Source organism: Inquilinus sp. OTU3971, assembly GCF_038440215.1.
The window spans coordinates 1-56,054 of the sequence record NZ_JASATH010000018.1 but is presented as its reverse complement, the minus strand read 5'-3'; the positions used below and the strand labels follow the sequence as shown (position 1 = coordinate 56,054).

At 69.8% G+C, this 56,054-nt stretch carries 50 protein-coding genes and 2 riboswitches (1 of these 52 running past the window's edge); of the genes, 18 read left to right on the top strand and 32 right to left on the bottom strand.

Going from position 1 to position 56,054, the window contains the following annotated elements; all coding sequences use genetic code 11:
- The 5 genes from gcvPB to AAHM41_RS07045 form a co-directional block, all read right to left on the bottom strand.
- Positions 1-341: the start of an aminomethyl-transferring glycine dehydrogenase subunit GcvPB gene (gcvPB, locus tag AAHM41_RS07065; RefSeq protein ID WP_342235812.1), read on the bottom strand. Its footprint begins 1,186 nt before the window's first position; the window shows 341 of its 1,527 coding nt (coding positions 1-341); it begins with the start codon at positions 339-341; its stop codon lies beyond the left edge, outside the window.
- Positions 341-1,687, bottom strand: a complete 1,347-nt coding sequence (gene gcvPA / locus AAHM41_RS07060) for an aminomethyl-transferring glycine dehydrogenase subunit GcvPA (RefSeq protein ID WP_342235826.1) — start codon at positions 1,685-1,687, stop codon at positions 341-343. The genes gcvPB and gcvPA overlap by 1 nt, the downstream gene beginning before the upstream one ends.
- On the bottom strand, positions 1,687-2,064 hold the full coding sequence (gene gcvH, locus AAHM41_RS07055; protein WP_342235811.1) for a glycine cleavage system protein GcvH: 378 nt from the start codon (positions 2,062-2,064) through the stop codon (positions 1,687-1,689). Before gcvH ends, gcvPA begins: the two co-directional genes overlap by 1 nt.
- A 21-nt stretch (positions 2,065-2,085) precedes the next feature.
- Complete coding sequence (gcvT, locus tag AAHM41_RS07050; RefSeq protein WP_342235810.1) at positions 2,086-3,204, bottom strand: glycine cleavage system aminomethyltransferase GcvT; 1,119 nt, start codon at positions 3,202-3,204, stop codon at positions 2,086-2,088.
- A gap of 57 nt (positions 3,205-3,261) precedes the next feature.
- Positions 3,262-3,357, bottom strand: a riboswitch (glycine riboswitch).
- Position 3,358: 1 nt separating this feature from the next.
- A riboswitch (glycine riboswitch) is annotated at positions 3,359-3,458 on the bottom strand.
- A 91-nt stretch (positions 3,459-3,549) separates the two neighbouring features.
- Positions 3,550-4,074: a hypothetical protein gene (locus tag AAHM41_RS07045; protein ID WP_342235809.1), complete on the bottom strand. Its 525-nt coding sequence runs from the start codon at positions 4,072-4,074 to the stop codon at positions 3,550-3,552.
- A 227-nt stretch (positions 4,075-4,301) separates the two neighbouring features.
- On the opposite strand from AAHM41_RS07045, the gene ispH reads away from it, so the two are divergent.
- Both ispH and AAHM41_RS07035 read left to right on the top strand, forming a co-directional pair.
- Positions 4,302-5,288, top strand: a complete 987-nt coding sequence (gene ispH / locus AAHM41_RS07040) for a 4-hydroxy-3-methylbut-2-enyl diphosphate reductase (RefSeq protein WP_342235808.1) — start codon at positions 4,302-4,304, stop codon at positions 5,286-5,288.
- Between the two features lie 2 nt (positions 5,289-5,290).
- Entirely contained in the window at positions 5,291-6,355 is a 1,065-nt protein-coding gene (locus AAHM41_RS07035) for a lysine-2,3-aminomutase-like protein (RefSeq protein WP_342235807.1), read from the top strand.
- Between the two features lie 25 nt (positions 6,356-6,380).
- On the opposite strand, the gene AAHM41_RS07030 is transcribed toward AAHM41_RS07035, so the two are convergent.
- Both AAHM41_RS07030 and AAHM41_RS07025 read right to left on the bottom strand, forming a co-directional pair.
- Positions 6,381-9,509 (bottom strand): multidrug efflux RND transporter permease subunit, encoded by a 3,129-nt coding sequence (locus AAHM41_RS07030; RefSeq protein WP_342235806.1) that lies wholly within the window; start codon positions 9,507-9,509, stop codon positions 6,381-6,383.
- A 2-nt stretch (positions 9,510-9,511) separates the two neighbouring features.
- Positions 9,512-10,672: an efflux RND transporter periplasmic adaptor subunit gene (locus AAHM41_RS07025; protein WP_342235805.1), complete on the bottom strand. Its 1,161-nt coding sequence runs from the start codon at positions 10,670-10,672 to the stop codon at positions 9,512-9,514.
- Between the two features lie 510 nt (positions 10,673-11,182).
- Here AAHM41_RS07025 and AAHM41_RS07020 point away from each other — a divergent pair.
- The 5 genes from AAHM41_RS07020 to AAHM41_RS07000 all read left to right on the top strand — a co-directional run bounded on the left by AAHM41_RS07020 (position 11,183) and on the right by AAHM41_RS07000 (position 14,477).
- Entirely contained in the window at positions 11,183-11,470 is a 288-nt protein-coding gene (locus AAHM41_RS07020) for a hypothetical protein (protein ID WP_342235804.1), read from the top strand.
- A gap of 87 nt (positions 11,471-11,557) precedes the next feature.
- Positions 11,558-11,722, top strand: a complete 165-nt coding sequence (locus tag AAHM41_RS07015; RefSeq protein ID WP_342235803.1) for a hypothetical protein — start codon at positions 11,558-11,560, stop codon at positions 11,720-11,722.
- Positions 11,723-11,912: 190 nt separating this feature from the next.
- Positions 11,913-12,878: a homoserine kinase gene (locus tag AAHM41_RS07010; protein WP_342235802.1), complete on the top strand. Its 966-nt coding sequence runs from the start codon at positions 11,913-11,915 to the stop codon at positions 12,876-12,878.
- Between the two features lie 38 nt (positions 12,879-12,916).
- Entirely contained in the window at positions 12,917-13,381 is a 465-nt protein-coding gene (gene rnhA, locus AAHM41_RS07005) for a ribonuclease HI (protein WP_446719434.1), read from the top strand.
- A 97-nt stretch (positions 13,382-13,478) separates the two neighbouring features.
- The gene (locus AAHM41_RS07000) at positions 13,479-14,477 is read left to right on the top strand and encodes a saccharopine dehydrogenase NADP-binding domain-containing protein (protein WP_342235801.1); all 999 of its coding nucleotides are present in this window, start codon (positions 13,479-13,481) and stop codon (positions 14,475-14,477) included.
- Between the two features lie 83 nt (positions 14,478-14,560).
- Here AAHM41_RS07000 and AAHM41_RS06995 read toward each other — a convergent pair whose 3' ends face one another.
- Both AAHM41_RS06995 and AAHM41_RS06990 read right to left on the bottom strand, forming a co-directional pair.
- Positions 14,561-15,043, bottom strand: coding sequence for a peroxiredoxin (locus AAHM41_RS06995; protein ID WP_342235800.1), 483 nt, complete (start codon positions 15,041-15,043; stop codon positions 14,561-14,563).
- Between the two features lie 50 nt (positions 15,044-15,093).
- Positions 15,094-17,214 carry a protein-disulfide reductase DsbD family protein gene (locus tag AAHM41_RS06990; protein ID WP_342235799.1) on the bottom strand — a complete coding sequence of 707 codons (2,121 nt, stop codon included), beginning with the start codon at positions 17,212-17,214 and terminating at the stop codon, positions 15,094-15,096.
- Between the two features lie 118 nt (positions 17,215-17,332).
- Here AAHM41_RS06990 and AAHM41_RS06985 point away from each other — a divergent pair, with 118 nt between their 5' ends.
- Positions 17,333-17,929 (top strand): YqgE/AlgH family protein, encoded by a 597-nt coding sequence (locus AAHM41_RS06985; RefSeq protein ID WP_342235798.1) that lies wholly within the window; start codon positions 17,333-17,335, stop codon positions 17,927-17,929.
- Positions 17,930-18,134: 205 nt separating this feature from the next.
- Here AAHM41_RS06985 and leuC read toward each other — a convergent pair whose 3' ends face one another.
- The gene (gene leuC / locus AAHM41_RS06980; protein WP_342235797.1) at positions 18,135-19,541 is read right to left on the bottom strand and encodes a 3-isopropylmalate dehydratase large subunit; all 1,407 of its coding nucleotides are present in this window, start codon (positions 19,539-19,541) and stop codon (positions 18,135-18,137) included.
- A 201-nt stretch (positions 19,542-19,742) separates the two neighbouring features.
- Between leuC and AAHM41_RS06975 the strand changes: the two genes are divergently transcribed.
- Positions 19,743-20,195 (top strand): DUF2147 domain-containing protein, encoded by a 453-nt coding sequence (locus AAHM41_RS06975; protein ID WP_342235796.1) that lies wholly within the window; start codon positions 19,743-19,745, stop codon positions 20,193-20,195.
- 9 nt (positions 20,196-20,204) lie between these two features.
- On the opposite strand, the gene AAHM41_RS06970 is transcribed toward AAHM41_RS06975, so the two are convergent.
- Entirely contained in the window at positions 20,205-20,888 is a 684-nt protein-coding gene (locus AAHM41_RS06970; protein WP_342235824.1) for a pyrimidine 5'-nucleotidase, read from the bottom strand.
- 2 nt (positions 20,889-20,890) lie between these two features.
- The gene (locus AAHM41_RS06965; protein ID WP_342235795.1) at positions 20,891-21,478 is read right to left on the bottom strand and encodes a septation protein A; all 588 of its coding nucleotides are present in this window, start codon (positions 21,476-21,478) and stop codon (positions 20,891-20,893) included.
- Positions 21,479-21,681: 203 nt separating this feature from the next.
- On the opposite strand from AAHM41_RS06965, the gene AAHM41_RS06960 reads away from it, so the two are divergent.
- Positions 21,682-23,172, top strand: coding sequence for an MDR family MFS transporter (locus AAHM41_RS06960; protein ID WP_342235794.1), 1,491 nt, complete (start codon positions 21,682-21,684; stop codon positions 23,170-23,172).
- Positions 23,173-23,326: 154 nt separating this feature from the next.
- Here the strand turns inward: AAHM41_RS06960 and AAHM41_RS06955 are convergent, their stop codons facing one another.
- The 9 genes from AAHM41_RS06955 to AAHM41_RS06915 form a co-directional block, all read right to left on the bottom strand.
- Positions 23,327-24,166: a carbohydrate ABC transporter permease gene (locus AAHM41_RS06955; protein WP_342235793.1), complete on the bottom strand. Its 840-nt coding sequence runs from the start codon at positions 24,164-24,166 to the stop codon at positions 23,327-23,329.
- Between the two features lie 9 nt (positions 24,167-24,175).
- Entirely contained in the window at positions 24,176-25,285 is a 1,110-nt protein-coding gene (locus AAHM41_RS06950) for a carbohydrate ABC transporter permease (RefSeq protein ID WP_342235792.1), read from the bottom strand.
- A gap of 228 nt (positions 25,286-25,513) precedes the next feature.
- Positions 25,514-25,981 (bottom strand): RidA family protein, encoded by a 468-nt coding sequence (locus tag AAHM41_RS06945; protein WP_342235823.1) that lies wholly within the window; start codon positions 25,979-25,981, stop codon positions 25,514-25,516.
- Between the two features lie 2 nt (positions 25,982-25,983).
- Positions 25,984-26,991, bottom strand: coding sequence for an ABC transporter ATP-binding protein (locus tag AAHM41_RS06940; RefSeq protein WP_342235791.1), 1,008 nt, complete (start codon positions 26,989-26,991; stop codon positions 25,984-25,986).
- Positions 26,988-28,001: an ABC transporter ATP-binding protein gene (locus AAHM41_RS06935; RefSeq protein WP_342235790.1), complete on the bottom strand. Its 1,014-nt coding sequence runs from the start codon at positions 27,999-28,001 to the stop codon at positions 26,988-26,990. Before AAHM41_RS06935 ends, AAHM41_RS06940 begins: the two co-directional genes overlap by 4 nt.
- On the bottom strand, positions 27,998-29,152 hold the full coding sequence (locus tag AAHM41_RS06930) for an amidohydrolase/deacetylase family metallohydrolase (RefSeq protein WP_342235789.1): 1,155 nt from the start codon (positions 29,150-29,152) through the stop codon (positions 27,998-28,000). Before AAHM41_RS06930 ends, AAHM41_RS06935 begins: the two co-directional genes overlap by 4 nt.
- Positions 29,152-30,021 (bottom strand): ABC transporter permease, encoded by an 870-nt coding sequence (locus tag AAHM41_RS06925; protein WP_342235788.1) that lies wholly within the window; start codon positions 30,019-30,021, stop codon positions 29,152-29,154. Before AAHM41_RS06925 ends, AAHM41_RS06930 begins: the two co-directional genes overlap by 1 nt.
- Positions 30,021-30,962, bottom strand: a complete 942-nt coding sequence (locus AAHM41_RS06920; RefSeq protein WP_342235787.1) for an ABC transporter permease — start codon at positions 30,960-30,962, stop codon at positions 30,021-30,023. Before AAHM41_RS06920 ends, AAHM41_RS06925 begins: the two co-directional genes overlap by 1 nt.
- 78 nt (positions 30,963-31,040) lie before the next feature.
- A complete protein-coding gene (locus AAHM41_RS06915; RefSeq protein ID WP_342235786.1) occupies positions 31,041-32,564 on the bottom strand; it encodes an ABC transporter substrate-binding protein in 1,524 nt (507 codons plus the stop codon).
- A 226-nt stretch (positions 32,565-32,790) separates the two neighbouring features.
- On the opposite strand from AAHM41_RS06915, the gene AAHM41_RS06910 reads away from it, so the two are divergent.
- Positions 32,791-33,585 (top strand): IclR family transcriptional regulator, encoded by a 795-nt coding sequence (locus AAHM41_RS06910; protein ID WP_342235785.1) that lies wholly within the window; start codon positions 32,791-32,793, stop codon positions 33,583-33,585.
- Between the two features lie 9 nt (positions 33,586-33,594).
- Here the strand turns inward: AAHM41_RS06910 and AAHM41_RS06905 are convergent, their stop codons facing one another.
- Positions 33,595-33,825, bottom strand: a complete 231-nt coding sequence (locus tag AAHM41_RS06905) for a hypothetical protein (protein ID WP_342235784.1) — start codon at positions 33,823-33,825, stop codon at positions 33,595-33,597.
- A gap of 171 nt (positions 33,826-33,996) precedes the next feature.
- Between AAHM41_RS06905 and AAHM41_RS06900 the strand changes: the two genes are divergently transcribed.
- Entirely contained in the window at positions 33,997-34,734 is a 738-nt protein-coding gene (locus tag AAHM41_RS06900; protein ID WP_342235783.1) for a trypsin-like serine peptidase, read from the top strand.
- 7 nt (positions 34,735-34,741) lie between these two features.
- On the opposite strand, the gene AAHM41_RS06895 is transcribed toward AAHM41_RS06900, so the two are convergent.
- The 6 genes from AAHM41_RS06895 to AAHM41_RS06870 all read right to left on the bottom strand — a co-directional run bounded on the left by AAHM41_RS06895 (position 34,742) and on the right by AAHM41_RS06870 (position 42,209).
- Complete coding sequence (locus tag AAHM41_RS06895; protein WP_342235782.1) at positions 34,742-34,966, bottom strand: hypothetical protein; 225 nt, start codon at positions 34,964-34,966, stop codon at positions 34,742-34,744.
- Between the two features lie 134 nt (positions 34,967-35,100).
- Positions 35,101-35,955, bottom strand: coding sequence for an NAD-dependent epimerase/dehydratase family protein (locus AAHM41_RS06890; RefSeq protein ID WP_342235781.1), 855 nt, complete (start codon positions 35,953-35,955; stop codon positions 35,101-35,103).
- 39 nt (positions 35,956-35,994) lie between these two features.
- Entirely contained in the window at positions 35,995-36,714 is a 720-nt protein-coding gene (locus AAHM41_RS06885; RefSeq protein WP_342235780.1) for a glutathione S-transferase, read from the bottom strand.
- Positions 36,715-37,030: 316 nt separating this feature from the next.
- Complete coding sequence (locus AAHM41_RS06880; protein ID WP_342235779.1) at positions 37,031-37,951, bottom strand: DMT family transporter; 921 nt, start codon at positions 37,949-37,951, stop codon at positions 37,031-37,033.
- 137 nt (positions 37,952-38,088) lie between these two features.
- Positions 38,089-41,253, bottom strand: a complete 3,165-nt coding sequence (locus AAHM41_RS06875; protein ID WP_342235778.1) for a UvrD-helicase domain-containing protein — start codon at positions 41,251-41,253, stop codon at positions 38,089-38,091.
- Between the two features lie 98 nt (positions 41,254-41,351).
- Entirely contained in the window at positions 41,352-42,209 is an 858-nt protein-coding gene (locus AAHM41_RS06870) for a helix-turn-helix domain-containing protein (RefSeq protein ID WP_342235777.1), read from the bottom strand.
- Between the two features lie 121 nt (positions 42,210-42,330).
- Between AAHM41_RS06870 and AAHM41_RS06865 the strand changes: the two genes are divergently transcribed.
- Positions 42,331-44,595 (top strand): marine proteobacterial sortase target protein, encoded by a 2,265-nt coding sequence (locus AAHM41_RS06865; RefSeq protein ID WP_342235776.1) that lies wholly within the window; start codon positions 42,331-42,333, stop codon positions 44,593-44,595.
- Entirely contained in the window at positions 44,592-45,251 is a 660-nt protein-coding gene (locus tag AAHM41_RS06860; protein ID WP_342235775.1) for a class GN sortase, read from the top strand. The genes AAHM41_RS06865 and AAHM41_RS06860 overlap by 4 nt, the downstream gene beginning before the upstream one ends.
- 17 nt (positions 45,252-45,268) lie before the next feature.
- On the opposite strand, the gene AAHM41_RS06855 is transcribed toward AAHM41_RS06860, so the two are convergent.
- Positions 45,269-46,498: an alginate lyase family protein gene (locus AAHM41_RS06855; protein ID WP_342235774.1), complete on the bottom strand. Its 1,230-nt coding sequence runs from the start codon at positions 46,496-46,498 to the stop codon at positions 45,269-45,271.
- Between the two features lie 158 nt (positions 46,499-46,656).
- On the opposite strand from AAHM41_RS06855, the gene AAHM41_RS06850 reads away from it, so the two are divergent.
- Both AAHM41_RS06850 and AAHM41_RS06845 read left to right on the top strand, forming a co-directional pair.
- Complete coding sequence (locus AAHM41_RS06850) at positions 46,657-48,519, top strand: adenylate/guanylate cyclase domain-containing protein (RefSeq protein ID WP_342235773.1); 1,863 nt, start codon at positions 46,657-46,659, stop codon at positions 48,517-48,519.
- Between the two features lie 8 nt (positions 48,520-48,527).
- Complete coding sequence (locus AAHM41_RS06845; RefSeq protein WP_342235772.1) at positions 48,528-48,923, top strand: VOC family protein; 396 nt, start codon at positions 48,528-48,530, stop codon at positions 48,921-48,923.
- Between the two features lie 97 nt (positions 48,924-49,020).
- Here AAHM41_RS06845 and AAHM41_RS06840 read toward each other — a convergent pair whose 3' ends face one another.
- Together AAHM41_RS06840 and AAHM41_RS06835 are read right to left on the bottom strand one after the other, a co-directional pair.
- Entirely contained in the window at positions 49,021-50,637 is a 1,617-nt protein-coding gene (locus tag AAHM41_RS06840) for a calcium-binding protein (protein ID WP_342235771.1), read from the bottom strand.
- A gap of 156 nt (positions 50,638-50,793) precedes the next feature.
- Positions 50,794-52,548 carry a calcium-binding protein gene (locus AAHM41_RS06835; RefSeq protein WP_342235770.1) on the bottom strand — a complete coding sequence of 585 codons (1,755 nt, stop codon included), beginning with the start codon at positions 52,546-52,548 and terminating at the stop codon, positions 50,794-50,796.
- A 674-nt stretch (positions 52,549-53,222) separates the two neighbouring features.
- Here AAHM41_RS06835 and AAHM41_RS06830 point away from each other — a divergent pair.
- Positions 53,223-54,230, top strand: coding sequence for an AraC family transcriptional regulator (locus AAHM41_RS06830; protein WP_342235769.1), 1,008 nt, complete (start codon positions 53,223-53,225; stop codon positions 54,228-54,230).
- A 36-nt stretch (positions 54,231-54,266) separates the two neighbouring features.
- Here the strand turns inward: AAHM41_RS06830 and AAHM41_RS06825 are convergent, their stop codons facing one another.
- Positions 54,267-55,037: an IclR family transcriptional regulator gene (locus AAHM41_RS06825; protein WP_342235768.1), complete on the bottom strand. Its 771-nt coding sequence runs from the start codon at positions 55,035-55,037 to the stop codon at positions 54,267-54,269.
- Positions 55,038-55,151: 114 nt separating this feature from the next.
- On the opposite strand from AAHM41_RS06825, the gene AAHM41_RS06820 reads away from it, so the two are divergent.
- Positions 55,152-55,994: a transporter substrate-binding domain-containing protein gene (locus tag AAHM41_RS06820; protein WP_342235767.1), complete on the top strand. Its 843-nt coding sequence runs from the start codon at positions 55,152-55,154 to the stop codon at positions 55,992-55,994.
- Positions 55,995-56,054: the final 60 nt, after the last annotated feature.

Genomic DNA, 56,054 nt, shown 5'->3' with positions numbered 1-56,054 from the left:
GAAACCGGCTGCAGCGGGTGGATGTCGGCGAAGCCGGGCAGCCGGGCCATCCGCTCGTTCAGCCGCGGATTGTGCTTCATGGTGCAGGAGCCGAGCGGGTACAGCGCGGTGTCGATCGCCATGTTCATCCGCGACAGGCGGGTGTAGTGGCGCATCACCGTCGGCTCGGCCAGGCCGGGCAGGCCGACCCGGGCGCGCGGCTTGACCTCGCCCAGGCGCAGCTCGGCGGTCGAAGGCTCCGGCAGGTCGACGCCGCAATGGCCGGGGCTGTCCTGCTCGAAGATCAGCGCCTCCTCGATGTCGAGGCCGCGGTTGCCGGTGAAGGTGTCAGCCTGGGTCATCACAGCACCTCCGACAGGCCGGCGCACAGCGCGTCGATATCGGCCTCGGTGTTGGTCTCGGTCGCCGCCACCAGCAGCAGATCGGCGAAGGCCGGGCGGTTGGCGTAGATCCGGCTGACCGGCACGCCGCCCAGGATGCGCCGCTTGGCCAGCGCGTCGATCACCGGCTCCGCCGGCTTCGGCAGGCGGATGGTGATCTCGTTGAAGAAGCTGTCGTTCAGCACCGCCACGCCCGGCACCTTGGCCAGCTTGGCCGCCAGGGTCACGGCCTTGGCGTGGTTGATCCGCGCCAGCCTAGTGAGCCCCGCCTCGCCCAGCAGCGACAGGTGGATGGTGAAAGCCAGGGCGCACAATCCGCTGTTGGTGCAGATGTTGCTGGTCGCCTTCTCGCGCTTGATGTGCTGCTCGCGCGTCGACAGGGTCAGCACATAGCCGCGCTTGCCCTCGGCGTCGACGGTCTGGCCGCACAGCCGGCCGGGCATCTGGCGCAGGAACTTCTCGCGGGTGGCGAACAGGCCGACATAGGGGCCGCCGAAGTTCAGCGAATTGCCGATCGACTGGCCCTCGCAGACCACGATGTCGGCGCCCATCTCGCCCGGCGGGGTCATCAGGCCCAGCGACACCACCTCGGTGACCGCCACGACCAGCAGCGCGCCCTTGGCGTGGCAGGCCTCGGCCAGGGCCGACAAGTCGTGCACATGGCCGAACACCGACGGGTTCTGGACCACGACGCAGGAGGTCGTGTCGTCGATCCGGCTCGCCAGATCCTCGACCCCGTCGGGGCAGGGCGTCGCCTCGTCCAGGGTGAAGCCGGTGAAGTCGGCATGGGTGCGGCAGACGTCGCGGTAGTGCGGGTGCAGCCCGCCGGAGATCACCGCGCGGCGGCGGCGGGTGACCCGGTTCGCCATCATGATGGCCTCGGCGCAGGCGGTGGAGCCGTCATACATCGAGGCGTTGGCGACCTCCATCCCGGTCAGCAGCGCGACCTGGGTCTGGAACTCGAACAGGTATTGCAGCGTGCCCTGGGTGACCTCGGGCTGGTACGGCGTGTAGCTGGTCAGGAACTCGCCGCGCTGGATCAGGTAGTCGACCGTGGCCGGGACGTGGTGGCGATAGGCGCCGGCGCCGCAGAAGAACGGCACCGAGCCGGCGGGCACGTTCTTCGCCGCCATGGCGCCGAGCGCGCGCTCGACCTCCAGCTCGCCTTGGTGCGGCGGCAGCTCGGTCAGGGGGCCGGGCAGCCGCGCGCTGTGCGGCACGTCGCGGAACAGCTCGTCGACCGAACCGGCGCCGACCGCCGCGATCATGTCGCGGCGGTCGGAATCGGTCAGGGGCAGGTAACGCATCATTCGGCATCCTTGAGGAAGGCGTCGTAGGCCGCCTGGTCCATCAGCTCCTTGAGGGCGCCGGAATCGAACGGCTTCAGCTTGATGAACCAGCCGTCGCCGGTTGGGTCCTCGTTGACAAGCTCCGGGCTTGAACTGAGCTCTTCGTTCACCGCGATGACCTCGCCGGAGGCCGGGGCGAAGAGTTCGCTCACCGCCTTGACCGACTCGACCGTTCCGAACGGTTCGCCACGGTCCAGCTTCCGGCCGACCTCGGGCAGCTCGACGAAGACGACGTCGCCCAGCGCCTTCTCCGCGTGAGAACTGATACCGACGACGGCCGTGTCGCCGTCGACGCGGATCCATTCATGGTCCTGGGTGTAGCGAAGCTCGCTCATGATGCTGATCTCCCTGTTCGGTCAGCGGTGGAAGTTCGGGGCGACGAAGGGCAGGGCGACGACCGTCGCCGGATGCGCCTTGTCGCGGATCAGGAGGGTGACGGGCGTACCGGGGGCGGCGAAGCCGGCCTCGACGTAACCCATGGCGACCGGCCCGGCGATCGAGGGGCCGTAGCCGCCCGAGGTGACGCGGCCGATCTCGCGCCCGTCGGCGGCCAGGATCGGCGTGCCTTCCCGCGCCGGGGCCCGGCCGTCCGGCTTGACGCCGACGCGCTTGCGCGCCGGCCCCTCGGCCAGCTGCTTCAGGATGCGCTCGGCGCCGGGGAAGCCGCCTTCGGCGCGGCGGCGCTTGCCGATGGTCCAGGACAGGCCGGCCTCAACCGGGGTCGTGGTGGTGTCGATGTCATGGCCGTAGAGGCACAGGCCGGCCTCGAGCCGCAGCGAGTCGCGGGCGCCGAGGCCGATCGGCGCCACCTCCGGCTCCACCAGCAGGAAGCGGGCGATGCGCTCCGCCTCCTCGGCCGGGACCGAGATCTCGAACCCGTCCTCGCCGGTATAGCCGGACCGGCTGATCATGCATTCGACCCGGTCGAGGGCGAAGGTGCCGGCTTCCATGAAGGCCAGGTCGTCGGCGCCGAAGGCGTGGCGGGCCAGGACGGCGGCCGCCTTCGGGCCCTGCAGCGCGATCAGGGCGCGGTCGTCCAGCCGCACCAGCCGGGCACGGCCGGCCAGCTTCGCCGCGATATGGGCGAAATCGGCGTCCTTGCAGGCGGCGTTGACCACCAGGAACAGCCGCGCCGGGTCTGGCGTGCGGGTGACCATCAGGTCGTCGAGGATGCCGCCCTCGTCGTTCAGCAGCAGGGAATAGCGGATGCGGCCCGGCGCCAGGGCGGCGATGTCGCCCGGCAGCAGCGTCTCGATCAGCGCCGCCGCGTCCTCGCCCGGCTCGGCCTCCAGCCAGGCCTGGCCCATATGGCTGACGTCGAACAGCCCGGCCTCGGCGCGGGTGTGCAGGTGTTCTTTGAGGATTCCGGCCGGGTACTGCACCGGCATCTCGTAGCCGGCGAAGGGGACCATCTTGCCGCCGAGCTCGACATGCAGGTCGAACAATGGCGTGCGCTGCAGGGGGGTATCGGTCACGGTCCCAGGTCCTCGTCGACAAAGTTGGGGCGTGCGGGACGATTCCCGCGCGCCACCCCCTCTGTCTGGGACCTGAGAGAATCGCCGGGAACCCTGTCCGGCTTACCCCATCGGTGAGACAGCGACCGGCGTCGCTGCCTGCTCTCCAGAGTGCCTTACCCTGACGGTCCTTTGGCCTGAGAGTTTCCGGGGCGTTTGCTCCTTCGGCGCCGGTTCCGCGGTTCCGCGGTTCCAGTCTCTCCCGCCAGGGTCGTAGGCCGTATCAATGCGCTGCCGGACACTCGTCCGGCGCGCCGAAAAAGTCAATCCGCGACCTTTATCGTTCCGCCGCCGCCACTGTTCCCGTCACTGGGGCAGGTTCGGGTCCGGGTCGCGCGGGTCGGGCACCACCGGGGCGATGGTGCGGCGGCCGGCGGCCTGGGCGGCCGCGCCGGGCGTCCGCGGGTCGTTGCGGTGCTTGTTGAACTCCAGCTGCTGCGGCGTCAGCTGGAAGCCGATCATCACCTTGTACGAGCCGCCCTCGGCCGGGCTGGACACCGGGATCACCTGCTCCAGCGGCTCCTGGATGGTCTCGCGCGGGGTGACCTGCAGCCGGGGCACCGGGATCTTCACGTCGAAGGTGGCCTTGTTCAGGATCCGGTCCTGCGCATCGGTGACCGCGACGAAATACTGCACCGGGACGTCCTTCTCCAGCCAAGCGGCCGGGCCGCGCCAGGCGGTGAACTCGACGTTCACGTTCATGGTCACGGCGTTGTCGCCATAGGTGCAGTCGCCGCGGGTGTTGGTAATCCGGGCCTCGACCAGCACGTCCTTCGGATTGGTGCTGTTGTTGCGCACCAGGTCGTAGACCGCGGCCTCTTGCGGAATCACGATCTGCGGGCAGCGCAGTCCCGCGCGCTGCGCCGCATTCTCGCCACCACAGGCTGATAGCCCTGCCAGCAGGAGGACGGAACCGCCGGCCCAGAGTCGCCTCGATAGGAGTCGACCTGAGACGCCGTACCGCGCTTTTCTTGAGAGAGCACCTATATTAGGGTCGCGGCGCGAGACTTCGGCGGGCATCGCCCTCTCCTTCAACAACGGGTTCAGGACCATAGGAAATGGCACAGGCTGGCACAAGCGCAGGCGCGGATGCGCGGGACGCGCTGCCGTCCTTGACGGTGATGCTGGCCTCGCCGCGCGGGTTCTGCGCCGGCGTCGACCGCGCCATCCAGATCGTCGAGCGGGCGATCGAGAAGTACGGCGCCCCGGTCTATGTTCGGCACGAGATCGTGCACAACCGCTTCGTGGTCGAGACGCTGGAGGCCAAGGGCGCGATCTTCGTCGAGGAGCTGGACGAGGTGCCGAACGACGCGCCGGTCGTGTTCTCCGCCCATGGCGTGCCGAAATCGGTGCCGGCGGAGGCGGAGCGGCGCAAGCTCCTGTATCTCGACGCCACCTGCCCGCTGGTCAGCAAGGTGCATCGCGAGGCCGAGCGGCACTACCGCACCGGCCACACCGTGATCCTGATCGGCCATGCCGGCCATCCGGAGGTGATCGGCACCATGGGCCAGCTGCCACCCGGCGCGGTGCGGCTGGTCGAATCGGTCGAGGACGTGGCGACGCTGGAGGTCGAGGACCCCGACAACCTCGCCTTCGCCACCCAGACCACGCTGTCGCTGGACGACACGGTCGCGATCGTCGACGCGCTGAAGGCCAAGTTCCCGACCATCTCGGCGCCGAACAAGCAGGACATCTGCTACGCCACCACAAACCGGCAGGAGGCGATCAAGGTGATCGCCCCGCATTGCGACGCGGTGCTGGTGATCGGCGCGCCGAACTCCTCCAACTCGGTGCGGCTGGTCGAGGTCGCGCGCCGTGCCGGCTGCGACAAGGCGATGCTGGTGCAGCGGGCGGCGGATCTCGACTGGTCCTGGTTCGACGGCATCGCCACCCTCGGTATCACCGCCGGCGCCTCGGCGCCCGAGGTGCTGGTCGAGGAGGTGATGAGCGAGCTGCACAAGCGCTACGCCGTCAGCATCCAGTCGGAGCCGACCACGGTCGAGACCATCACCTTCAAGCTGCCGCGCGAGCTCAGCCCCGCCTGACCATGCCGAAAGATGGACATCTGAGTCCGCAGCGTCTGCGGACGCCCGAGGCATTGGTCGAGGCTGGCCTGGCAGGGCATGAGCGACTCGCGGAGCTGCGCGACGTCGCGGCGCGCTACGCCATCGCGGTGACGCCAGCGATGGCGGATCTGGTCGACCCGACGGATCCTGACGACCCGATCGCCCGCCAGTTCGTGCCCGGCGCGGCCGAGCTGGAGACCCGGCCGGAGGAGCTGGCCGACCCGATCGGTGACGGCGCCCACAGCCCGATCCCGGGGTTGGTCCACCGCTATCCGGACCGGGTGCTCTTGAAGCTGCTGCACGCCTGCCCGGTCTATTGCCGCTTCTGCTTCCGGCGCGAGATGGTCGGGCCGGGCGGCGAGGCGATGGGCGAGGCCGAGGTGGCGGCCGCGATCGACTACATCCGGGCCCGGCCGCAGGTGTGGGAGGCGATCCTGACCGGCGGCGACCCGCTGATGCTGGCGCCGCGCCGCCTAGCCGATGTGGTGGCGCGGCTCGACGCCATTCCGCATCTCGGCGTGGTCCGGCTGCACAGCCGGGTGCCGGTGGTGGAGCCGGAGCGGGTGACCCCCGAGCTGGTGGCGGCGCTGCAGGCGCAGGACAGCGCCGTCTGGCTGGCCATCCACAGCAACCATCCGCGCGAGCTGACCCCGGCGGCAAGGGACGCGATCCGCCGCTTGGCCGATGCCGGCATCGCGCTGGTGTCGCAGACCGTGCTGCTGCGCGGCGTCAACGACGACCCGGCGGTGCTGGAGCAGCTGTTCCGCGACTTCGTGCGCCTGCGGATCAAGCCCTACTACCTGCACCACGGCGACCTCGCCCCCGGCACGGCGCAGTTCCGCACCGGCATCGAGGACGGGCGTCGGATCATGCAGGCGCTGCGTGGCCGGCTGTCGGGCCTGGCCCAGCCGACCTATGTCCTCGACATCCCGGGCGGCCGCGGCAAGGTGCCGGTCGGGCCGGACTACCTCGCGGGGTCGGACGCCGAAGGCTGGACGGTCGAAGATCCGAACGGCGAGCGCCACGCCTATCCGCCGAAGGGGTGACACCGCCGCACTCCAGCGCGCCGGCTCACTCCCCCGGCGCAGCCTCGGGGGCCAGGTTCGGCGCCATGGCGCCGCCCTGCGACCGGCGGCTGGCCAGCCAGACCCGGAGCTTGTCGAGATACAGGTAGACCACCGGCGTCGTGTACAGGGTCAGGGCCTGGCTCAGGATCAGGCCGCCGACCATGGCGTAGCCCAGCGGCTGCCGCAGCTCCGACCCCGTGCCGGAGCCCAGCATCAGCGGCAGGCCGCCCAAGAGCGCCGCCATCGTCGTCATCATGATCGGGCGGAAGCGCATCAGGCAGGCCTGCCGGATCGCGTCGAACGGCGCCAGCCCCTGGTCGCGCTCCGCCTGGATGGCGAAATCGACCATCATGATGCCGTTCTTCTTGACGATGCCGATCAGGAGGATGACGCCGATCAGCGCGATGACGCTGAAGTCGAAGCCGAACAGCATCAGCATCATCAGGGCGCCGGCGCCGGCCGAGGGCAGGGTCGACAGGATCGTCAGCGGGTGGATGTAGCTCTCATACAGCACGCCGAGGATGATGTAGATCACGATCAAGGCCGCCGCGACCAGGGCGGGCTCGCTGGCCAGCGAGGACTGGAAGGCTTGGGCGTTGCCCTGGAAGGTGCCGGTCAGCGAGGCCGGCACGCCCATCTCCTGCTCGGCCTGCTGGATCACCGTCACCGCGTCGCCCAGGGCCACGCCCTGCGCCAGGTTGAAGCTCAGCGTCACCGCCGGGAACTGGCCCTGGTGGTTGATCGACAGGAAGGCCGTTGGCCGGGTGGTCCAATGCGCCAGGGCGCTGATCGGCACCTGCTCCCCGGTCAGCGGCGACTTGATGTAGATCCGGTCGATCGCCGAGGGCTTGTCCTGCAGCTGCGGCAGCACCTCCATCACCACATGGTAGCTGTTGACCTGGGTGAAGTACTGCGCCACCTGGCGTTGGCCGAAGGCGTCGTAGAGGGTGTCGTCGATCAGCTGCGGCTGGATGCCGTAGCGGGCGGCGGCGTCGCGGTCGATGTCGAGCGTCAGGGTGGTGCCGCCGGTCTGCTCGTCGGTGGCGACGTCGCGCAGCTGCGGCAGCGTCTTCAGCTTCTCATAGACCTTGGGCGCCCACTGGTTCAGCTCGTCGATATTCGCGTCCTGCAGTGTGTACTGGTACAGCGTGCGGGTCGGGCGGCCGCCGATGTTGATGTCCTGGGCCGGCTGCAGGAACAGGGCCGCGCCCTCGACCTGGGCCAGCTTGGGTCGCAGCCGGTCGATGATCTGGCTGGCCGAGGCCTGGCGCTCGTCGCGCGGCTTCAGGGTGATGAACAGGCGGCCGTTGTTCAGCGTCTGGCCGCCGCTGGAGCCGAGCGCCATGCCGACGGTGTCGACATCCGGATCGGCGGCGACGATCTTGCCCAGCTCGACCTGCTTGCGGCTCATCTCGGCGAAGGAGATGTCCTGCGCCGCCTCGGAGGTGCCGAGGATCAGGCCGGTGTCCTGCTGCGGGAAGAAGCCCTTGGGGATGATGACGAAGAGGTAGCCGGTGGCGCAGATCGTCGCCAGGAACACCGCCAGCGTGACCCGGCGGTGCTTCAGCGCCACATCGAGCGACCGGCGGTAGCCCGTCAGCATCAGGTCGAAGCCGCGCTCCGACAGGCGGTACAGGCGCCCGTGCTTGCCGGTGTCGTGCTTCATGAACTTCGAGCACATCACCGGAGTCAGGGTCAGCGACACGATGGCCGAGACCAGGATGGTCATGGTCACGGTGACGGCGAATTCGCGGAACACCCGGCCGACGATGCCGCCCATCAGCAGGAGGGGGATGAACACGGCGACCAGCGACAGGCTGATCGAGAAGATGGTGAAGCCGATCTCGCCGGCGCCCTTCAGCGCCGCCTGCACCGGCGACAGCCCTTCCTCGATATGGCGGTGGATGTTCTCCAGCATGACGATGGCGTCGTCGACGACGAAGCCGACCGCGATGCTCAGGCCCATCAGCGACAGGTTGTCCAGGCTGTACCCGAAGGCGTACATCAGCGCCAGGGTGCCGACCAGCGCCAGCGGCACGGTCACGCTCGGGATCGCCGTGGCCCAGAAGCTGCGCAGGAACACGAAGATCACCATCACCACCAGGCAGATCGTCAGCAGCAGGGTGAACTGCACGTCGGCGACCGAGGCGCGGATGGTGGTGGTGCGGTCGCTCAGGATGTCGACCTTGACCGCCGGCGGCATCGCCGCCTGCAGCTGCGGCAGCAGCGATTTGACGTGGTCGACCACCTCGATGACGTTGGCGCCCGGCTGCTTGAACACGATCAGCAGCACGGCGCGCTGGCCGCCGGACCAGGCTGCCAGCTTGTTGTTCTCCGGCCCTTCCACGGCTTGGCCGATGTCGCGGATGCGCACCGGCGCGCCGTTCTTGTAGGCGATGATGACGTCGTTCCAAGGGTCGGCCTTCAGCTCCTGGTCGTTGTCGTAGATGGTGAAGGTCCGCGTCGCGCCGTCGATGCTGCCCTTCGGGCTGTCGGCGGTGGCATTGGCGATGACGCCGCGCACATCCTCGAGGCCAATGCCCAGCGCCGCCAGCTTCTGCGGGTCGACCTGCACCCGCACCGCCGGCTTCTGCTGGCCGCCGATGGTGACCTGGGCGACGCCCGGCACCTGGCTGATGTTCTGGCTCAGCACGTTCTCGGCATAGTCGTCGACCGTGGTCAGCGGCAGCGTGTCGGAATGCACCGCGAACACCAGAATGGGCGCGTCGGCCGGGTTGACCTTGCGGTAGGTCGGCGGCGAGGGAAGGGTCTTCGGCAGCTGGCCGCCGGCGGCGTTGATCGCGGTCTGCACGTCGCCCGCCGCCGCGTCGATGTTGCGGTCGAGGTCGAATTGCAGCGTGATCGAGCTGTTGCCGAGCGTGCTGCTGGAGGTCATCTGCGACACGCCGGGGATCTCGGCGAATTGCCGCTCCAGCGGCGCCGTCACCGACGAGGCCATTGTGGTGGGGTCGGCGCCGGGCAGCTGTGCCGAGACCTGGATGGTCGGGAAGTCGACCTGCGGCAGCGGCGCCACCGGCAGCAGCGGATAGGCGACCAGGCCGACCAGCAGCACCCCGGCCATGATCAGCGAGGTGGCGATCGGCTTGCGGATGAAGGGGGCCGAGATGCTCATGGTCAGGCGCTCGGCTGGCTGGCGGCGGTGTCGCGGACTTGCACGCGGGTGCCCGACTGCAGCCGGTACTGGCCGGCGGTGACGACGCTGGCGCCGGCGTCGAGGCCGGTCTCGACCACGGCGGCGCCGTCGGTGATCTGGCCGATGCCGACCGGCCGCAGCTCGACCGTGTCATCCGGCTTCACCGCATAGACATAGAGGCCGTCCGGCCCGCGCTGGATCGCGGTGGAGGGCACGGTGACCACGTTCTGCTCGGTGCGCAGCAGCAGCCGGACATCGACGAACTGGCCGGGCCACAGCTGGTCGGTCCTGTTCGGGAAGGTCGCCTTCAGCCGGATCGTGCCGGTGGCCTGGTCGATCTGGTTGTCGACCAGCTGCAGCGTCCCCTGGTCCAGCGGCTTGTCGTCGCCGCGGGTGTCGGCGAAGACCGTCAGCGGGCCCTTGGCCATCGCCGCCGAGATCTCCGGCAGATCCTCCTCCGGCAGGGTGAAGATCACCGTGATCGGGTGCAGCTGGGTGATCACCACCAGCCCGCCGGTGTCGGTGGCGTGGACGATGTTGCCCTGGTCGACCAGCCGGATGCCGGTGCGGCCGTTCAGCGGCGAGGTGATGGTGGTGTAGCTCAGCTGGGTGGCGGCGTTGTCGATCGCCGCCTGGTCGCCCTCGATCTGGGCCTGCAGCTGCGCGATCAGCGCCTTCTGGGTGTCGACGCTCTGCGCCGTCGCGTATTGGTGCAGGTTTTGGAAGCGCTGCAGGTCGAGCTGGGCGTTGGCCAGCTGGGCCTCGTCCTTGGCCTTGGTCGCCTTGGCCTGGTCCAGCGCCGCCTGGAACGGCCGCGGGTCGATCTGCGCCAGCGTCTGGCCGGCGCTCACATGCTGGCCTTCCTGGAACGACACCGTCTGCAGCTGGCCGTCGACCCGCGTCTTCACCGTCACCGTGTTCAGCGCCTGGACGGTGCCGAGCCCGGTCAGATAGACCGGCACGTCGCGGCGCGCGGCCGCCGCCGCCTCGACCGGCACCGCCGGGGGCGGCGCCGCGGCCTCGGGTGCGGCCGACGCGGCGCTGCCGCGCAGCTCGCGCCCGACCAGTACGGCGGCGCAGACCAACACGAGAATGATCGGGGTGCCGATCCGCAGCACCGTCCGGCGGGCGACAAGGGGCATCTGCATCTCTCCAGCGGGCAGGCAATCGAGAGAGACGCGGGCGCCACAGCCGTGACGGCCGCCGCGCCCGCGATCGACGTCTCCTCCCGGTCTTCGGCTGGCCCGATGCATCCTCGCCCCAGAGGGGCGGAGCTGATCGCGGACCGGGCCGGCGCGAATGGCGCGGCCCTGCCTGTTGGCTGCTGAGCGAATTGGCGAAAGGTGACTGCGCCCGAATTGGGGAGTCAATAGGGGGAATTCATCGGAAGGGCGGCATGCCGCAGGTATAATTTTCCGTAATGATGTCCGAATATTAGGTCTGGATTAGGTCTTCATTAAATTCCCGTAAGATCAATTCCGCCGTCGCCATTGCCGCCCATATGCTGCAATGCGGAAACGACGGCGCGCCGCGATTGCGGCAGCGGGCTCAGCCCGGACCGCCGGCATTCCGCAGGACTTATCGAAATGTACGCGACACGACCGGCAAGCCGGCCCGAGGGGCCGCTCCGGATACGGTTGAAGAGGTCCATCATGGTTCTGCCCAGGCATCCCCGCCCCGCGGGGTTCGTGGCCCTGCTCCTGCTCGGAACGGCTGTCGCCGGACCCGCCTTCGCCCAGACCGGGCTGCAGTCCCAATATTACGAGATCCCGCCGCAGATGGCGCAGCTTGGCTCTTCCGACACCGCGGACATGTCCGCTCCGTCCTTCGATCACGGCGAGAACGGCGCCGACCGCACCGCGGATAGGGGTGCCGTCGGTCATGATCTCGGGGGGCACGGGCATGACGGCGGCTTCGGCGGCGGTCACGGGAGGCGGTAAGCCTCCGCAAGGGTGCCTTCGGGCGCCCGTCGCAAGCACGGCATCCCGCCGTGTCGTTCACCATCCCACTCACCAAAGGAGCCCATCATGTCTGTCCTGAAGATCGCCCGCCCCGTCGGCCTGGCCGTCCTGATCGCCCTGGGTGTCGCCGCGTCCGGCGCCGCCGACGCCCGCACCGGCCTGCAGTCGGAGCATGGCCCGAGCGCGCTCCAGAGCTCGAACGATTCCCACTATCCCAACCCGCGCCGCTGAGCCGCCTCGGCCGGTAGCCGCGAAAGGGCGGCGGCAGGTCTCCCGGCATTGGCCGGCGGGCCTGCCACCGCCCTTTCCGTTTTGCCGGCCGGCCCCGCGCGGCCGTATCCCACGCCGCTCTCTCTTCCTTCGACAAGCTGCCCCCTGCGCTCTATGAAGGCTGGCTCAGCCGCTTTCACCCGGGCGATCCATGGCCGTCTACACCGAAGTCACCGACGAGGATGTCGCCGCCTTCGCGGCGGAGTACGACATCGGCTCGGTGCTCTCACTGAAGGGCATCGCCGAGGGCGTCGAGAACTCCAACTATCTGCTGGTGACCACGTCCGGCCCGCATATCCTGACGCTGTACGAGAAGCGGGTGGCCGAGGCCGACCTGCCGTTCTTCCTTGGGTTGATGCAGCATCTGGCGGCGCGCGGCATCGAATGCCCGCAGCCGGTCGCCGCCCGCGACGGGCAGGCGCTGCGCCGCCTCGCCGGCCGGCCGGCGGTGATCGTCACCTTCCTCGACGGGCTGTGGCCGAAGCGGATCCAGCCCTGGCACTGCCAGGCCCTGGGCCCGGCGCTGGCCCGGATGCACGCGGCCGGGGCCGATTTCCCGATGACCCGGCCGAACAACCTGTCGCTCGCCGGCTGGCGCCGCCTGGTGGCGGATTGCGCCGACCGCGCCGACACCGTGGCACCGGGCCTGGCCGAGGGCATCACCCGCGAGCTCGCCTTCCTCGAGGCGCAGTGGCCCACGGATCTCCCGGTGGGCTTGATCCATGCCGACTTGTTCCCTGACAATGTGTTCTTCCGCGACGGCCGCCTGTCCGGGCTGATCGACTTCTACTTCGCCTGCACCGACATGCTGGCCTACGACCTGTCGATCTGCCTGAACGCCTGGTGCTTCGAGCCGGACGGCGCCTTCAATGTCACCAAGGCGCGGGCGCTCCTGTCCGGCTACCGGGCTGAGCGGCCGCTATCGCCGGCCGAGGTCGCGGCGCTGCCGATCCTGGCCCGCGGCAACGCGCTACGCTTCCTCCTCACCCGGCTCTATGACTGGCTGAACCATCCGCCGGGCGCCTTCGTCCGGCCGAAGGACCCGCTCGAATACTGGCGCAAGCTGCGCTTCCACCAGCAGGTCACGAGCGTGGCCGCCTATGGGATCGACCCGTGACCGACACCACCGCGACGCCGAAGAAGCCGATGAAGCCGATGAAGCTGCCGAAGGTCGAGATCTTCACTGACGGCGCCTGCAGCGGCAATCCCGGCCCCGGCGGCTGGGGCGTGCTGCTGCGCATGGGCGAGACCGAGCGCGAGCTCTATGGCGGCGAGACGCTGACCACCAACAACCGGATGGAGCTGATGGCGGCGATCCAGGCGCTGGAGGCGATGAAACGCCCGGTCGATGCGGTGCTGACCACCGACAGCCGGTATGTCCGCAACGGCGTGATGCAGTGGCTCAGGGGCTGGAAGGCGCGCGGCTGGGTCACCGCCGACCGCAAGCCGGTGAAGAACATCGACCTGTGGCAGCGGCTCGACGCCGCCATGGCGCCGCACAAGGTCCGCTGGGAATGGACCCGTGGCCATGCCGGCCACGCCGAGAACGAGCGGGTCGACGAGCTGGCCCGGAAGGGCCTCCGCGAGCACGGCCGCGGTCTGGCGCCGGTCGAGGGTTGACCCGGGCCACCCTCTCCCCATATTACGAATGGTAAGTTACTATCCGTAATAGCGCCGCCGCGCCCTGCTGCCGGCGGCCTGGGAAGGGGAAAGGCTCATGGTTCAGCGAGTCCTGATCGCCGGCGGCTATGGCGCGGTCGGCGGCACCGTCGCCCGGTATCTGCGCCGGTTGGCGCCGGATCTCGACATCATCCTGGCCGGGCGGTCGCCGGAATCCGGCGCCGCGCTGGCCCGCGAGATCGGGGCGAAGACGCTGCGGCTCGACGTCGCCGATCCGGCGGCGGCGCTGGTCGATCTCGGCCCGGTCGACCTGATCGTGGCGGCGCTGCAGGACCGCAGCGACGCTCTGATCCACGCCGCCCTGGCGCAGGGCGCCGCCCATATCGGCATCACCAAGGTGGTGGAGGAGACCGGGCCCGCGGTGTTCGCGGCGCTGCATGCGCCGCCGCGGCGGCCGATCGTGCTGGCGGGTCACTGGGCGGCCGGGGTGCCGATCCTCGTGGCCCGGCAGGCGATTGGGGATTTCGCCCGGGTCGAATCCGCTGCCATGGCCGCGCTGTACGATGAGAGGGACGCGGTCGGGCCGATGAGCGCCGCCGATGCCGAGGCCTTCTCCGGCCGTGCCCTGCTGCGCCGGGCCGGGCAGTGGGCCTGGGTCGACGGCGGCGAGCACAGCCGCGCCCTGCGCCTGGCCGACGGGCTCGAAGCGACGGTGCAGCCCCTGGCCGCGCTGGATGTGCCCAGCCTGGCGGCGATCACCGGCGCCCCCGACATCCGCTTCGATTTCGGCATGGGCGAATCGATCGGCACTCGGGCCGGCGGTAGGGCCTCGCATGAGGCGCTGATCGAGATCGCAGGGGCCCTGCGGTCAGGGCAGCCCGCGCGGCGGCGAGTCCTGGTGTCGGACCCGAAGGGGGTGGACCATATGACGGCGCTGGGCGCCCTGGTCGTCGCCGAGCGCGTGCTCGGCCTGGACGGGTTGCCGCTACCGGCCGGCGGGCTGGCCCTGCCCGAGACCCTGGTCACGCCCGAGGCGGCGATCGCGCGGTTCGAGCAGTTCGGGGTGCGGATCACGACCGAGACGGATGCTTCGTAGCAAGGTTGGGTTCGCCCGCAGGCGAACCCAACCTATCGGTGAGAAAAGTGTTGGGTTCGCGGACGCGAACCCAACCTACGTGCTCAGAGCGCCGCGAGAATGGCCTCGCCGCTCGACACCTCGAAGGCGCCCGGCTTCTCGACGCCGAGATGGGTGACGACGCCGTCCTTGGCGATCAGGGCGAAGCGCTGCGACCGGGTGCCCAGGCCATAGCCCGACCCGTCCATCTCCAGCCCCAGCGCCTTGGTCAGGGTGGCGTTGCCGTCCGGCAGCATGAACACCGTGTCGCCGACCTCGTTCTTGTCGGCCCAGGCCTTCATCACGAAGGGGTCGTTCACCGACAGGCAGACGATCTGGTCGACTCCCTTGGCCTTCAGCGCCTCGGCGTTGCCGGTGAAGCTCGGCAGGTGCTTGGCCGAGCAGGTCGGGGTGAAGGCGCCCGGCACCGCGAACAGGGCCACGGTCTTGCCCTTGAGCAGGTCGTCGGTCTTGACCTCGGCCATGCCTTCCTTGCCGAGATACTTCAGCGTGACCGACGGGAAGCGGTCGCCAACCTTGATCGTCATGGGTGTTCTCTCCGCCAGAATCCGATGGGCCGGCCTGTGCCGGCCGGATGTTATGAGCTCGCGCCGCGGGCCTGCTTCAGGGCGTCCAGAACCGCCTCGGTGCTCAGCAGCTCCGGCAGCAGGATCCCGTCCGGCGCCCCCGGCCCGTACACGGCGTTGAACGGTATGCCGTAGCGGCCATGCGCCGCAAGGTAGTCGGCGATGCCCTGGTCGGGATTGGTCCAGTCGGCCAGCAGCGGCGCCACCCCGGCCTCGCCGAGGGCCGCGGCCACCGGGTCGCGGTTGATCACCAAGAGCTTGTTGACCTTGCAGGTCAGGCACCAGTCGGCGGTGACGTCGACGAACACCACCTTGCCCTCGCGCACCAGCCCGGGGATCGCGGCCCGGTCGAACCGCACCCAGGGAATCGAAGAGGCCGCCTGCGCCGCCGCCGCGTCGGGCCGGTCGAAGCGCAGCGGCAGCAGCACCGCCGCGATGGCCAGCACCGCGGCGACGACGGCGCCGAGGCGCCGGACCGCGATGCCGCCGCGCCGCCGCAGCCACAACACCAGCACGATCGCCGCCAGCACCGCCGCCACCACGCCGGCCGCGGCCGGCGGCACCTGCACGGCGAGAACAGAGAGCAGCCACACGGCCGTGCCGAACAGGGCGAGGCCGAGCACGGCCTTGATCCAGACCATCCAGCGTCCGGGGCGTGGCAGCAGCCGGGCCAGGCCGGGCACGGCGGCGATCAGCAGATAGGGCAGGGCCATGCCGAGGCCGAGCGCGGCGAAGATCGCGCCGATCTCGGCCGGCCCGCGCGACAGGGCAAAGCCCAGCGCGGTGCCGACGAAGGGGGCGGAGCAGGGGGTGGCCAGCAGGGTGGCGAAGGCGCCGGTCAGGAACGGGCCGGCGAGCCCATGCTTCTCCGGCCGGCCGGCGCCGCTGGCGCGGGCTGCGGCGTCCATGGCGCGGCCGGGCAGGGTGACCTCGAACAAGCCCAGCAGGTTGCAGCCGAATAGGGTGACGATCACCGCCATCGCCGCCAGGAACACCGGCTCCTGGAACTGCAGGCCCCAGCCGACCGAGGCGCCCGCCGCCTTCAGCCCGACCGCGCCGGCGGCCAGCACCAGGAAGGAGGCCAGGATGCCGCCGGCAGTGGCCAGGAGGCCAAGCCGCTGCCACCGCGGCGTCCGGCCGCCGACTCCGACAATCGACAGCAGCTTGAGCGAGAGAACCGGCAGCACGCAGGGCATCAGGTTCAGGATCAGCCCGCCCAGCAGGGCCACGCCCAGGATCGACAGCCAGGCGGCGGCATCGGGCGCCGCGGCGACTGCCGGGCCGACCGTCGCCTCGGCCTCGACGCTGCGCGGCCCGTCGACCAGGGTCAGGACGACCGGGCTGCCGGGCAACGCCACCGGCGGGTCTGCCGCGGCCTGGACCCGGTCGATCTCGGCCACCAGCCGGCGGCCGCCCTCGCTGGTGGCGATGCGCGGTGCGGCGAAGGCGTCGCCGGGTGCGCCCTCGACGAAGATGTCGGGCGCCTCAAAGGACTCGCGCGCCGTCGCCTCGATCCGCAAGCCGCCATTCGGGCCGGCGGTGATGGCAGCGACCGGACCGATCGCGAGGCCGGCGGCGCTGCCGTCGCCCGGCACCGTGTTGGCGTAGCGGTCGATCAGGTTGGCCGCGTCCGGGTCGGGCGTCGCCGCGCCGGCCGGCAGGTCGAGCGCGAAGCTGAAATTGGCCGGGATACAGATGTCGCTGCACACCAGCACGGTGGCGGCCAGGGCCAGGTGCTGCGGCTGCCCCGGCTGCGCCACCGGCAGGGTCAGCGGGAACACCACCTCGGTCTCGTAGCCGTAGGTCTCGAGGCCGAACAGCTGGAACCGGTGCGGCGCCGGATAGGCCAGCGCCGCGGTGCCGAGATTGGCCGAGCCCGTCCAGTCCAGCGCCGGCGGCAGCCCGGCATCGCCGGGGGAGCGCCAATAGGTCTTCCAGTGCGGGTCCAGCCGGATGTGCAGCCCGGCCGGGATCTCGGCCAGGGTGCCGGTGCCGTCGACCGCCGTGACCAGCCGCGCCGACGCGCCCTTGGTCGTCTGCCACGGCGTCTCGGCCGCCCGGGCCGCACTCGGCGCCGCCAGGGCGGCGAGGCCCAGCACGGCAGCCGTCAGGACTGCGAGCCTACCGATCATCGAAACTCCGGCACCATGAAACTGCCTTTCTTTGGCCTATATAGTCGTTCGAAACCACATCGCCGCGGGTTAGCCTTGTTGTCGCGGCCGAAAAACGGAAGACGGAGCATTGGGCGGGATGAGACGGGCGAAATCCTCCAAGGGCGGCAAGGTGCCGGCGGATGGCAGCTACCTCGCGGGGCAGCTGCTGATCGCCATGCCGACCCTGATCGCACCGCCCTTCGCCCGCACGGTGATCTATCTCTGCGCCCACAACGACCAGGGGGCAATGGGGCTGGTGGTCAACAAGCCGCTGTCGTCCATCGACTTCCCGACCCTGCTCGACCAGCTCGGCATCCCGCATGGCGACCTCCTGGGCAGCACCCGGGTGCAGTTCGGCGGCCCGGTCGAATCGGGCCGCGGCTTCGTGCTGCACTCGACCGACTACCGGGCCGAGAAGACGGTGGTGGTCGGCGAGGTCGCGGTGACCTCGACGCTCGAGGTGCTGCAGGCGATCGCCGGCGGGACCGGGCCCAGCCGTCACCTGCTGGCGCTCGGCTATGCCGGCTGGAGCGCCGGCCAGCTCGACGCCGAGATCCAGGCCAATGGCTGGCTCACCGTGCCCTGCGATTCGGACATCCTGTTCGGCGAGGACCTGTCGGTGAAGTGGGAACGCGCCATCGCCAAGCTCGGCGTCGACCCGATGATGCTGTCGGGTGAGGCAGGCCACGCTTAGCGATCGGCATCGCTGAATCGGGTTGCCTCTCCCGTTTACGGGAGAGGTCGGAGACGCGAAGCGGCTCCGGGTGAGGGCGCTTTGTCGAGGCCGGGACCAGCCCTCACCCTGTCTCGCTGCGCGAGCCCGACCTCTCCCGCCAGGCGGGAGAGGCAACGCACGATCAATCTGCCCGGACAGTGCAAAGCGGCGAGCGCGGACGCGGCTAGTTCAGCTCGCGCACATCGGTCAGGTGGCCGGCGATCGCCGCCGCCGCGGCCATGGCCGGGCTGACCAGGTGGGTGCGGCCGCCGCGGCCCTGACGGCCCTCGAAGTTGCGGTTCGAGGTCGAGGCGCAGCGCTCGCCCGGCGACAGCTTGTCGGCGTTCATCGCCAGGCACATCGAGCAACCGGGTTCGCGCCAGTCGAAGCCGGCGTCCTTGAACACCTGGTCCAACCCCTCGGCCTCGGCCTGCTCCTTCACCAGGCCGGAGCCCGGGACGATCATGGCGTAGACGGTGCCGGCCACGTGCCGGCCGCGGGCCACGGCGGCGGCGGCGCGCAGGTCCTCGATCCGGCCGTTGGTGCAGGAGCCGATGAAGACCTTGTCGACCGGCACCTCGCTCAGGCGCTGGCCGGGCTTCAGGCCCATATAGTCCAGGCTGCGGCGCCAGGCGCTGGCCTTGTTGGCGTCCGGCGCCTTGTCCGGGTCCGGCACGATGCCGGTGATCGGCGCCACATCCTCAGGGCTGGTGCCCCAGGTCACCATCGGCACGATGTCCCTGGCCTTCAGCACGACCTCGCGGTCGTAGCGGGCGCCCTGGTCCGACGGCAGGGTACGCCAGTATTCGACCGCCTGGTCCCAGGCCGCGCCCTTCGGCGCCAGCGGCCGGCCCTTCACATAGGCGAAGGTGGTGTCGTCCGGGGCGATCAGCCCGGCCCGGGCGCCGGCCTCGATCGACATGTTGCAGACCGTCATCCGGCCTTCCATCGACAGGGCGCGGATGGCGTCGCCGGCATATTCGATGACATGGCCGGTGCCGCCGGCGGTGCCGATGGTGCCGATGATCGCCAGGATCATATCCTTCGCGGTCACGCCGAGCGGCAGGTCGCCCTCGACCGTGATCCGCATGTTCTTGGCCGGCTTCTGCAGCAGCGTCTGGGTGGCCAGTACATGCTCGACCTCGCTGGTGCCGATGCCGAAGGCCAGCGCGCCGAAGGCGCCATGGGTCGAGGTGTGGCTGTCGCCGCAGACGATGGTGGTGCCCGGCAGGGTGAAGCCCTGCTCCGGCCCGATGATGTGGACCACGCCCTGGCGGATGTCGTTCATGGTGAAGATCGGCACGCCGAAATCGGCGGCGTTCTTCTCCAGCGTCTCGACCTGGATCCGGCTCTCCTCGTCGGCGATGCCGCCGGCGCGGTCGCTGGTCGGCACGTTGTGGTCCGGCACCGCCAAGGTGGCCTGCGGCTGGCGCACGCGGCGGCCGGCCATGCGCAGCCCTTCGAAGGCCTGCGGGCTGGTCACCTCATGCACGAGGTGGCGGTCGATATAGAGGATGCACGTGCCGTCATCCTGGCGGTGGACGACATGGCTGTCCCAGATCTTGTCGAACAGTGTCCGCGGCGCGCTCATCTCTCACATCTCCGTCATCCGGCTCTTCGGCCGGCGGCCCTTTCGGCCGACGCTGGACCATAGCCGAGGGCAAACCGAGGCAAAAGCTGGAATAATTTCAAAGTTGTCACCCTCCCCGCGGTGCAAATCGGGACGATGGACAGGATTCCGGTCCGGCCGCATCCTCGACGGAGAAGCAACAGGACAGATATGGGAGTGCCCATGACCATCCGCAGCGCCGTCCTCGCCCTCGGCCTCGCCGCCGTCCTGGCGGCCCCGGCCGCCTCCGCCGCCGATGGCGGGATCAAAGGCTTCTGGCGCACCGGGGACGGCCGCTCGGTGATCCAGATCACCGACTGCAGCAACGGCATCTGCGGCCTGATCGCCGGCCTGCCGCCGGACGCCCCGGCCACCGATGTGAACAACCCGGACGAGAGCAAGCGCAGCAAGCCGCTGTGCAAGCTGATCATGCTGCACAGCTTCTCCCAGGTCTCCGACACGGAGTGGGAGGACGGCACGATCTACGACCCGAAGAGCGGCAAGACCTACGACGCCAAGATGCACCTGACCGGGCCGGACACGCTGGACCTGCGCGGCTATGTCGGCATCAGCCTGCTCGGCCGCACCGACACCTGGACCCGACAGCAGCCGGGCAGCTTCAAGGCGTGCGGATGATTTGAGCGGCTAGAGAGTCCGCCGCGCCGCGGCCACCGCGGCCAGCCACTCCGCCGTGTCGTCGACGGCGATGTCGATATGGCCGTCGCCGGGCAAAGGCTGGCCCCAGTCGGACGGGGTGCGCACCCACACCGTGGTCATGCCCAGCTGATGCGCCGGCAGCAGGTTGCGGGCCATGTCCTCGACCATCGCGGTGGACCCCGGCGCCAGCCCGTACAGGTCGAGCATCGCCCGGTAGGGGCCGGGATCGGGCTTCGGCACATAGTCGGCGGCGACGATGTCGAAGATGCCGTCGAACTGCGCCACCACGCCGAGCCGGGACAGCACCCGCTCGGCATGGCGGACCGAGCCGTTGGTGAACACGATCTTGCGGCCCGGCAGGTCGGCCAGCGCCGCCGCCAGGGTCGGGCTCGGCCCGATCGCCGAGATGTCGATGTCGTGGACGAATTCCAGGAACGGGCCGGGGTCGACCGCGCGCTCGTTCATCAGGCCGCGGAGCGTGGTGCCGTAGTCGCGGAACAGCCGCTTCTGCAGCGCCTTGGCCTCGGCCTCCGGCAGGTCGTAATGCGACCGGATGTACTCGCCCATGCGCCGGTCGATCTGGGCGAACAGGTTGCTGCGGGCGGGGTAGAGGGTGTTGTCCAGGTCGAACACCCAGTGCTCGACATGGTGCAGGGCATCGGCCGGCTGCACGGTCAATCCGCCGTCTTGACCTGATGCCGCATCAGGAGCGGCATCTGCGCCATGGCGAAGACCAGGGTCAGCGGCAGGATGCCGAACAGCTTGAACCCGGCCCAGAACTCGGTCGAGAAGTTGCGCCAGACGATCTCGTTGACCGCCGCCAGCACGACGAAGAACACCGCCCAGCGCCAGGTCAGGCTGCGCCAGCCCTCGTCGGTCAGCTCGAACACCGAGCCCATCATCAGCTTCAGGAAGTTGCGGCCGGTGGCCAGGCCGGTGAACAGGATCGCCGCGAACAGCAGGTTCACCACGGTCGGCTTCAGCTTGATGAACAGGTCGTTCTCGAGCCACAGCGTCAGCCCGCCGAAGATCAGCACGAAGACGCATCCGACCATCGGCATGATCGGCCAGCGCTTCTCCAGCCGCACCGACAGCACCACCGCCACCACGGTCGCCGCCATGAACACCGCGGTCGCCGGCATGATGCCGGCCGCCTGGTTGGCGATGAAGAACAGCAGCAGCGGCCCGGCCTCGAGCGCGAGGCGCAGGAACGGGGCCTTCTCGGCCTTGGCGACGGCCTGCGTGTCGGTCTGGTCGATCATGGCCGCACCCTAGACCAAGTGCCGCCCCCGGGAAACTGGGATCGGCGGGATGCGACGCCGCATGCGCCCATGCCGCGAGACGATGGCAGCACTGCCGACAGCGCTCTTGTATGACAAGTGCCGGGGGCGAAGGTTAAGGGGTTCGGGGCGCTTCGCCGCCGCCGGCCCAATCCATTCGGCCCCCGCCTTCGGAACGCCGCATCATGTCCGCACACAGTCCGGCGGTCGCCGCCCCGGCGCCGCTCGACCACGCCACCATCCGCTCGATCATCATCGGCATCATGCTGGCGATGCTGCTGGCGGCGCTCGACCAGACCATCGTGGCCACGGCACTGCCGACCATCGGGCAGGAGCTTGGCGACGTCGAGCACCTGTCCTGGGTGGTCAGCGCCTATCTCCTGGCCGCCACCGCGGTGACCCCGCTCTATGGCAAGTTGAGCGACATCCACGGCCGGCGCATCACGCTCCTGGTCAGCATCAGCGTGTTCATCATCGGGTCGGTCGCCTGCGCCCTGGCGCCGACCATGCTGGCGCTGATCCTGGCCCGGGCGCTGCAGGGGCTGGGCGGCGGCGGGCTGATCTCGCTGGCCCAGACCATCATCGCCGACGTGGTCTCGCCGAAGGAGCGCGGACGCTACCAGGGCTACATCGCCAGCGTCTTCGTCACCTCCAGCGTGGTCGGGCCGGTGCTGGGCGGCCTGTTCGCCGACCACCTGCACTGGTCGGTGATCTTCTGGATCAACCTGCCGCTCGGCCTCGGCGCCTTCTGGATGGTCTGGGGCGCGCTGCGCCGCCTGCCGCGGCACGACCGCCGGCACAAGCTCGACGTGCTCGGCGCGGTGCTGATGGTCGGCGCCACCGTGGCGGTGATGCTGGCCCTGACCTGGGGCGGCGTGCGCTATCCTTGGGATTCGGCCGAGGTGCTGGGCCTGTTCGGCGTCTCGCTCGTGCTCTGGGTACTGTTCGCCGCCCGGCTGCTGACCGCGGCCGAGCCGCTGATCCCGCTGGCGGTGATGTTCAACCCGGTGGTCGGCACCGGCACCGCCGCCGCCTTCTGCGTCATGGGCAGCTTCATCGGCCTGTCGATCTACGTCCCGGTCTATCTCGAAGGCGTGGCCGGCCTTTCGGCCAGCAACTCCGGCCTGGCGCTGATCCCGCTGATGGCCGGCACGGTGACCGGCGCCAACATCGCCGGCCGCTTCATGGCGCGGATGACCCATTACAAGCGCACGCCGCTGGTCGGGCTGGTGATCGCCGCCGTGGCGCTGGTCGGGCTCGCCGCCCATCCGGACGGCCTGCCGCTGTGGCTGATCGAGGTCGCGCTCGCCGCCATCGGCCTCGGCCTCGGCACCGTGCTGCCGGTCACCACCATCTCGATCCAGAATGCGGTGGCGATGCACCAGCTCGGCACCGCCACCGGCTGCATGAACTTCTTCCGCTCGCTCGGCAGCGCCATCGTCGTCGCCGGCTTCGGCGCCATCGTGCTCGGCGCCATCGGCGGCGACGGCCGGTCGCCGGAGAACCTGGGCGATCTCACCCCGGCGATGCGCGACGGGCTGGTCGGCGCCTTCCACTGGATGTTCCTGGCATCCGCCGCGGGCCTTGCCCTCGGCTTCGTCTGGCTGCTGCTGATGGAGGAGCGGCCGCTGCGCAGCGGTGCGGCCCAGCACGCCAAGGAAGCGCTGGTCGAGTGAAGTGAGGGGCTTCTGCCGCCGAATCGTCTCAGGATTGAGGACGATTGTCCTTTCCTGACGCGGACGCAGCGCATAACATCCTAATCCTCCAAACCGACCTGCGTATCGCATCCCGGCGCCGCCCTTTCCCGGGCGCCGGGATGCATTCCTCTGGCTACCCCTTCACCGCGCCGGCGGTGAGGCCGGAGACGATGCGGCGCTGGAAGATCATCACCAGCACGATCAGCGGCACGGTCACAACGACCGATGCCGCCATGATGTTGCCCCAGGGGATGTCGAACTGGGTGGCGCCGGAGATCAGGGCGATCGCCACCGGTACCGTCCGCACCTCGTTGGTCAGGGTGAAGGTCAGGGCGAACAGGAACTCGTTCCAGGCGGCGATGAAGGCCAGCAGGCCGGTGGTCGCCAGCGCCGGGCCGAGCAGCGGCAGGAACACCCGCACCAGGATCTGCCAGGGCCTGGCGCCGTCGACGATCGCCGCCTCCTCCAACTCGCGCGGCAGCTCGCGCATGAAGGTGGTCAGCACCCAGACCGAGAAGGGCAGGGTGAAGATCATGTAGCTGACGATCAGCGAGCCGAGCTGGTTGTAGAGGCCGGCCCAGCGCACCAGCTCGAACAGCCCGGTCAGCACCGCCACCTGCGGGAACATCGACACCGCCAGGGTCAGCATCAGGATGGTGCTGCGGCCGCGAAACCGCACCCGGCCCAGCGCATAGGCGGCGCTGACCGACAGCGCCAGGCAGATCAGCACGGTCGACCCGGCGACGATCAGCGAGTTGACGATGTTGGTCAGGAAGGGCTGCTCGAGGAACACGCTGACATAGTTGTCGAGCGTGGGCGAGGGCGGCACCAGGTCGGTGCCGAACAGCTGCTGGCCGCTCTTCAGCGACGAGATCACCGCCCAGTAGAACGGGAACACCGTGTAGACGATGATCGCCGCCACCAGCACATAGAACAGGCTGCGGCCGACGCGGCGCTTGGATGCTCTGGTCATGGCCGCCCCCTATTTGTCGAAGCGCACGCGGCCCGCCACCATCCACAGGGCGGCGAGCACGGCGATGATCAGGAACAGCAGGGTCGAGGCGGCGGAGCCGAAGCCGACATTGCCGAAATCGATGCTCTGCTGCCGGGCGAAGACCGACATGCTCATGGTGTTGATGCTGTTCGAGGTCAGCACGTAGATCAGGTCGAACACCCGCAGCGAATCCAGCGCCCGGAACAGGATCGCCACCATCAGCGCCGGCCAGATCAGCGGCAGGGTGATGCGGGTGAAGACCTTCCAGGGCCGGATGCCGTCGACCTTCGCCGCCTCATACACCTCGCCCGGCAGCATCTGCAGCGCGGCCAGGATCAGCAGCGTCATGAACGGCGTGGTCTTCCACACGTCGACCGCGATCACCGAGGCCAGCGACAGGGTCGGGTCGGCGGTCCAGGCGATGCGGGTCGAGATCAGGCCGAGCGACAGCAGCACTTCGTTGATCACGCCGTACTGGTCGTTCAGCATCCAGCCCCACATCTTGGCCGAGACGATGGTGGGGATGGCCCAGGGGATCAGCACCGCGGCCCTGAGCAGCCCGCGCCCCGGCATATGGGCGTTCAGCGTCATGGCGACGACGAGGCCGAGGATGGTCTCGATGGTGACCGAGACCACGGTGAACAGGATGGTGTTCCAGGCCGACCGCCACCACACCGGGTCGACCAGCAGCCCCTGCCAGCTGAAGATGCCGCTGGTGTCGACGTCGTAATCGACCGGCTTGTTCTGGTCGATGTCCCAGAACTTGCCCTCCTCCGGCTTCCACACCAGGTTGGTGCCCTTGGGGTCGTAGAACACGTAGTAGCCGCCAAGGGAGGCGTCCCAGTCGGCGCGGTTCGGGCCGTAGAACAGGTAGTTGTCGAAGCCGACCAGGCGGGTCGGCTGCTCGGCCTTCAGCGTCGCGTCGGTGAAGCTCAGCGCGATGGTCCGCACCAGCGGCCAGCCGGCGACCAGCGCCAGCACCACCAGCATCGGGGCCAGGAACATCCAGGCGGCGCGGATGCGCTGCCGGCTGAGGCGGGAGACGGCCGGCTTGGCGGCGCGGGCGGCCGGGGCGGGGGTCGAGGTGGCGACGGTCATGGGGTCCTCCCCGAAGTCAATGGCAGAGGCACTCGGACATGTGGCGAGGCCGGAGCCGCCCCCTCACCCGGAACCGCTTTGCGGTTCCGACCTCTCCCCGAGGGAGAGGCGAAACGTATCCCCTCTCCTCGGGGAGAGGGAAGGACCCGACGCCGAAGGCGGCGGGAGGGTGAGGGGGAACCGCGCCGAAACGCGGGTGCGTGGCGGTGCGCATGCGGTCCATCGGCATCACCGCGCGAATTCGACGACGGCTTCGATCTCGACGGTGATCTGGCGCGGCAGCGACCCCATGCCGACGGCGGAGCGGGCATGGCGCCCGATCTCCGGCCCGAACAGCTCGACGAACAGGTCGGAGCAGCCGTTGATCACCTCCGGATGATGCTCGAATTCCGGCACGGCGTTGACCATGCCGAGCAGCTTGACGATGCCGGTGATGCGGTTGAGGTCGCCCAGCGCCTCCTGCATCACCGCGATCAGGTTGATCCCGGTCAGCCGGGCATGGCGATAGGCCGTCTCGCGATCGACCGTGGCGCCCACCTTGCCGCGATGCATGAAGCCGTCGGCCTCGGACGGGCCCTGGCCGGACAGGAACAAGAGCTGGCCCGCGATGCGATGGGTCTCGAAATTCGCGACCGGCGGCGGCGCCTTGGGCAGCGTGATGCCGAGCGCGGCAAGGCGGTCGTAGACGTTGGGCATGGTCAATCCGTCGTCGTTTGGTCGTTCAGTTCGGCGTCGCGGATGCAGGCGACGAAGCGCCCGGGCTCGCGCTGCGCCAAGGGCGGCACCGCCTGGGCGCAGGCCTCCACCGCCATCGGGCAGCGGGTGCGGAAGACGCAGCCGGAGGGCGGGGCGATCGGGCTCGGGATGTCGCCCTTCAGGATGATGCGGTCACGCTTGGCCCGCGGGTCCGGCACCGGCGCGGCCGACAGCAGCGCGCGGGTGTAGGGGTGGCGCGGCCGGTCGTAGACCAGCCGGGTCGGCCCCTTCTCCATGATCCGGCCCAGATACATCACCACGATCTCGTCGCAGAGATAGTCGACCACGGCGAGGTCGTGGGCGACGAACAGCAGGGTCAGGCCGAGGTCGCGCTGGATGTCCTGGATCAGGTTCAGCACCTGGGCCTGGACCGAGACGTCGAGGGCCGAGACCGGCTCGTCGGCGACGATGAAGTCGGGCTCCACCGCCAGGGCCCGGGCGATGCCGATGCGCTGGCGCTGGCCGCCGGAGAATTCATGCGGGAAGCGGCGCTGGTGGTCGGCGTTGAGGCCGACCCGCTCCAGGAGCTCGCCGATCCTCTGGCTGCGCCGGCCCCTGGCCAAGCCGTGCGTGTCCAGCGCCTCGCCCAGGATCTCGGCCACGCTCATCCGCGGGTTGAGGCTGGCATAGGGGTCCTGGAACACGATCTGCATGCGCCGGCGCCAGGCGCGGAACTGCTTCTCCGGCAGGGCCGTGACGTCGGTGCCGTCGAACATCACCCGGCCGCCGGTCGGCTCGATCAGGCGCAGGATGGCACGGCCGGTGGTGGTCTTGCCGGAGCCGGATTCGCCGACCAGGCCGACGATGCTGCCGCGCCGGATCGACAGGCTGACGCTTTCGACCGCGCGGACGGCGCGGCCGCCGCCGATCGGGAAATGCACCGACAGGTTCTGCACGTCGAGCAGCGGCGCGGCGGGATCGGTCACGGTGCGGAGGGCGGCGGCGGTCACAGCTGGTCGGTCCTCCGGCAGCGGGAACGGTGGCCGGCCTGCACCGCGTCGAGGCCGGGTACGGCGGCCTCGCAGGCGGTCTCGGTCAGCGGGCAGCGCGGCGCGAAGGCGCAGCCGGGCGGCAGGGCCATGATGCTGGGCACCGCGCCCGGGATCGGCTGCAGTCGGGCGTCGTCGTGCCGGCCGCCGGTGCGGGCGTTCGGGATGCAGGACAGGAGGCCGCTGGTGTAGGGGTGGCGCGGCCGGTCGAACAGGTCGAGCACCGGCGCCTCCTCCACCACCCGCCCGGCATACATCACGGCGACGCGCTGCGCGATCTCGGCCACCACGCCCATATTGTGGGTGACGAACAGGATCGACATGCCGATCTCGGCCTGCAGCCGGCGCAGCAGGTCCAGGATCTGGGCCTGGATGGTGACGTCCAGCGCCGTGGTCGGCTCGTCCGCGATCAGCATCGACGGGTTGCAGGACAGGGCCAGCGCGATCATCACCCGCTGGCGCATGCCGCCCGACATCTGGTGCGGATAGTCGTTCAGCCGCGACGCCGCCGCCGGGATCTCGACCAGGTCCAGCATCTCCCGCGCCCGCGCCATCGCCTTCGCCCGGCCGGTGCCCTCATGCAGCTGCACCGCCTCGGCGATCTGGTCGCCGACGGTGAACAGCGGGTTCAGGCTGGTCATCGGCTCCTGGAAGATCATCGCGATCTCGGCGCCGCGCAGCTTGCGCAGCAGCGCCTGGGAGGCGTGCGCCAGGTCGTGCGTCGTGCCCTTGCGGTCGCGGAAGCGGATGGCCCCGCTCTCGATCCGGCCCGCCGGCTTCGGCAGGAGGCCCATGATCGACAGGCTGGTGACCGACTTGCCGGAGCCGGATTCGCCGACGATCGCCAGCGTCTCGCCGCGCGCCAGGTCGAAGGACACGCCGTCGACCGATTTGGCGATGCCGTCCCGGCTGTGGAACCAGGTCCGCAGATCCTCGACCGCGAGGACGATGTCGCGGCTGCTGGCGTTCATCCGTGCACTGCCGGATCGAACAGACGAGCCGCCCTGACCGACTTGGTGCCGAGGATGGCATGGCGCGGCGTGAACAGCTTGTCGAGCGTGGCGCTGTCGCCGGAGGAATCCGGCAGCGTCACCGACGCATCCTCCAGCCCGAAGACGGTGAAATCCGCCTCCGCCCCCACCTTCAGGTTGCCCTCGGCCGGCAGCCCGACCACGGAGCGCGGGCGGGTGCTGGCGGCGGCCACCACCTCGGCGAAGGGCATGCCGACGGCCAGCAGCTTCGACATGGTGGTCGCCATGTCCCAGACCGGGCCTTCGATCGAGCGCAGATGCAGGTCGGTGGAGATCGAGAAGGGCTGCAGGCCCCGCTCGATCCCGGCCCGCGCCACCTTGAAGGAGAAGGAGGCGCCGCCATGCCCGACATCGAGCCGCACCCCAGCCTCGGCCACCTGCCTGGCGATGCCGAACAGCTCCTCGTCTTCGAGGATGTTGCCGCCCGGCTTGCCGTGGAAGCAGTGGGTGAGGACATCGCCGGGGGTCAGCACCTCCAGCACCTCCTCCAAGAGCGGCGGCGGCTCGCCGACATGGACCATCAGCGGCAGGCCGCTGATCTTCGCCACCTTCTTGGCGATCTTCACCGGGGTGATGCCCCAGGCGCCGGTCACTGTGCTGCAGGCCCGGCACTTGATGCCGCGGATGATGTCGCGGTTGGCCTCGATCACCTTCAGCGTGCGGGTGATGTCGATCGAGCGCTGGTCGATCAGCTCGCTGACCCGGTTGCAGGCGACGAGGCCGATCGAGCCGATGTTGAGGAAGGCGACCACCCGCTCCGCCGCCGGCTCGGCGATGAACTCGCGGAAGCCGACGAAGTTGCCCTCGCCGGCCGACCCGGCGTCGACGATGGTGGTGACGCCATGCGCCAGCCCGCCCTGGGACGGGCGGATCGAGATGTCGGTGCCGCCGTGATAGACATGGGCGTGCAGGTCGGCCCAGCCGGGCGACACCCAGCCGCCCTGGGCGTCGACGATCTCGGCCTCGGCGGGGACGTCGATCCCCTGCCCTACGGCGGCCACACGGCCGTCGGCGATCAGGATGTCGATCGGGGTGTCGCCGGGATGATCGGGGAAGCCGGCCGGGCGGGCGGCGCGGATCAGGACGGGCATCACAGTTCCTTGCGCAGGCGGGGGTCGAGGATGTCGCGCAGGCCGTCGCCGACCATCTGCAGCGACACCACCGACAGCACGATGGCGAGGCCGGGGAAGACCATCATCCAGTCGGCCGAGCCCATGTACTGCTGGCCGGCATTGATCATGGTCCCCCAGGTGGGGATTTCGGGCGAGACGCCGACGCCGAGGAAGGACAGGCCGGCCTCGGCCAAAATGGCATAGGCGAAGATAAAGGTGCCCTGCACCAGGATCGGCGACCACAGGTTGCGCAGGACATGGGCGGTGACGATGCGCCAGGTCGAGACGCCGAGCGCCCGCGCCGCCTCGACGAAGGGCAGCTCGCGGATCACCAGGGTCGAGGCGCGGACGATGCGGGCCAGCCGCGGCGTGTAGACGATGCCGAGCGCCAGGATGACGTTGACCAGCGACGGCCCCAGCGCCGCGACCAGCGAGATCGCCAGCAGGATGTCCGGGAAGGCCATCATGGCGTCGATCACCCGGGCCACCACCTTGTCGGCCGGCCGGAAGAAGCCGGCGACGAGGCCCAGCACGATGCCCAGCACCGAGGACAGGATCACCACGGCGAAGCCGACGAACAGCGACAGCCGGCCGCCGTAGACGGCGCGGGTGAAGACGTCGCGGCCGAACTCGTCGGTGCCGAACCAATGCGCAGTGCTGGGCGGTTTCAGCCGGTTCACGATCGACAACTTCTGTGGCGCGTAGCCGGTGATGTACGGCGCGAAGGCCGCGGCCAGGACCAGCACGACCAGGATGATCAGCCCGATCAGCGCGGTCTTGCGGCGAACCAGCAGGCGGGCGAGCTTCATGCGCTCGCCGGCGACCGAGACGGAACCGGTGGCGGCCATCAGGTGCGCACCCTGGGGTCGACGAAGAGATAGAGCAGGTCGATGACGAGGTTGATCAGGACGTAGAGCGCCGCGATCACCAGCAGCGCGCCCTGGATCACCGGGTAGTCGCGCCGCAGCACGCCGTTCACCACGAGATTGCCGACCCCGGGCAGGCCGAACACCGTCTCGGTCACGACGGCGCCGGAGACCAGCAGCGCAGTGGTCAGGCCGATCACGGTCAGGATCGGGATCAGCGCGTTCTTCAGCGCATGCTTCAGCACCACCTTCCGCTCCGGCAGGCCCTTGGCCCGGGCCGTGCGGACATAGTCGTCGTTCAGCACGTCCAGCATGCTGGCCCGGGTGAAGCGGGTGATCAGGGCGGAGTTGACGAGCCCGAGCACGATCGCCGGCAGCACCAGATGGCTCATCCGGTCGAGGAAGCTGGCGCCCGGCCCGCCATAGCCGGCGACCGGGAACCAGCCGAGCTTGACCGAGAAGATCTGCATCAGGATCAGGCCCAGCCAGAAGCTGGGAATGCTGGCGGTGAACATCGACACGGTCAGCACCGACTGGTCGAGCAACGAGCCGCGCCACACCGCCGAGGCGATGCCGACCGGCAGCGCGATGGCCACCGCGATCAGCATCGACAGCAGGGTCAGCATCAGCGTCGGCTCGGCCCGGTCGCCGATCGCGCTCAGCACCGGCTGGTTCAGGAAGATCGACTGGCCGAGATCGCCGACCGCGATCTGGCCGAGCCAGCCGACATATTGCACCGGCAGCGGCTGGTCGAGGCCGAGCTTGGCCCGCAGCTCGACGACATCCGAGGGCTGCGCGTCGGGGCCGAGCATCACCGCGGCGGGGTCGCCCGGCGTCACCCGGATGATGATGAAGACGACCGTCGCCACGATGAACATCACCGCGACCATGCCGATCAGGCGATTGACGATGTAGGAGAGCATGAGGCTAGCGAGCTCCGAGAGCGCGCTCTCGGACTAGGAAAAGCTGGCAGACGGTGGACCGTGTCGGCACCATTCCCCTCACTTCTCGACGTATGCGTTCCAGAAATACGGCCAGGGGGCCGGGGTCACGCCCTGCAGCGCCTTCGACTTGGCCGAGAGGGCGTTGAAGTCGCCGACCTTGATCAGCGGCACCTCGTCGGCCATCACCTGCTGCACGCCGGCCCAGAGCTTCACCCGCTCGTCCTGCGTCAGCGCCTGGTTGAAGGCGCCGACCGCCTTGTCCTTGGCCGGCGTGTCCCACCAGCCGGGCGAGCCCTTGGCCAGGGCGCCGATCAGCGCCGGCTCCGGCAGGAACGGGCTGTGGCTGATATAGATCTCCCACAGGGCCGGGTCGGTCCGGCGCTGGGTCAGCGTCGCCCAGTCGGTGACGTCGAGCTGGACCTGGAAGCCGGCGGCCTTCAGGTACTCCGCCGCCACCAGCGCCATCTTGTAGTGGAACTCGTATTGCCGGCTGGTCAGGATCCGGATCGGCGTCTTGCCGTCATAGCCGGCCTCCTCGAGCAGCTTCTGCGCGCCTTCGGCATCGCCCTTGTTGTAGATTTCGGTGCCGACATCGGTCCGCCAGGGGAAGCCGTCGGGATACATGGCGGCGTCGAGGGCATAGAAATCGGTGCTGCCGAAGGCGGCGGCCAGCATGTCCTCCTCGTTCAGCGCCAGTTGCACAGCGCGGCGGAGCTTCACGTCGCTGAGCAGGCCCTGCTTGGTGTTCATGACGAAGACCGGCCAGCCGAAGGGCTTCAGGATGATCGGCTCCGACGCCCCGGCCTTGATCTTGTCGACGGCCTCGACCGGCAGGGAATCGGTGTAGTCGAACTGGCCGGCCACCGCGCCCTCGACCCGGGTGTTCGGGTTCGGCACCGGGGTGAAGCGGATCTCGTCAAGATACTGCTTGCGGGCGCCGCCATAGCCGTTCGGGTCGCCCTCGCGCGGCTTGTAGCCGTCGAAGCGGACCAGCTGGATGTACTGGTCGGGCACCCGCGCCTTCAGCATGTAGGGGCCGCTGCCGACGATGTCCTTCAGCTCCGGCGCGATCTTCTCGGACGGCAGGATCACCGCGGCGCTGTTGTTGAAGGCCAGCAGCGCCAGCAGCGGCGCAAAGGGCTGCTTCAGCGAGATCTTGATGGTCGAGGCGTCGACCTTCTCGATCGCCTCGATGTTGCCGGCCGCCAGCTTCCCGCGCGACGCCACTTCGGTCCAGCGCTTCAGCGAGGCGACGACGTCGTCGGCGTCCAGCGCCGAGCCGTCATGGAAGGTCAGGCCCTGGCGGATCTTGATGGTGTAGACGCGGCCGTCGGCGCTGATCTCCGGCATCGCATCGGCGACCAGTGGCGTGACGCCCCAATTGGCGTCGAAGGTGTAGAGCGTCTCGAAGATGTGCTGGGTGATGATGCCGACCAGGTCGGCGGTGCTGACCATCGGGTCGAGCGTCGGCGGTTCGCCGATCGTCGCCACCGTGATCGTCCCGCCCTTGGCCGGCGCGGCCATGGCGCCCGAGGACATCGGCAGGATCGCGAGTGCGATCAGGCACAGGATTCGCAGCATTGACTCCCCCTGTCGTGAGCTTCTAGTATTCCATTATTAAGAAGCAACATCTTCCGTTGCGGAATACGCTAAGGCCATCGCGGTCGGAACGTCAACCCATCCGATCGGACCCGAACGGCGGAAACGCGGGGCGATTGACCGCAATGCGGGACAAAGCCTAGCTTCGAAGGCTTGAGGACTATACCACTCCGCCGGAGCACCGGCCGGGAGAGACGGGACGGGTATCATGGCGGAAGCAGCGGCGGCCAAGGCCGAGAGGGCGAGCGAGCGCAGCCGGGTCAGCGGCATCGAGCGCGCCGTGCAGATCTACGACCATCTGCTGGCCGTGGGCCGCCCCCTGACCGCCTATGACGTGTCCAAGGCGCTGGGCGCGCCGATGTCGACGATCTACGGCGTGGTGGATTCGCTGCTGCGCCAGGACCTGCTGTCGCGCGATGGCGACGGCCTGCTGTGGTTCGGCCCCCGCCTCTACCATTACGGCCTGGCCTATGGCCGCAGCCTGAACCTGTTGGAGACCGCGTCGCAGGAGATGCGGGAGCTGAGCCGCCTCTTGGGTGAGACGGTGCAGGTCTGCGGCCGCGACGACGGGCATATGGTGGTGCTGGCCATGGCCGAACCGGCCGGGCATTTCCGGGTCTCGTCCAAGGTCGGCACCCGGGTGCCGCTGAACTGGACCGCCTCCGGCCGGCTGCTGATCGGCCATCTGCCCTGGCTGGAGCGGGTCGAACTGATGCGCCGCACCGCCCAGCCCTCGCCCACCGGCATGGCCGAGACCGACCCGGAGGCGCTGTGCCGGGTCGCGGAGACGGCGCTGGCCGAGAAGCTGGCGATCCAGCTCAGCGAATCCGACTTCGCCGTCGCCTGCATCGCCGCGCCGATCTGCACCCCGAACGGCGATTGCGACGCGACGATCAGCGTCGTGCTGCCCGAGCAGAAGGCGCGCGAACGCGAACGCACCTACAGCGTCGCGGTGCAGGAAGCGGCGAGCCGGATCGAGCGGCTGCTCGGCTGGACGTCCTGAGCCGGTGAGCTAGCGGCGGCGGGCGGCGAGGTCGCGGGCGACCGGGTCCACCGTCTGGTCGAAGGCCGCGGCCTCCGCCACCGCGGTGCGCAGCGCGCGCCGCTTCTGCGCGACATAGGCCGCGCCGGTGATGCCGGACGGCGCCGCCGGGTCGTCGTGGCGGAAGGCCCGCTGCGCCCGGCTGGTCGCCTGCGCCGCCTGCTTGGCCCGCGCCACCTGGCGTGTGAAATCGCGATCCATGGCGATCTCTCCCTTGTTCAGGATGCGATCATAGCTGCATCTGGTCGAAGTCGGTGCTCCGGGAACGCGCATACTGCCGCAACGGTTCCACACGCTTGGCCCGGGCCGGTTCGGCGGCGATACTCGGATGCGGGGAAGCCGGCACCGACCGGCCGGAACAGGCGGAACAGGATGCGGCTCAGATCAGCTCTGCTCGCGGGCGCGCTCCTCGCCCTCTCCGCCCTGGCCGCCTCGGCGGCGGCGCCGCTGCTGCCCGGCCTTGGCCCCGACGACCGGCGCGTGCCGGTGGACGGCACCGCCGCCCCGTGGCGCAGCCTGACCAAGGTGCAGACCGGCATCGGCGGCCGCTGCACCGGCGCCCTGATCGGCCCCCGCCGCGTGCTGACCGCGGCGCATTGCCTGTTCAACCCGCGGACCCGGCGCTTCCTGCCCGCCGCCTCGCTGCATGTGCTGTTCGGCTATGAGCGCGGCGAGTTCATCGAGCACAGTTTGGTCACCGAGGTGATCCACGCCGACGCCTACGACCCGCTGCGGCCGCGCGAGGAATACGCCGCGGATTGGGCGATCCTGGTGCTGGCCGCCGACGCCCCACCGCAGGCGCCGCCGCTGGTGGTCGCGGATGCGATGCCGCCGCCGGGCACGGCGGTCGTGCTCGGGGGCTACAGTCAGGACAAGGCGCAGATCATCACCGCCGACACCGCCTGCATGGTGCTGGGCACTGACCGCACCATCAAGGGGCCGGTGCTGATCCACGACTGCAACGGCACGCGCGGCACCAGCGGCAGCCCGCTGCTGGCGCTGCGCGACGGCGACTGGCAGGTGGTGGGCATCGCCGTCGCCGGGTCGACCGACCGGCTGACGCTGAACTTCGCGGTCCCGGCCACCGCCTTCGCCGCGGCGCTGCGGTAGCGGCCGATCAGCCCTCGGCGTGCCGCCGGTCGCAGACGACCTTGAGGTAGCGGCCCTCGCCCAGCTCGGGCCCGAGCGCGGTGCTGGCCAGCATCGCCTGGCCGGTGAAGCCGCAGCCGAGCGGCGTCGGCGCCACCGGGCCGGCGACCACGTCGACCGCAGTGTCCCGGGTGCAGTCGCGCTGCGGCAGCGCCGTGGCGCAGACGAGGATGAGGGTCGTGAACACGTCCATATTGCTTCCGCTCCCTGGGTTGCGCACCACCCGGGGCTTCCTCCGGCAGGCCCGGCGTGCTCGCCGATGCCTGCATCCGACCATTGTGCACTGCAACATAGACTTTGGGCAAGCCCGACCCTGCCGGCGCCGGGCTACCGCGACGCCGGATCGCGCCAGCTGTGGCGGGGCTCGTAGCCCAGCACCCGGCGCGCCTTCTCGATCGACAGCAGGGTCTCGTTCGGGCCGAAGGGGCGCTTGCGCGGCACGCCGGGATAGACGGCGTCGAGCAGCGCGTCGTTCGGCCGGCTCATCACCGAATCGGCATTGGCGATGACGAAGATTTCGGCGCCGGTCAGCTTCGATTCCAGCGCCAGCCGGATCGCCTGGGCGGCGTCGCGCGCGTCGATATAGGCCCACAGATTCCAGTTCCGCTTGCGCGGGTCGTCGTCGAAACCCGGGAACTCGGCATAGCGCTCCGGGTCCATCACGTTGGACAGGCGCAGGCCGATGATCTTGGCCTGCGGATCCCAGCGGCAGAACTGCTTGGCCATCTCCTCGCCCATCAGCTTGGACAGGGAATAGGCGGTCTCCGGCCGGCCGGGATACTCCTCGTCCACCGGCACGTAGGGCGGCGGGTCGGCGAAGGGCAGGCCCAGCACGGTCTCGCTCGAGGCCCAGACGATGTTGCGGATCTTCAGCTGCCGCGCCGCCTCGAACACGTTGTAGGTGCTGACCGTGTTGGTTTCGAAGATGACATGGTTCGGCGCCAGGCCGGGGGCCCGGATCGCCGCCAGATGGACGATGCCGGTGACCTGCGACACCCGGTCGTCGATCGCCGAGAAGGCGGCGATGGTCTGGCCGTAATCGGTCAGGTCGACCCGGCTGTGCCGGACCGACGGATCGGCCGGCGGCGCCAGGTCCACCGAACAGACGTCGTGGCCATGGGCGATCAGATCCTTGAGACAGGCGCGGCCCGCCTGGCCGCTGCCGCCGGTGACGATGATCATCCGCTCCTCCCGCGATGGGTTATTGTCTGACAATATAGGTCAGGGATCGAGCTCGGGGTAGTGGCGGAAGATGCCCATCGGGTTGAACGGGATGCGCCGCGGCGAGTCGAGATAGGCCTTCACCCGCGGCAGCGCCGCCACCCGGTCGTGCAGCGCCGCGAGGCGCAGATGCTTCGGCTCGATCCGCGCCATCGCCTTGGGGAAGGCATAACGCAGCCCGGCGATGATCTGGAACATCGACAGGTCGACGGTGGTGACCTCGGCCCCGACCAGATGCGCGTCGCCGGCCGGGTTGCGCGCCATCACCCGCTCGAAATAGCCGAGATACTTCGGCACGCGGTGGGCCAGGAAATCCGCGGTGCGGCGCTTCGCCTCCGGCTTCTGGTCCTCGTAGTACAGGCCGCTGCCGATCGGGTGGTGGGTGTCGTGCACCTCGGCCACGAGGTCGGCAATGGTCAGCTGCAGCTGGTGGGTCCACAGCCGCCCCGCCTCGTCCGCCGGCGCCAACCCGTGCCGGTCGCCCAGGAACAGCAGGATGTTGGCGGTCTGGCCGATCAGCAGGTCGCCGGCCTTGAGATAGGGCGGCGCGAAGGGCGGCTGCGGCACCGCCCCGTCCTGCATGTAGTGCATCAGCCCGGGCAAGTCGTCGTCCTCCTTGCGGGCGATGTCGACATAGTCGGCGCCGGCCTGTTCGAGCGCCAGCCGGACGAACTCGCCGCGTCCCTGTATTTCGGGCCAGTAGTAGAGCTCATAGGCCATTCCGTAATATCCTTTCGCATACATCCGCCCTCGCGAAACGAATTCACGTTCGATTCACGCTGGTTGGTTACGATGGCCATACTGTCCCACCGGATGGTACGCCCATCGAGCCTGAGGCGGGCTTGATTTGAATTAGGGCTGATATTTCGGAGCGTCGATAGTCAAACGGGCATATTCTGTTCGCCCGCAATCACAAGCTCGATGGGCGTCTTATAGCGACCCAGCGGACCGGACAGGGATGGTCGAGCGGGGAGACGGGGGCGGGTTCGCCCCCGATCTCGTTTCAGCCCGATCTTGCTTCAGCCCCGCTCTCGTTTCAGGATGTCGGCCCCATGCCGAGGGCCAGCGGCGCCTCCGCCGGCTCGCCCCGCGACTGCAGCCATTTCGCCACGGCGCTGTACACCCCGCCGCACACGATCAGGGCCGCCCCGATCAGGCTGGCGGTCGCGATCTCCTCCTGGAAGACCAGGACGCTGAAGGCCGCCGCCCAGACGAAGATCGAGTAGTCGATCACCGCGACGTCGGAGACGCCGCTCAGCCGCAGCCCGCCGATATAAAGCAGGTTGGCCAGCCCGCCGGCCAGCCCGACGCCGATGAAGGGCAGCCAGTCGTCGGCGGCCGGCCAGACCCAGCCGGAGTGCAGAATCATGGCGCCGGACGCCACCACCATCACGGTGTTGCCCCAGATCGCGGTCACGATCGGCGGGTCCGCCTGCCCAGCCCGGCGCGTCGCCACCACGCCCAGGGCGTAGAACAGCGCCGACAGCACGGCGAGCAGGGCATAGAAATTCATCCCGTCGGTCGGCCGCACGATCAGCAGGCCGCCGGCCAGGGCGACGGCGATCGCGACATAGGTCTCCCGGCCCGCCGGCTCCCGCAGCACGGTGATGCCGAACAGCGCCATGAACACCGGCGCCGCCAGGGAGATCGCGGTCGCGTCGGCCAGCGACAGGCCGGACAGGCTGAGGAAGAAGGTGGCGCCGGCCGCCAGCACGAAGCCGCCGCGCAGCAGCTGAAGCAGCGGCTTGCTGGACCGCACCGCCTGCATCCCCTTGACCGTGCCCATGCGGTACTGGACCAGGATCGGCAGGTAACCGAACAGGGCGCGGATCAGGATGATCTCGGCGACCGGGTAGCTGCCGCTCAGATATTTGGCGAAGGCATCCATCGTGGCGAAGGCGCCGACGCCCAGGGCATAGAGCGCCAGTCCCTGCATCTGGCGGCGAGAGGTGCGCACGGTGAACGAGCCTTCTCAAATACGACTGCTGCCGAGGCCGGCACGAATGACGTCATCACAGCAGGCAATCATGGCCGCATTCGCGCCGGGCCGCGCTGAAATCGCGCCAAATTGCGGTCTTACCGTGGCGGGACTGTCTAGAACAGACTGAGCTGCCGGTCGGCCGGGCGCCGCGGCGCCGGGTCCGAGCGGCGATGGGCCAGCAGCTCGGCCTCGATCTCGCCGAGGAAGGGCGACGCCTCCAGCCGCACCGTGCCGCCACGCCAGCGCCGCTCGCGCGCCCGGCACAGGAACAGCCGGTCCATCGCCCGGGTCATGCCGACATAGAACAGCCGCCGCTCCTCCGCCGTCGCCGCCGGGTCGGCCTCGCCAAAGCGCAGCGGCAGCACGCCGTCCTCCAGGCCGAGGATGAACACCACCGGGAACTCCAGCCCCTTGGCGGCATGCAGGGTCAGGAGCGAGACCCGGTCGGCGCGCGGGTCCCAGAAATCCGCCTCGGTCGCCAGCGCCACCGCGGCCAGGAAGGCGGTACGATCGTCGCCGTCCTGCCGGCTGGCGATCAGCGACAGGCGCTGCAGCGCCGCGGTGGTCGTGGCCGGGTCGGCGCCATCGCGCCGCAGCCGCTCGGCCGTCCGCTGCAGAAGCTGCGGCAGCGGCCCCTCCTCCGCCTCCTGCGCCAGCGCCGCCAGCAGCGCCTGGACCGCCGGGTCCTCGGCCAGCGGCGCCAGCGAACTCCTCTTATAGGGCATGCCGCCGCGGCCCAGCGCCTCCGCCACCACCTCGGCCTGGGCGTCGGTGCGGTACAGCACGGCGATGTCGCCGAAGCCGAGCTGATCGTCCGCGCGGCCATCCGACCGGCCGCTGTCGATCGAGAAGAAGCTGTGGCCGCCCAGCAGGGCCTCGATCTCCGCCACCACGAACTCGGCCTCGGCCTTGTCGCTGGCGGCGGCGTGGACCGAGATGCGGTCCTGCATCGCCCGCACGATCTCGGCCGCCGGCTCTTCCCGCCCATCCGCTCCGATGAAGCGCGAGGCGGCGGTGACGATGGTGCCGGTCGAGCGATAGTTGCGCCGCAGCCGGATCACGGCGGCGCCGGGATGGTCGCGGTGGAAGCGGTCGAAGCAGGAGGCGTCGGCGCCGCGGAAGCCGTAGATCGCCTGGTCCGGGTCGCCGATGACGCAGAGATTGCCGCCCGACGGCACCAGCAGCGACAAGAGGCGCACCTGGCTGTCGTCGACATCCTGGAACTCGTCGACCGAGACGTGGCGAAACCGGTCGCGGGTGCGCGCAACCAGCCCGGGATCGCCCTCCAGCGCCGCGATGGTCTTGCCGACCAGGTCGTCGAAATCGATCCAGTTGCGCAGCGCCAGCGCCTCGTCATAGCGGGCCACCGCCTCGGCGAGGTCGAGATCGGCCGGCGCCCCGGTGCGCTTGGCGCGGGAGATCGCGCGCAGCAGCCGCTCGGCCTTGGTGCGGGACAGCTCCAGCACCTCCTGCATCAGGGCGGCGCGCTCCGCCTCCCCCGCCACCCGGAATTCGCGATGAAGGCCAGCAGCCTCGCCATGCTCGCGCAGGAAGGCCAGGCCGAGCGAATGGAACGTGTGGATCGGCATCCGCGCCGCCGCGCCGGGCAGCAGCGCCTCCAGCCGCTCGCGCATCTCCGCCGCCGCCCGGCGGGTGAAGGTGATGGCGAGGCAAGACTCCGGCGCCATGCCGCCGGCGATCAGGTGGGCGATGCGGTGGGTCAGCGTCCGGGTCTTGCCGGAGCCCGGCCCGGCGACGATCAGCAGCGGCCCCTCGACCCGCTCTGCCGCCGCCCGCTGATCGGGATCGAGCCGGTCGAGGAGGCTGAAGGCCGTCGCGTCGCGGACATTCGGAACCTCTACCCCCTCCCCTCCATCGTCATTCCCGCGCAAGCGGGAATCTCCCTCCGGTTCAGCCGAGACGAGATCCCCGCTTGCGCGGGGATGACGGGGTGAGGGTTGGGGTAAAGGCTCCGCCCGCCTCTGCGGCAGGTCGAACAGCAGGCCGCCAGCGGTGCGGCTCTTCAGCTCCTGCGGTTCGAACAGGCGGATCACACCGTATTCGCCGTCATAGCCGGCATCGCGGATCACCTGGCCCTTGCGCAGCCGGGCCACCGCCTCGGCCAGCAGCTCGCTCTCGGCGCGGGCGATGTCCTCGACCGGCAGCTCGCCGAGGATTCCCAGCTCCGCCCCCAATGTACCGACCAAGCGGTCATAGCTGCGCTCCACCGCCTTGCTGGCCGGGCCGCTTCCCAGCAGCTCGGACAGGATCTCGGGCAGCGGCACCAGGCTCGAGATCTCGCCGGCCGTCGGCGGCGGCAGCACCTCGGCCTCCCTGCGGTCGGCCAGCTTTTCGATCCGGTGCAGCACGCCAACCGTGACCGGCTGGCCGCAGACCGGGCAGCGCCCGTCCAGCGCCAGCGTCTCCTGCGGGCTCAGCCGGACATCGCATTTGCGGTGGCCGTCGGCGTGGTACTTGCCCTCCTCCGGGAAGAACTCGACCGTGCCGACATAGCCCTCGCCGGTCTCCAGCGCCCGGCGGATGGCGTGGTAGTCCGGGTCGCAGTCGAATTCCGTGGCCTCGCGCCCCAGCTTGCCCGGCGAATGCGCGTCCGAATTCGAGGTCAGGCGGTAGCGGTCGAGGAAGGAGATCCGCCAGTTCATCGCCGGGTCGGAGGACAGGCCGGTCTCGACCGCGAAGATATGGTCCGCCAGGTCGCCATAGCATTCGGCGATGGAATCGAAGCCGGATTGCGAGCCCAGCGCCGCGAACCAGGGCGTCCAGATATGCGCCGGCACCAGATAGGCATCGGGCCCGGAGGCCAGCGTGATCTCCAGCAGGTCGCGGGAATCGAGGCCGAGGATCGGCCGCCCATCCGAGGCGATGTTGCCGATCCGCGCCAGGCTGGCCTGCAGCCGGTCGATCGTGTCGAAATCCGGCCCGTAGATCAGGTGGTGGATCTTCCGGGTGCGGTCGCCCTTCTTGTAGATCGTCGAGATCTCGGTCGACAACATGAAGCGCACCGGCGTCCGGCACGGCGCCGGCAGCATCGCCATCACCGCGGCCTCGAGGTCCGGCCGCAGCCGGAACAGGCCAGGTGTGTCCGGCACCAGCTTGTCCTTCAGCTCGGCCAGCCAGACCGGGTGCACGCAGTCGCCGGTGCCGACCACGCCGATGCCCTTCCGCGCCGCACAATGCGCCAGATGCTCCAGGTCGAGGTCCCGGCTGGTCGCCCGCGAATGCTTGGAATGGACGTGCAGATCGGCGTGAAAGCGCATGTCGGCCCCGTGTCGCCGCGCCCGCGGATCGCCGTGCAGACTCGGGCGCCGATCGGGGAATGATAGGACGGCGAGCCAGGGTGGCAAACGCCCTCGGGCTACTCCGCCGAGACCGGCAGGAAGCGGGCGAAGGATTCCTCCACCGTCCGCCGCAGGATGTCGCGGTAGCGGGCGTGGCAGGCATGGTCGGGCGAGATGCGGCCGAACTCCGGCGCGCCCGCCGCCGCCATCGGCACCAGCACGATCGGCGACGCCACCGGCGTCAGCTGCGATCCGGGGCCGGCCTGCAGCGTGGTCAGGATGCCATGCATCTCGCCGGTGATGGTCGGCCGGCCCAGCACCGCCATCCGGTACTGCCCGTGGGTGTTGGTCACCAGGTAGATATGTCCGGATTGGTGCGGCACAGAGACGGTGCCGTGCTGGGTGAAGGCGGCGTCGACCCGCTCGGCCTCGCGGAAGGCCAGATGCGACCCGGCCTCGTCCCAGTGGATCTCGGTGCGGTAGGCGTAGATGGCGCGGCGGTCGCCGAAGGACGGCCGCAGCGTCAGATACACCCCTTCGATCCAGGACACGGCCGGCCGGGAGTAGGAGCCGAGCCCCTCCGGCGCCACCCCGACCGCCGCGGCCGGTCGCACGGCCGCAGTGGGGGCGGCCGGTTTCGCGTCCGGATGGCGCAGCTTGACGCCCAGCGCCTCCTCCAGCCGGATCAGCGTCGCCAGGGTGAAGGGCCGGCGCCCGGACAGGGCCTTCTCCAGCGTCGACAGGCTGATCTTCGCCTGGTCGGCCAGGAACTGACGGGAGATGCGGCGGCGCGCCAGCTCCTCCCGCACCAGGCCGGCGACGGCGTGGCTCTGCTCTTCCGACAGCTCGTGGTCGGCTGGGTGCGTCGACAACCCGACCAAGGCGCCCTCCTCCGCACAGATGCGCACCGATCCGCACAGGGCGGTGCGCAGCAAGACCTATCCCGGCCACCGCCTGCGGAACAAGCCGGATCATCACCGTGGCCGGACAGAGCCCGCCGGACCGACAAAAAACCCAGGCCGGATGGACGCCGGCCGAGGGTTCACGGAGGGTTCGATGAGTTCCATGACGAAGGAGGCGCCGGCGGGGCTGTGCCCGGCGCTGCAGTCCCGGTTCGGTCATGCGGCGCCGCTGCTGATGCTCTCCCTGCTGCTCGCGGTGCTAACCCTGGCGGTCGGCGGGCGCGCCGCCAGGGCCGAGCTCGGGCCGGCGCTGGTGACGCCGGGCGAGATGCAGTCCGGCGCGCTACTGTTCCGCGCCAATGAGAAGGGCCGCTATGTCGAGGCGCCGCGGCTCGGCACCGATGTCGAGCTCACGGTCAGCGGGCCGACGGCGCGAGCCCATGTCACCCAGGTGTTCCAGAACCCGACCGACCAGTGGGTCGAGGCCGTCTATGTCTATCCGCTGCCGGAGGACGGCGCGGTCGACACCCTGAAGATGGTGGTCGGCGACCGCGTCATCACCGGCGACATCGCCGCCCGCGAGGAGGCCCGCCGCACCTATGAGGCGGCGAAACAGGCCGGCCAGACCGCCGGGCTGGTCGAGGAGGAGCGGCCGAACCTGTTCATCACCTCGGTCGCCAATGTCGGCCCGGGCGAGACCGTGCTGATCCGGATCGAGTACCAGGAGACCGTACACCAGTCGGGCGACCGGTTCTCGCTGCGCGTGCCGCTGGTGGTGGCGCCGCGCTACAACCCCGCGCCGGTGGCGCAGTCGGTCGACTTCCAGCCCGGCCAGGGCGGCTGGGGCCAGACCACCGATCCCGTCCCGGACCGCGACCGCATCACCCCGCCGGTGCTGGACCCGCGCGACAAAGCGCCGGTCAATCCGGTCACCCTGAAGGTCCGGCTGCAAGCCGGTTTCCCGCTGGGCGAGGTGGTCAGCGCCAATCATGCGGTCGACATTGAGACCCAGGGTCCGGACAGTCGCGTGGTCACGATGAAGGGCCCGGTCCCGGCCAATCGCGACTTCGAGCTGAGCTGGACCGCGGCGGCCGGCGCTGCGCCCTCGGTCGGGCTGTTCCGCGAAAAGGTCGCCGGCGACGACTACGTCCTGGCCTTCGTCACCCCGCCGGCCGTGCCGCAGGCCTCGGACAAGCGGCCGCGCGACGTGGTGTTCGTGATCGACAATTCCGGCTCGATGGGCGGTGCCTCGATGGACCAGGCCAAGTCCAGCCTGCTCTATGCCCTCGGCCGCCTGTCCCCCACCGACCGCTTCAACGTGGTGCGCTTCGACGACACGCTCGACATACTGTTCCCGGATGTAGTGCCGGCCGATGCCGAGCATGTCGGCCGGGCCAAATCCTTCGTCTCCGGCCTGGAAGCGTCGGGCGGCACCGAGATGGTGCCGGCGATGCGGGCGGCGCTGACGGAGCACAATGGGGCCGACCGCGGTGATGCTGGCCGCGCCCGCCTGCGCCAGGTGGTGTTCCTGACCGACGGCGCCATCGGCAACGAGCAGCAGCTGTTCGACACCATCGCCAGCATGCGCGGCCGGTCGCGGGTGTTCATGGTCGGCATCGGCTCCGCCCCCAACACCTTCCTGATGAGCCGCGCCGCCGAGTTGGGCCGCGGCACCTTCACCCAGATCGGCGCGCCCGATCAGGTGGAGGAGCGGATGCGCAGCCTGTTCGAGAAGCTGGAGAGCCCGGTCGTCACCAACCTGTCGGCGGGTTTCTCAGCCGGCGCCGCCGACGCGACGCCGGAGACGCTGCCCGACCTGTATCGCGGCGAGCCGGTGGTGCTGGCGGCCAAGCTGGCCGCGCTGTCCGGCACGATCGAGGTCAAGGGCATGATCGGCGAACGGCCCTGGGTCGTCACGCTGCCGGTGGCGCAGGCGGCGAAAGGCGAAGGTCTGTCCAAGCTTTGGGCGCGGCGCAGGATCGCCGATGCCGAGGTGGCGCAGACCCTGGGCCAGATCGGCCCGGAGCAGGCCGACCAGCGGATCCTGTCCCTGGCGCTGCAGCACCATCTGGTGACGCGGCTGACCAGTCTGGTCGCGGTCGACAGGACGCCGCGCCGGCCGGACGGGGCGGTGCTGAGCCGCAACGACATCCCGCTGAACCTCCCCGCCGGCTGGGATTTCGACAAGGTCTTCGGCGCCAGGCCCAAGCCCGAGTTCCGCCAGGCCGGCCTGCTGCTGCCCGCCGCCGCCCGCTCCAGCGCTCCGGCAGCCGCGGCCAAGCCGGTGCCGGTCGAGGATGTGGTGCTGCCGCAGACCGCGACCGACGCCGAGCTGCGGATCATCGCCGGCCTCCTGCTGGTGCTGGCCGGGCTGGCGGTCTTCGGGTTCGGCCGCCGGTCGACGGGAGGCCGGGCATGAACGCGACCCTGCCGTTGTCTCACCCTCTGGCCGGGCAGAGCCTGCCCCGGCCGCGTCGGCCGAAATCCCGGCTGGTCGCCCTCCTCCTCGTCCTGGCCGGTCTGGTGCTGGCCGGCCAGGGCGTCTGGATCCATGCCAAGGCGATGCTGGCGCAACTGCTGCTGGACCGCGCCTTCGCCGAGACGCTGGAAACCGGCCGGGCGGTGAAGCCCTGGCCCTGGGCCGATACCTGGCCGGTGGCACGGATCGACCTGCCGCGGCTGGGCCGGAGCGCCATCGCCCTGGCCGGCGCCAGCGGCCAAGCCCTGGCCTTCGGCCCCGGCCATGTCCAGGACACGCCGGAGGCCGGCGACCCCGGCACCGCGGTCTACGCCGCCCATCGCGACACACATTTCCGGGTGCTGCGCGACGTCAAGCCGGGCGACACGATCGCCGTCACCCGCCGCGACGGGCGCCGCGTGACCTTCCGGGTCACCAGCGCCCGGGTGGCGGTCTGGGACGTCTCCGGCATCGACCCGCGGGCGCCGGGCCGCAACCTGGTGCTGGCCACCTGCTGGCCCTTCGACGCCACCACCCGCGGCCCTTACCGCTATCTGGTGGAGGCGGAGGAGGCTGAGACAGCGGTGGCGGATGCGGCTACAGCCCAGCAACGGTGAGGGCCGGCAAGCCGGCCCTACCGGGTCGGCTGCAGCGTGTACATCAGTGTGCCGTAGCCGAGCTGGTCGTAGCCGCCGCTGTTGGGGCCGTAATTGCCGCCGCCACCCTCGGGGCGGAGCTTGGCGGCAAAGGCGGCGACATGCGGGGCCTTGAACCCCTTGAGCACCACATAGTGGTTGTACAGCAGCTCCCAGGCCGGCCGCTCGTTGCCGCGGCCGGCGCTGGAGATCTCCGGCTGGGTGACGTCGCTGTTCGTGTAGGTCGTGTAGGGGACCCTCTCGCCCAGATTGTAGGCGGCCACGTATTCGGCCCCCCTGAGGACGCGGGCGTTGTCGTAGTTGAACAGGTCGGTCCCCTGGTTCCACGCCATCTGGCACAGGGCGCCGACCAGGGCGATGTCGAGCGAGGCGTGGCCCTGGTCGCGGCCGCTCTCCTGCACCTGCCCCATGGCGTGGCCCGGGTAGAGCTTCCAGACCAGATGCTCCACCGAGCCGTTGCCGGCGCCGGACTTGAAATAGGAGATGGCCTCGGCATAGAGGTCGCGCCGGTCCGTCAGCACGCCGATCGCCAGGATCGAGGCCATCTGCGCCAGGTCCCAATTGGCCCAATAGTGATCGATCCGGGCGTTGTTGTGACGCACCAGGAAGTCGTGGTTGATCGGATAGAACACGGTCAGCATCATGCTTTGGAAGCGCTTGAAATCCGCCGCGGACCAGCCGGAATAGCCGCGCATCAGCTCGGCCGCATTGGCGAATTCATAGCCGTAGATGCCGGCGGCCAGGGCGGCGTCGGAGGTGCCGCGGATCGCGGTCAGCGTGCCCGACCAGGCGTTCATGATCTCCACCGCCTTGTCGGCGTAGCGGCTGTCGCCACTGATCTTCCAGCGCAAGGCCAGGGCGTAGGCGGCGGCGACGTCGTTGTACAGCAGCGAGTAGTTCTCGGAGTGCACGCCGTCATAGCCGCGGTAGACCACCGCCTGCGGCCGCGCCGTCCAGAACAGCGAGGCGTGCCCGTTGGCGGTCAGCCGGTTCCAGCCGTCCTGCCAGGGCTGGGTGCTGGCGACCAGCCGGGTCTTGATCCGGCTGAAATCCGCGTCGGTGTGGAGCAGGCCCGGATGCGTGAACGGCCGGTTCGCCGCCACCGCGCCGGCGGAGGGGAGCGCCACCGCGGCCGAGAGCAGCGCCACGGCAATGCAGCGGCGCAGGATCGCCCGCCCGGAGCGCAGGATGGCTGTGCTGGTCTTCATCGATCTGCTTTCGTCGTTGGAAGGTCGGTGGACCGGCACCGGACGGCGCCACCGAAAGCCTTTACCGAGAGTCGGGACGGAATGGGAGTTCCGTGAGCGATGCAGCCTCCGCCGTCCCCAGGTGGTGTAGAGTGCCGCCAGCGCAGGGAGGCGACGGGTTGGCCACGGAGCTGGAGATCACGACGGATCGACGCGCCGCACGCGCCCGGCACCGCACCATCCCGCTGTCCGGCACGCTGGCCGTGGTGATGGCCGGGCTGGTGGCGCTGACCGCGATCGACGTGCTGGCCGTGTTCTGGTTCATGACCGCCGGCACCACCCGCGATCTGCTGGGCCGGGCGGCGCAGCTCGGGCTCGATTCGGTCCAGGCCCGGATCGCCGACCGCTTCATCCCGGTCGAGGACCAGCTCGCCTTCCTGTCGCGGCGGATCGCCTCCGGCGAGGTGGACCCGACCGACGGCGCGGCGCTGGACCGGCTGATGACCGACGCCCTGGCCGGCACGCCGCAGGTCCGGGTGTTGTCCCTGACCAGCCCGGACGGCACGATCCGCGGCGTCACCCAGGGGCCGCACGGCGTCTTCACCTTCGCCGACACGATCCACCGCGACGACGAGCGGCAGGAAATCGAGGAAGCGCGCGGGCGCCAGGACGCTTATTGGGGCCCGGTCCATTTCGTGCCGGCGGAGGTGATGCGCACCTCGGTCGCCAACCTGCACCGGCCGGTGCATGCCGGCGACCGCTTCGTCGGGGTGCTGACCGCCACGATCACGGTCGACGCCCTGTCCGACCATCTGCGGACGATCGCGGAGGCCAATCCCGGCACCACGCCCTTCATCCTGTACGGCCGCGACCGGGTGCTGGCGCATCCCGCCATCGCCGCGGACCGCCCGGCGCTGTCGCCCGAGCACCCGTTGCCGCTCTTGAACGAGGTCGGCGACCCGTTCCTGGCGGCACTGTGGACCGAGGGGCAGCCCGAGACCGTCGGCGAGGCCGCCGACCTGGAGGCCCGCGTGGTGCGGCTGGGCAACGACGGCCGCGTCATCCTGACCCGCACCGTCGATGGTTACGCCCCGCGGCCGCTGATCGTCGGCGTCGAGGTGCCGGTCTCGACCCTGGACAAGCCGACCGACGACCTGCTGCATGCCGGGCTAGCCGGCTTGGCCGTGCTGCTGATCGCCATTCTGGTCGCGATCGCCGTCAGCCGCGCCATCGCCCGCCCGGTCGGCGCCATGGCGCGTGAGGTGCGGGCCGTCGGCTCGCTCGACTTCGCGTCCCTGCGTCCCCTGCCCGGCAGCCTGTTCTCCGAGCTGAACGAGCAGGCCCGCGCCTACAACACCATGCTGACCGGGCTGCGCTGGCTCGAGACCTACGTGCCGAAGTCGCTGGTGCGGCGCCTATTGCGCGGCGGCGGCGCCATGCCCTCCACCGAGCGGGTGGTGACGGTGATGTTCACCGACATCGTCGACTTCACCGCGGTGGCGGAACGGATGCCGGCGGCCGAGGTCGCTGCCATGCTGAACGCCCATTTCGACCTGCTGGGCCGCTGCGTCGAGGCCGAGGGCGGCACCATCGACAAGTTCATCGGCGACTGCGTCATGGCCTTCTGGGGCGCGCCGGACGATCAGCCGGACCATGCCGACCGCGCCCTGCGCGCCGCCCGCGCCATCGCCGCGGCGGTGGTGGCGGACAATGGGGAGCGGCGCGGCCGCGGCCTGGCGCCGCTACAGGTGCGGATCGGCCTGCACAGCGGCCCGGTGGTGGCCGGCAACATCGGCATGAGCGGCCGGTCCGGCTACACCATCGTCGGCGACGCGGTGAATCTCGGCAACCGGCTGGAGCAGCTGGGCAAGGCGGTCGCGCCGGCCGACGAGATCGTGGTGCTGGCCAGCGGCGAGATGGTGGCGCTGGCGGCCGACGACCGGTCCGGCCTGCGCAGCCTCGGCCTCCAGGCTATTCCGGGACGCCGGACCGAAATCGAGATCTTCCGGCTGGAGGGTCCGCCTCCGCCCGGCCAGCCCTGAGGCCCGCCATGCTCGACCATGTCTCGATCACCGTCTCCGACCTCGCCGCGGCGGAGCGCTTCTACGATTCGGTGCTGGCGGCGCTCGGCGTGGCCAAGGTCGGCGTCCTGCCCGCCGAGGCCTGGATCGGCTACGGCGAGCGCAGCGACGCCGACCATCCGGAGCGGAGCTACCTGTCGATCCGGCTCGGGCCCCGGCCGGAGGACGCACCGCGCCGCCACTGGTGCTTCAAGGCGCCGAGCCGGACGGCGGTGGAGGCGTTCTGGCACGCCGGCCTGGCCCATGGCGGCCGCGACAACGGCGCCCCGGGCCTGCGGCCGGAGTACCACCCCAGCTACTACGCCGCCTTCCTGCTCGACCCCGACGGCAACCGGATCGAGGCGGTATGCCATCGGGCTGGATGATCGATGGAAGCCGGCCGTCCAGGATCACCGGGGTCCGCCGGCCGGATAAAAAGACGCCGCCCTCGAGTGATCGGGGGCGGCGCGGTACCGCCTGCCGCTACAGTACGAAGTCGGAGGCCACCAGACCGATGGCGCCGGTGAGCTGGATGTGGAAGTCGCTGACCTTGTCGCCGTTGACGTCGCCGGCAACGGTGGTGACGCCGGGGGCGGTGAAGGCGAAGCGCAGCTGGCCGGCGACGCCGGTGTAGAGACCGGTGCCGATGAAGCTGAAGCCCTGGTCACCGGCGGCGGCGCTGTCGGCGTCGATCAGGTGCAGGTCGATCTTGTCCGCCTGGGCATGGCTGAAGTCGGTGATGACGTCGGCATTGGCTCCCAGGCCGCTGTCGCCGAGGGTGATGAAGTAGAATTCGTCGGCGCCGGCACCGCCGCTCAGCGTGTCCTTGCCGGCCCCGCCGAGGAGACCATCGTTGCCGTTCCAGCCCTGCAGCACATTGGCACCAGCCTTCCCCTCCAGGCCGTCGTGGCCCTGGCTGCCGGAGAGATTCTCGATCCCCTTCAGGGTATCGCCCGCGGCGAAGCCGCCGCTGCCGAAGCCGGTGGTGAGGCTGACCGAAACCCCGACCGAGCTCTCAAAGTAGCTGGCGGTATCGATCCCGTCGCCGCCGTCGAGCGCGTCGGCCCCTTCCCCGCCGCGGAGCACGTCGTTGCCGGCCATCCCGTTCAGCGCGTCGGCACCGTCCAGACCGCTCAGCGTGTCGTGCCCGCCGTAGCCGCTCAGGACATTGGCGACCGCCGAGCCGGTCAGGACGTCGTCGAAGGTGCCGGTGCCGCGGATGTTCTCGATGCCGGCGCCGATCACGTCGCCTTGGGCGTCGCCGCCCGACGCGGCCAGCGTCGTCAGGTTCACCGTCACCGCCGCCGCGCCGTTGTAATTGATGGTGTCGATCCCGGCGCCGCCGATCAGCGTGTCCGCGCCGGCCCCGCCTTCCAGAAGGTCGTCGGCCGCGCCGCCGTCGAGCCTGTCGTTGCCGGCCAGGCCGGTCAGCGTGTCGGCACCGCCCTCGCCCTTCAACTGGTTGGCCGCCGCCGATCCCTTCAGGACGTCGCCGAGACCGCTGCCGAAGATGTTCTCGATATCGGCGCCGATCGCGTCGCCCTGGGCGTCGCCGCCGGAGCCGGTGCCGCCGATGGTGACGTTCACCCCAACCGCAGAGCCGGTATAGTGGATCCAATCGATGCCGCTGCCACCGTTCAACACGTCGGCGCCGGCGCCGCCGGTCAGGGTGTCGTGATCGGCACCGCCGTTGAGCGTATCATTGCCGGCCATGCCGGACAGGAAATCGTCGAGCCCGCCGCCGCTCAGGACATTGGCCAGGGTGGAGCCGGTCAAGATGTCGTTGGCGCCCGTGCCCTCGATGTTCTCGACGGTGTCGCTGATCGAGTCGCCCTGGGCTTCGCCGCCGGAGCCGGTGCCGCCGATGGTGACCGACACGCCGAACATTCCGCCGTACCGGATCGTATCGATGCCACCGCCGCCGTGCAGAGTGTCCGCGCCGACGCCGCCGACCAGGATGTCATTGTCCGCGCCGCCGCCCAGCGTGTCGTCGCCGCCCAGCCCGTACAGCGTGTCGTCACCGGCGAAGCCGGAAATCGTATCGGCGGCCACGGTGCCGTCGAGCTCGTTGTCGTTATTGTCGCCCTGGATGATAGCCATGATCTGTTTCCCCCTTCTGAATATGGGCGGCCTTCGTCGGCTCTACCGAGCGAGCGCCGCGTGGTTGCTCATCCGCGCCTCGGCCCCCGATGCGCGGTCCGCCCTGAAATTGCTGTTGGAGAGCGCCGGCCCTGATGATCGGGCCGGCGCGGGCCGCTACAGCACGAAGTCGGAGGCCACCAGACCGATGGCGCCGGTGAGTTGGATGTGGAAGTCGCTGACCTTGTCGCCGTTGACGTCGCCGGCGATGGTGGTGACGCCGCCGTTCACGGCATAGCGCAGCTGGCCGGCCACGCCGGTGTAGAGGCCGGCGCCGATGAAGCTGAAGGCCTGGTCGCCGGCAACCGCGGTGCTGGCGTCGATCGCCGCCAGGTCGATGCGGTCGGCTTGGGCGTGGCTGAAGTCGGTGATGACGTCGGCATTGGCCCCGACCACGCTGTCGCCGGGGGCGGTGAACTGGAAGTGATCGCCCCCGGCACCGCCGGTAAGCGTGTCCTTGCCGGTGCCGCCGACGAGGACATCGTTGCCGGCCCCGCCCAGGAGGGCATCATTGCCGTTCCAGCCCTGCAGCGTGTTGGCGCCGCCGTCCCCGGCCAGGGTATCTCCGCCCTGGCTGCCGGAGAGCTTCTCTATGCCGGTCAGGGTGTCACCCTGGGCATCACCGCCGCTGCCCTTGCCGGTGGCGAGGCTGACCGAGATTGCGGTCGAGCTGGTGAAGTAGCTCGCGGTGTCGATGCCGATGCCGCCGGCCAGCGCGTCGGCACCTTCCCCGCCGCGGAGCACGTCGTCGCCGGCCATCCCGTCCAGCGTATCGGCGCCTCCCAACCCGTTCAGCGTGTCGTGCCCGCCATAGCCCTCCAGGACATTGGCGACCGCCGAGCCGGTCAGCACGTCATTGAAGACGCCGGTGCCGCGGATGTTCTCGATGCCGGCGCCGATCACGTCGCCCTGGGCGTCGCCGCCCGATGCCGTCAGCGTCGTCAGATTCACCGTCACCGCCGCCAGGCCGTCATAGTCGATGGTGTCGATCCCGTCGCCGCCGGCCAGCGTGTCTGCGCCGGCACCGCCGTCCAGGAAATCGTCGCCGGATCCGCCTTCGAGCGTGTCGGCGTCAGCGCCGCCTTCCAGATGATCGTCCTCGGCTCCGCCGTTGAGCATGTCCGCGCCGGCGCCGCCTTGCAGAAGATCGTCGTCATAGCTGCCGTAGAGCAGGTCGTCACCGGCCATGCCGTTCAGTGTGTCGGCGCCGCCGCCGCCGTTCAGCCTGTTGGCTGTCGCCGCCCCCTTCAGGACGTCGTCGAAATTGGTGCCCGAGACCTCCTCGATGTCGGCGCCGATGGTGTCGCCCTGGGCGTCGCCGCCGGAGCCGCTGCCGCCGATGGTGACGTTCACCCCGGTCGGCGAGCCGACATAGACGATCCAGTCGATGCCGGTGCCGCCGATCAGCACGTCGGCCCCGGCACCGCCATCCAGCAGATCATCGCCGTAACCGCCGACGAGTGCATCGTCGCCGCCGAGGCCGGTCAGATGATCGCCGCCGCCGAGGCCGGTCAGCACATTGGCCGCGGCAGAGCCGGTCAGGATGTCGTCGTGGCCCGAGCCCTCGATGTTCTCGACGCTGGCGCCGATAAGATCGCCCTCGGCGTCGCCATAGAGGCCGACGCTGCCGATGGTGACGCTCACGCCGACATACCAGTTCCACTCATAGCTGACCGTGTCGATGCCGTCGCCGCCGGCCAGCGCGTCCGCGCCGGCGCCGCCGACGAGGAAGTCGTCGCCGTCGCCGCCGTTCAGCTGGTCGTCGCCGTCCATCCCATGCAGGATGTCGCCGCCGCCGAGGCCTTTGATCTTGTCGTCGATCGCGGTGCCGGTGAGGTCGTTGGCGTTGTCGTCGCCATTGATGATGGCCATGGTAAGGTCCCCTTCGAAAAACGGGCGGCGTTCGTCGGCCCCACCGATCGAGCGCCGCATGGTTGCGCAGCCGCGCCTTCGGCCCCCGAAGCGCGGTCCACTCGGAAATCTGCTGCTGGAAAATCGCCGGGCCCCTCGTGGAACGAGTGCTCCGGCCGCGCTGATTGTGGCCCGTCGTTGACGACGTCTCCAGCCGCCCTGTCCGCGGTCGCCGCGACCCGTCAGGATCGCGTTTGCCGGCCGGCTTCGCGAAGACCGGTCGGCGCAGTGTCCCCAAGGGCATGCGCGCTGCATGCGGTCCCAGGGGCGATGATCTTCGTCATCGCTTGTTCGAGTGCGCCGGACTCCATTGCGGCGACATCCGCAATAAACGGCAAAACCGGGATCAGCCGCTATCCCTTTTGCGCAACCGCTGGACCGGAAACGCAGGAATGTTCGTGCCTGAAATCTGGTCTTCCGGGCCGCCTGACCGCGGGGACTCGGGGTCCCGGCCCGCCGTCCGGCGGGACAGTATGGCGACCGGCTCCGCTCCGGCCGCTATCCCTTTCGCGCAGCGATTGCTCCGAAACCGCGGCAATGTTAGCGTCGATCTGCATATAGACATATTTTCAGTCGCGTTCGCACCGGCGGGTCACATGCCGGACGGCGCGGGGGGTTCTTGATGCGGGGACGCGGTGTCCGCCGCGGCTGACCCGGCTGCGGCGCGGGGGGCATGGACGGTTGCGGCGCAGAAGGTCACCGAGCTCGACGAGATCCGGGCTGCGGTCTCCGGCTCCATCGAGCCGCACGGGATCGAGCGCATCGGCCAGCCCAGGCCCTTCGACGCCCACAACAAGTTCGGCGAGATCGGCGGGCTGCGGCTGGTTCAGCTGCGCTACGGTGTCGACGTCCTGATCGACCGCCACGAGACCCAGGCGACCAACGGCGTCCTGGTCGAGACCCCGCTGACCGGCCATTCCGAGACCACCAGCGGCCGCCAGTCGGTGGTCTCGACGCCGGCGCTGGCGACGGTGCTGGCGCCGCATCTGCCGACCCGGATCCATTACAGCCACGACTGCGAGAAGTTCGTGCTGCGCATCGACCGCCACCGGCTGGCGCGGCATTGCGAGGCGCTGCTCGGCCGCGAGCTGCGCCGCCCGCTGGAGTTCGAGCTCGGCTTCTCGATGACCGAGGGCGGCGGCCGGGACTGGCTGCAGCTGATGCGCCACATGCAGGCGGCGATCGAGCGGGAGAGCCTGCTGCTGCGCGCGCCGCTGGCCGCGGCGCAGTTCGAGCAGCTGGTGATGACCACCCTGCTGCTGGGTCAGCAGCACAACCACAGCGAGCTGTTCCAACAGCCGCAGGCGACGCTGGCGCCGTTCTACGTCAAGCGGGCCGAGGCCTATATCGAGGCCAATCTCGACCAGCCGCTATCGGTTGCGGAGCTGGCGGCGCAGGCCGGGGTCAGCGCCCGCAGCCTGCAGGCCGGCTTCCAGCAGTATCGCGGCACCACGCCGATGGCGTATCTGCGGGAGCTGCGGCTGAAGCGCGTGCACGAGGCCCTGCTGTCGGCCGATCCGCTGCGCAGCTCGGTGACCGACATCGCCCTGCAATGGGGCTTTGGCCATCTCGGCAAGTTCTCCGTTGCCTACAAGCAACGCTTCGGCGAGAGCCCAAGCACCACCTTCCGCCGCTGGCGCTGACGACAGGATCTCTGTCGGACAACGCCGGCCCCGCCCCTACAGCCCCACCGCCCCCGGCGGGGCCAGGGACAGGCGGCGGGCGGCGGCGATCAGGGTGTCGAGCAGATCCTGTCGCCGCGCCTCCGGCGTGTCCAGCGGGGTAACCAGGCACAGCGTCGCCACCGCCCGCGCGTCGTGGTCCACCACCGGCGCCGCCAGGCAGCAGGTGAAGCGGTCGACCAGCTCCTCGGTCACGGCATAGCCGCGCGCCCGCGCCGCCTCGGTCTCGGCGACGAATTCCGCCGGGTCGATCCGCTCGCCCGAGGGCAGCGTGAAATCCTCGGCCGGGATGAAATCGGCGATCTCGGCCGCGCCCAGATGCGCCACCAGCAGGCGGCCGGAGGCGGTCCAGGGGATCGGCAGCCGGATCCCGACCTCGGAGGTGATGCGGAAGGTGCGGCGCCCGGGCTCGTTCAGCATCACCACGTATTTGTCGCCGTCGAGCATGCAGAACTGCGCCGTCTCGCCGGTCTCGGTGGCCAGCCCCAGCACCTCGCGCCGGGCCCGGCTCAGCAGGTCGACGCCGGCGACATAGGTCTGGGCGTAGTAGTGCACGGCGCGGCCGAAGAACACCGCCCCGCCGTCGCCCGCCGGCTCCAGGATCCCGGCCGCGGTCAGCCGGCCGACGATCTCGTACAGGGTCGAGCGCGGGGCGCCGATCGCCTTGGCCAGCTCGCCCATCCGCACCGGCCCGCGCCGCGCCTGCAGATGCTCCAGGATCGCCACCGCCCGGTCGATGCCGCGCTCCCGGCTGGTTGTCCCGGCCATGACTTCCCCTTCGCCGCGTTGGATTGCATTCGCCTCAAGCCGAGCCTATCGTACCGGTTGTCCGACATACAAGATCATTGTCCAATATACCGGACAAGAAACATGGAGGCTGAGATGCGCATCGTGACCCGGACCCTGCTCTCCGTCAGCGCCGCCGCCCTGCTGCTGGGCACCGCCGGCGGTGCCGTGGCGGCCGACAAGCTCCAGGAGGTGCTGAGCCGCGGCAAGCTGATCGTCGGCACCGGCAGCACCAACCCGCCCTGGCATTTCAAGACCGAGCAGGGCGATCTGGCCGGCTTCGACATCGACATGGCGAAGATCATCGCCAAGGGCCTGTTCAACGACCCGAGCAAGGTCGAGTTCGTGGTCCAGTCCTCCGATGCCCGCATCCCGAACCTGACCACCGACAAGGTCGACATCACCTGCCAGTTCATCACCGTCACCGCCGCCCGGGCGCAGCAGGTGAACTTCACCATCCCCTACTACCGGGAAGGCGTCGGCCTGCTGCTGATGAAGGACGGCAAGTACAAGAGCTATGACGAGCTCAAGGCGGCCGGCAGCGGCGTCACCGTCTCGGTGCTGCAGAACGTCTATGCCGAGGCCATGGTGCATGCGGCGCTGCCCGAGGCGGCGGTCGACCAGTATGAGAGCACCGACCTGATGTACGAGGCGCTGAACTCCGGCCGCGCCGACGCCGCCGCCACCGACGTGTCGTCGCTGCGCTGGTTCATGAAGCAGAACCCGGACCGCTATCTCGACGCCGGCTATGGCTGGAACCCGCAGACCTATTCCTGCGCCGTGAAGAAGGGCGACCAGGACTGGCTGAACTTCGTCAACACTGCGCTGCACGAGGCGATGACCGGGGTCGAGTACGACACCTACGCCGCCTCCTTCGAGCAGTGGTTCGGCCAGCGCCCGCCGGCCCCGGCGATCGGCTTCCCGACCGAGATGCGGTGAGACTCGGATCTCGGAGGTCTGCGCCAGCCCCCTCACCCTCCCCGCCCCACCCGGGCGGGC

Excerpts from the sequence above, each read along its gene's own strand:
- gcvPA (WP_342235826.1), bottom strand. The coding sequence starts at position 1,687 with ATGCGTTACCTGCCCCTGACCGATTCCGACCGCCGCGACATGATCGCG.
- gcvH (WP_342235811.1), bottom strand. The coding sequence starts at position 2,064 with ATGAGCGAGCTTCGCTACACCCAGGACCATGAATGGATCCGCGTCGAC.
- ispH (WP_342235808.1), top strand. The coding sequence starts at position 4,302 with ATGGCACAGGCTGGCACAAGCGCAGGCGCGGATGCGCGGGACGCGCTG.
- AAHM41_RS07035 (WP_342235807.1), top strand. The coding sequence starts at position 5,291 with ATGCCGAAAGATGGACATCTGAGTCCGCAGCGTCTGCGGACGCCCGAG.
- AAHM41_RS07030 (WP_342235806.1), bottom strand. The coding sequence starts at position 9,509 with ATGAGCATCTCGGCCCCCTTCATCCGCAAGCCGATCGCCACCTCGCTG.
- AAHM41_RS07025 (WP_342235805.1), bottom strand. The coding sequence starts at position 10,672 with ATGCCCCTTGTCGCCCGCCGGACGGTGCTGCGGATCGGCACCCCGATC.
- AAHM41_RS07020 (WP_342235804.1), top strand. The coding sequence starts at position 11,183 with ATGGTTCTGCCCAGGCATCCCCGCCCCGCGGGGTTCGTGGCCCTGCTC.
- AAHM41_RS07015 (WP_342235803.1), top strand. The coding sequence starts at position 11,558 with ATGTCTGTCCTGAAGATCGCCCGCCCCGTCGGCCTGGCCGTCCTGATC.
- AAHM41_RS07010 (WP_342235802.1), top strand. The coding sequence starts at position 11,913 with ATGGCCGTCTACACCGAAGTCACCGACGAGGATGTCGCCGCCTTCGCG.
- rnhA (WP_446719434.1), top strand. The coding sequence starts at position 12,917 with ATGAAGCTGCCGAAGGTCGAGATCTTCACTGACGGCGCCTGCAGCGGC.
- AAHM41_RS07000 (WP_342235801.1), top strand. The coding sequence starts at position 13,479 with ATGGTTCAGCGAGTCCTGATCGCCGGCGGCTATGGCGCGGTCGGCGGC.
- AAHM41_RS06995 (WP_342235800.1), bottom strand. The coding sequence starts at position 15,043 with ATGACGATCAAGGTTGGCGACCGCTTCCCGTCGGTCACGCTGAAGTAT.
- AAHM41_RS06990 (WP_342235799.1), bottom strand. The coding sequence starts at position 17,214 with ATGATCGGTAGGCTCGCAGTCCTGACGGCTGCCGTGCTGGGCCTCGCC.
- AAHM41_RS06985 (WP_342235798.1), top strand. The coding sequence starts at position 17,333 with ATGAGACGGGCGAAATCCTCCAAGGGCGGCAAGGTGCCGGCGGATGGC.
- leuC (WP_342235797.1), bottom strand. The coding sequence starts at position 19,541 with ATGAGCGCGCCGCGGACACTGTTCGACAAGATCTGGGACAGCCATGTC.
- AAHM41_RS06975 (WP_342235796.1), top strand. The coding sequence starts at position 19,743 with ATGACCATCCGCAGCGCCGTCCTCGCCCTCGGCCTCGCCGCCGTCCTG.
- AAHM41_RS06965 (WP_342235795.1), bottom strand. The coding sequence starts at position 21,478 with ATGATCGACCAGACCGACACGCAGGCCGTCGCCAAGGCCGAGAAGGCC.
- AAHM41_RS06960 (WP_342235794.1), top strand. The coding sequence starts at position 21,682 with ATGTCCGCACACAGTCCGGCGGTCGCCGCCCCGGCGCCGCTCGACCAC.
- AAHM41_RS06955 (WP_342235793.1), bottom strand. The coding sequence starts at position 24,166 with ATGACCAGAGCATCCAAGCGCCGCGTCGGCCGCAGCCTGTTCTATGTG.
- AAHM41_RS06950 (WP_342235792.1), bottom strand. The coding sequence starts at position 25,285 with ATGACCGTCGCCACCTCGACCCCCGCCCCGGCCGCCCGCGCCGCCAAG.
- AAHM41_RS06945 (WP_342235823.1), bottom strand. The coding sequence starts at position 25,981 with ATGCCCAACGTCTACGACCGCCTTGCCGCGCTCGGCATCACGCTGCCC.
- AAHM41_RS06935 (WP_342235790.1), bottom strand. The coding sequence starts at position 28,001 with ATGAACGCCAGCAGCCGCGACATCGTCCTCGCGGTCGAGGATCTGCGG.
- AAHM41_RS06930 (WP_342235789.1), bottom strand. The coding sequence starts at position 29,152 with ATGCCCGTCCTGATCCGCGCCGCCCGCCCGGCCGGCTTCCCCGATCAT.
- AAHM41_RS06925 (WP_342235788.1), bottom strand. The coding sequence starts at position 30,021 with ATGGCCGCCACCGGTTCCGTCTCGGTCGCCGGCGAGCGCATGAAGCTC.
- AAHM41_RS06920 (WP_342235787.1), bottom strand. The coding sequence starts at position 30,962 with ATGCTCTCCTACATCGTCAATCGCCTGATCGGCATGGTCGCGGTGATG.
- AAHM41_RS06915 (WP_342235786.1), bottom strand. The coding sequence starts at position 32,564 with ATGCTGCGAATCCTGTGCCTGATCGCACTCGCGATCCTGCCGATGTCC.
- AAHM41_RS06910 (WP_342235785.1), top strand. The coding sequence starts at position 32,791 with ATGGCGGAAGCAGCGGCGGCCAAGGCCGAGAGGGCGAGCGAGCGCAGC.
- AAHM41_RS06905 (WP_342235784.1), bottom strand. The coding sequence starts at position 33,825 with ATGGATCGCGATTTCACACGCCAGGTGGCGCGGGCCAAGCAGGCGGCG.
- AAHM41_RS06900 (WP_342235783.1), top strand. The coding sequence starts at position 33,997 with ATGCGGCTCAGATCAGCTCTGCTCGCGGGCGCGCTCCTCGCCCTCTCC.
- AAHM41_RS06895 (WP_342235782.1), bottom strand. The coding sequence starts at position 34,966 with ATGGACGTGTTCACGACCCTCATCCTCGTCTGCGCCACGGCGCTGCCG.
- AAHM41_RS06890 (WP_342235781.1), bottom strand. The coding sequence starts at position 35,955 with ATGATCATCGTCACCGGCGGCAGCGGCCAGGCGGGCCGCGCCTGTCTC.
- AAHM41_RS06885 (WP_342235780.1), bottom strand. The coding sequence starts at position 36,714 with ATGGCCTATGAGCTCTACTACTGGCCCGAAATACAGGGACGCGGCGAG.
- AAHM41_RS06875 (WP_342235778.1), bottom strand. The coding sequence starts at position 41,253 with ATGCGCTTTCACGCCGATCTGCACGTCCATTCCAAGCATTCGCGGGCG.
- AAHM41_RS06865 (WP_342235776.1), top strand. The coding sequence starts at position 42,331 with ATGAGTTCCATGACGAAGGAGGCGCCGGCGGGGCTGTGCCCGGCGCTG.
- AAHM41_RS06860 (WP_342235775.1), top strand. The coding sequence starts at position 44,592 with ATGAACGCGACCCTGCCGTTGTCTCACCCTCTGGCCGGGCAGAGCCTG.
- AAHM41_RS06855 (WP_342235774.1), bottom strand. The coding sequence starts at position 46,498 with ATGAAGACCAGCACAGCCATCCTGCGCTCCGGGCGGGCGATCCTGCGC.
- AAHM41_RS06845 (WP_342235772.1), top strand. The coding sequence starts at position 48,528 with ATGCTCGACCATGTCTCGATCACCGTCTCCGACCTCGCCGCGGCGGAG.
- AAHM41_RS06840 (WP_342235771.1), bottom strand. The coding sequence starts at position 50,637 with ATGGCTATCATCCAGGGCGACAATAACGACAACGAGCTCGACGGCACC.
- AAHM41_RS06835 (WP_342235770.1), bottom strand. The coding sequence starts at position 52,548 with ATGGCCATCATCAATGGCGACGACAACGCCAACGACCTCACCGGCACC.
- AAHM41_RS06825 (WP_342235768.1), bottom strand. The coding sequence starts at position 55,037 with ATGGCCGGGACAACCAGCCGGGAGCGCGGCATCGACCGGGCGGTGGCG.
- AAHM41_RS06820 (WP_342235767.1), top strand. The coding sequence starts at position 55,152 with ATGCGCATCGTGACCCGGACCCTGCTCTCCGTCAGCGCCGCCGCCCTG.